The sequence below is a fragment of the Amycolatopsis sp. NBRC 101858 genome, assembly GCF_030269325.1.
GTDB lineage: Bacteria > Actinomycetota > Actinomycetes > Mycobacteriales > Pseudonocardiaceae > Amycolatopsis > Amycolatopsis ponsaeliensis.
Map to the genome: position 1 here is coordinate 1,752,308 of NZ_BSTD01000002.1, position 57,671 is coordinate 1,809,978.

Here is a 57,671-nt window from a genome sequence, read left to right on the forward strand (position 1 = left end):
GCGACCACATCGTGGATCCGCACACCGGCCGGCGCACGAGCAACCTGCTGTCGGTGACGGTGCGGGGTCCGACCCTGGTGTGGGCCGACGTCAACGCCACGGCGGCGTTCGCCCGCGGCGGCAACGTTTCCCGCTGGGTTGCCACGCGAGCACCCGGCTACGAAGTGGCGGCGCTCGCCCGTGCTCCCTGAAAACCTTTTCCCAGAACGATCCCACCACACTCCACAAAGGACATGATGACCACCGTCAACGGCCTGCCCGCCCACATCCTGCTCGTGCACGCGATCGTCGTCCTGCTGCCCCTGGCCGCACTGCTGCTGGTACTGAGCGCGCTCTGGCCGGCGGCCCGCGCCAAGCTGGCCGGCCCGAACGCGATCCTGTCGGTCCTGGTCGTGGCGCTGGTCCCGATCACCACGGACGCCGGAGAATGGCTCGAACGCCGGGTGGCGTCGACCCCGCTGGTCCGCACCCACACCGAACTCGGCGACACCGCCCTCTGGGTCGCGATCCCGGTCGCCGTCCTGGCCCTGGTGGTGTGGTGGCGCCGCCGCGAAAGCCTCGCGTCCCAGGCCGCCGACACGAATTCGGCCGCGGTCACCACCCGCCGCCGCACGTTCCTCGCCCCGGCGTCCACCGCGGTCACCGTGGTGCTCTCGGTCCTGGCCGTAGTGGCCGCGGGCGCGACGTTCTACGACATCTACCGCATCGGCGATTCCGGCGCCCAGGCCAGTTGGCAGGGCCAGTTCAGCACCACACCGGCTCCCCGCGGTCCTCGTCCCTGACGCAGACAGGGCCGAGAATAGGCCGTTATACGCCGTTACCCCGGGGACATTTCAGCTGGGCTGTCCGGGCTGACGTTCCGGAGCTCTCCGTCATGAGGCCAAGACAGACGCATCCGCTCAGCGTGACCTCACCTCGACCGTCCCCGAGCCGGAAGCCGACTTGCTCGCGCGGTGGATGACCACAGGCAGAGCCACCCGCCACGCTCCCCCACAAAAGCCCGCCGGCAGTTTGCGGTTCGCCTTGGCCACCCAACTGCTGGCCGCGATCACCGGCCCAAACCGCTTAATCGACGCCATCGTGGTCGGCGAGTACGAGCGCGCCTTCACCGGCACCCAATTCGCCACCCTCTACGCCTGGTGCACCCGGTACGGCATTCAGCTGTGGCCGCCCGAAACAGGAGGCCCGGTCGATCTCGCCAACCACGATCACCGGGCACTGCTATCCCTCCTCGCGACCCAGTCGCAGCGCGAAGTCCTGCGCGCCCGCCACCGCGTGCTGGCCGCGATGCACAACCAGGCCACCCAGCAAGGCCGCTACCTCGGCGGTCGATCGCCCCTTGGCCACGCCGGGCGCGAGGGGGTGGCGCGCTCTCCTGCGTGTCATCCCGTCACACCGCGCACGAGCTGGACGCCGAGGCCCGCCGACTGCGCGGGCACGAGCCCATCGATGATCACCGAGCAGACCGTGGGCCTCGTTCGCCAGCCTGCCGATCAACCGCCGCTGAGGGCGGGAACGGTGTCCTCACGAAAGGCCAACGACCGCGCGGCATTCTTGAACTGGGCGAGTTTGCCGACGACGGTCTCCCCCACCGGCGTGTGCCCCCAGATGCTGATTCCCCGATAGGTGGTGGGTTCCCAGGTCGCTTCGGACTCGGGCCCGATGACGATCGGGTTCCAGCCGACCTCGAGTTCGAAGCCGGACGGGGTGACGCAGTAGTAGGAGAGCTCCCGGTCGTTGGTGTGCTGGCCGACCGACCACGCCATCCGGAAGCCGAGCCGCTTGACCCGGTGGAAGGAATCCAGCATGTCCTCGAGCGTGCCGGCCTGGATGTTGATGTGCTGGCACTTCGTGCGGATCGGGTCGATCTTCAGCCCGCGCAAGTTCGCGATGGCGATCGAGTGATGGCGCTCGTTGACCCGCAGGAACCGGATCTTCATCATCAGGCCGCTGACGTTCTCGTCGATGTAGTCGGTCAGCCGCGAGTCGAAGACCGTGTTGTAGTAGCCGCGCAGCGACTCCGGCTCGCGGGACATGATCGCGACGTGGCCCATACCTTTTTCTCCGGTCACCCAGCCGGAGTTCACCATGACCAGGGGCTCCGGCGTCGTGAGCGGCGCGGTGAAGATCTCTTGGACGATGCCCTTCGGGCCCGGAAACCGCCACAGCCGCTCGACGCCGCGCCGGGCTGCCTCGTCGTCGGAGCCTTCACGGACCGGCACGCCGCGATCGACGACCCGGCGGATGATCCGGTCGAAGGTTTCGTGGTCGTCGATCTGCCAGCCCAGCGCCATCAGGTCTTCGGCCGGACCGCGTCCGATGAGGAACCGGCACTGCCGGTCGTCCAGCCGGAACCGCAGGGTGTCGCGGTCGAGTTCGTCGACGTGCAGGCCGATCGCGTCCTTGCCGAAGCGGTGCCAGTCGGTCAGCCGCAGCGACTCCACGACGACGTAGCCGAGGTGCACCGAGCCGAAGACCGACTCGTCGTCGTTCGGTCGGAGGAATCCGTTCATGAAGCCGCACCCAGGAAGCGCAGGGCGAGTGCGTTGAACAGGTCGGCGCGTTCCCATTGCACCCAATGGCCGGTGTTCGCGACGAGGTAGAGGTCGCAGTCCGGCATCGCGTCGACGAGCAGCTGCCCGCCACCGGGCCGGTTGACCTGGTCCGCTGCGCCCCAGATCACCAGCGTCGGGTGGGTGACGTTCGCGAGCCGCGAGCCGCGGGTCAGGTCCATCCGCCACAGCGTGCGCAGGGCGCGCGAGCCGGACGGCCTGCGCAGTGGCGGATTCGCCACCACCTCGGGGTCGATGCTGGCCTGATAGCGCAGTTCGATCAGCTCGTCCGGCACGGACGCGCCGTCGCGCACCAGGTGGCAGCGGATGAAGCGTTCGAGCTTGTCCCGGCTCGGACCGGCGCCGCCGTAGTACGCGAGCAGTGCGTTCAGCCCCTTCGTGGGCAGCGCCCGGGTGGTGCCGATGCCCCCGGGACCCATCAGGATCAGCCGGTCCACCTTCTCCGGCCGGTCCATCGCCAGGCGCAGTGCGGCCGCGCCGCCGTAGGAGTTTCCGACCACGTGCGCGCGATCCACGCCCACGGCGTCCAGCAAGCCGCCGACCGCCCCTGCCAGGGAGCCGAACGGGTCGCGCTGGTCGATGTGCTTGCCCGAGCGTCCGTAGCCGGGCAGATCCGGGACGAGGACGCGATGGGTTTCCGCGAGGACGTCGATGTTGCGGGCGTAGTTGGACATCCCGGTCGCGCCGGGCCCGCCGCCGTGCAGCAGGACCACGGGCGGGCCGTCACCGGCTTCGGTGAAGAAGATGTCCTGGCCGCGAACGCGGACCGACCTTTCGCGCAGCGTTGCGGAACTCATGACGGTTACCTCCGGACGGGCTGGCGGTCAGCGGATGACGACGTGGCGCGAAGCCCCGTCGGCGGTGAAGACAGCGATTCCCCCGGGGCAGCCGCCGCGTAGACGACGCGGTCGGGTCGAAGGACGAGCGCGGACGCACGGTGGCGGCGCAGCCAATCGGCGAGTACGTCGCCGTCGTCGACGACGGCTCCGTCCCGGGCGCGTGACCCCGGGGACAGGATCTCGACCACGGTCGCCCCGGCGCGCGTCCAGGCCGAGGTGTCCGGCGCGGGCCCGTGGTGCACCACGACCCAGCCCGCGCCCAGCACGTCGTCGAGCCGCGCCCGGGCTCCGGCCCCGTCCCTGACCCAGGGTTGCGGGATCTTGCGACCCCGCGCCCGGGTCCGGCCATCGGCGAGAAACCCTTGTGCATAGTGCACGTCCGGGATCCACGCCGACTTCTGCAGGCCACCGCTGAGCGGTCCGATCGACCTCACCCCGCGGAACACGGCGTTGCGGATCGTCGTCAGCAGCGGTCGCCGCTCGGTGATGATGCGCCCGACCGCTACGGCCCGCCGGGTCATACCTCGAACGTGCGGCTGGCGTTCGGTTTCGTAGGAGTCCAGAACCGACTCGGGCAACCGGCCCGACACCACGCCCGCGAGCTTCCAGCACAGGTTGCCCGCGTCCCGGACGCCGGCCGCCATTCCCTGGCCGATCCAGGGCGGCATCACGTGGGCGGCGTCACCGGCGAGGAAGATCCGACCGGCCCGCCATCGTGAGGCGAAGCGGACATGGTGGCGGTACACCACGGCGCGCAGGATCTTGACCTGGCGTTCGGTGATGCCCTGCCTGCCGAGCAGCCGCCAGACCGCCGCGTCGGTGACCAGTTCCTGCTCGTCTTCCCCCGGCAGGACCGGGAATTCCCAGCGGTGGTGGCCCAGCGGGGTCGGGCAGTCCACCGCGGGACGGCTCGGGTCGCAGTGGAACCGCAGGCGGTCATGGGCCGGCCACTCGGACCGGACCTCCGTGTCGATCACGACCCAGCGGTCCTCGTAGGTACGGCCGTCGAAGCCGATTCCCAGCTGCCCGCGCACCGGGCTCGAACCGCCGTCGGCCGCGATGACGTAGGAGGCGCGGACCCGGGTGAGGGTGTCCTCGCCCAGGCGGGCGAGCAGCAGTTCGACGCCACCGGCGTCCTGCTGGACCCGCAGGCATTCGTGCTCCAGCAGGACCTCGACGTTCGGGTAGCGCGTTACGCCGTCGCGCAGGGTCTGCTCGAGTGCGGGCTGGTAGATGAACAGCTGCGGCGGGTGGCCGTGACCACGCGGCTGCGGGGAGGCACTGATGAAGGATTCGCCGTCGGCATCGACGAAATCGACCGCCTTGTCGGCGAGCATGTCGGCTTTGAGCCGCTCGGCCAGGCCGGCCTGCTGCCAGATCCGCAGGACCTCTTCATCGGTCGAGATGGCTCGCGCCCGGCTGTAGATCGAGGTGTCGCGCTCGATGACGACGACCGACAGCCCGCTCGCCCCGAGCAGGTTCGCGGCGGTGACCCCGGTCGGGCCGTAGCCGATCACGGCGACGTCGTAGCCCTGGCGATCCGTCACGTCGACAGCCTCCTTGCTGTAGCGATCACTACAGTAACTTCCGTAATGGTCGCTACAGTAAGCTGGCGTGCAGACGCCGTCAAGACTCGACCGGAACCGGAGATGACCATGACCGACGACCGCGGCGCGCGCCGCCGGCGGGCGAACGGCGAAGAGTCCCGCCGCAAGATCCTCGACGCCACCGTCGAAGTCGCAGGCGAACGTGGCTACGAGGGAACCAGCATCGCGCTGGTCAGCAAGAAATGCGGACTGCCGGCGAGCTCGATCTACTGGCACTTCAAGGACAAGGACGAGCTGATCGCCGCGGTCATCGAGCGCAGCTTCGACAGCTGGCTCTCCGCCTTGACCCTCCCCGGCGAAGAGCACGGCCAGCCCGTCGAGCGGGTCACGGAAATGTCCCGTCAGGTCGCCAAATCACTGTTGGAGACGCCCGAGTTCCTCCGGCTGGGTCTCATGCTGACCCTCGAGCGGCGGCCGGAAGAACCCAGTGCCCGCACCATGTTCCTCCAGGTGCGCCACATCGCCGCCCAGCGGATCACGGCCGTGATCGGTGACTTCCTCCCCGACCTCGACGACGACTCGGTCCGGTTGCTGGCCACCTACGCCATGGCCGGCGCCGACGGGCTGTTCATCGCCAAGGAAATCGGCGGCGACAGCGTGGACCTGCTGCGCCTGTTCGAACTGCACGCCCACGTCCTGTTCGCCGCGGCGGCGCACCTGTCCGCCGGCGCGCCACCGCCCCCAGGCCTGCTCAGCCCTTGAGCCGGGGAAAGAGGCTCTCGGCGTTGCCGCGATCGATCGCGGCCCGCAGCTTGTCCTCGAGCGGGTACTGCTCGTAGGTCTTGTTCATGAACCCCACCGCGACCGCCGGGGCGAAGGGGAAGTCGCTGCCGTAGGTGATGTGGTCCGGGTCGGCCACCTCCAGCAGGCTCGGCAGGGCCGAGGGTGACGCCGAAAGCGCGATGTCGTAGTAGAACTGGCGGAGCACGGCGAGCTGCTTGGGCACCTGGCGCTTTTGGTCGAGCAGCGTCCACGCCTGTTGTGCCTTGTTCTTGGTGTTCATCATCGTGAGCAGGATGCGGTAGGAGATGTAGGGCACGAACCCACCGGCGTGGGCGAGGATGAACTTGATCCCCGGGTACTTCGCCATCGAGCCGGACAGGATCAGGCTGATCGCCGTGCGGGTGGTGTCGAGCAGGAAGTCCGCGGTGAAGGTCGGGATGCCGGGAACCTCCGGACCGGGCAGCTCGCCCGGGTGCACGAACACGGCCGCCTGGCGCTCGTGCAGGAACTTCAGCAGCGGTTCGAAGCCGGGGTCGCCGAGGTAGCGGCCGTCGTTGTTGGCCAGCAGCACGATCCCGTCGGCGTGCAGGGTGTCGAGCGCGTACTCGGCTTCGGCGAGCGCGCCTTCGACGTCGGGCAGGGTCAGGGTCGCGAAGAAGCCGAACCTGTCCGGCCGGCCGGCGACCACGGAGGCCGCGTACTCGTTGACCTCGCGGGCCCAGCGACGTGCCTCGGGGACGTCGCCGAAGTAGACGCCCGGCGTGGACAACGACAGGATGCCGGTCTGAACGCCGTGGCCGTCCATGAACTTCAGCGCCGCCGAGGCCGACCAGTCCGGCAGGTCGACGCCACCGGGCCGGATTCCCTTGTCGTGCATCCAGTCCGCGTAGCGGGGAGGTACGAGGTGCTGGTGGGTGTCGATGCGCCGGGCGCGGCTCATGGGTGAACTTCCTTTCCTGCGAATGAAAAACTATGCCGTCAGCAGCGGCTGGGTGCCGCGGAGGCGGATGCTCTTGGCGGACAGGTACCGCCGGCGGTCGGTCACGAGGATCGACACGAGGGTGCCGACGACCAGCCAGGCGGCGAGCTGGGCGACACCGGTGGCGAGCCCGGTGCCGTCGGTGGCGGTGGCTCGCAGGGCGAGGATCGCGCCGTGGGTGGGCAGGTAGCCGGCGATCGTGTACAGCGGGCCCGGCAGCGTCGAGACGACGCCGGTGGCGCCGGCCAGGACGAGGACGGCCAGCGACGCCAGCCGCCCGGCGCGGCCGAAGATCGCCGTCGCCGCCTGGTTGAGGGCGACGAACGTGGCGGCGGCCAGCAGCGCGATCAGCAGGAAGCCGATCGTGCCGGCGAGGCCCAGCTTCAGGACTGGCACGGCGATCGCCGTGATGGCGAGTGCGGCGAGCGCGGCAGCGGTCGCGCCCGGGATCGCCGCGCGCGTGATGATCCGCCAGGTCGGCTCGCGCGCGACGAGCACCGCGTCGGGGACGGCCCTGGTGACGATGTAGGTGGCGAGCGCCAGCGCCCACAGGGCCAGCGCGGCGAACAGCGTGACCGCGAGTGTGCCGATCGGGGTGGTGTCGGTGGTCGCGGTGCTGGGTTCGGCGGCGACCGTCTTGAGGTGCGCGCGTTCGGCATCGGTGTAGCTCGGCACCTGGTCGCGCCCCTTGTCCAGCTGGGTGGCGAGCTGCTGCGCGCCGTCGTCGACCTTCGTGACGCCGTCCTTCAGCTGCCCGGCTCCGGATGCGAGTTTCTGCGCGCCGGTGTTCGCTTGCCTGACGCCGGTGTCGAGCTGACGTGCGCCGTCGGCGGCGGACGTGATGCCGGCCGCGAGTTCAGCGGACTTGCCGGCGAGCTGGGCGTTGCCGTCGGCGACCTTCCGCGCCCCGGTCGCGAGAGCCTGGATGGAGTCCCGGGCCTTCACGGCGTTGGCGCGGACGGCGGCCTTGGCGTTGTCGATCTTCTGCGCGTCGGCGGTGAACCGGCCGGCGGCCTGGCGAAGGTCGGTGCAGAACGAGGCCGAGCCGCCGCGGTCGGCGCATTCGTCGGCGAGCTGCTGGAACTGCTTCGCGGCGGCGTTCGCGGAGGGCAGGGCGTCGATGGCGGCGATGATGCGGTTCGCGAGCGGCACGACCGTGCCGGCGAGCTGTTCGTTGCCGTCGGCGACCTGGTCGGCGCCATCGGCCAGCTGACGCGTCAGAGCGGGCAGCTGCGCGGTGTCGCGCTGAGCTTGCGTGAGCCCGGCGGACAGCTTGCCGGAACCGGTGGCCAATTGAGCGGTTCCGTCGGCGAGCTGGTCCGCGCCCGTGCTCAGCTGTCCGGCGGCGTCGGCCAGCTGGCGGGTACCGTCGGCCAGCTGCGCCGCGCCGTCGGCGGCTTGCCCGACCTGGTTGTGGATCGTCGTGAAGCCGACGTAGACGTTGTCCAAATAGGTCTGGACGACCTGCTGGTTCAGAGTCCTTTGCGTGGCCTGCGCGATCTGGTCGGCCAGCCCGGAATCGCTGACACCGGCAGCGTCGGAGGCCTGGATTCGAAGCTGCGCTTGCCGGGCGTCGAGCGGTTTCCCGGTGGCGGACGACGTGGCGCGGGCGGAGAAGTCTTTCGGGATGGTCACGGTGGCCGCGTAGCTGCCGTCGGCGAGCCCTGCGGCGGCGTCGTCGGCGTCGGTGAGCACCCAGGTGTAGGCGGAGTTCTCGCTGTGGGTGAGGTCGCCGGCGAGCTGCCGGCCGAGCGGGATGGTCTGGCCGCTGACCTGGACCGGTTCGTCGTTGTTGACGACGGCGGCTTTGGCGGTGCCGTGGTTGGCCTCCGGCGTCCAGAACGCCCAGGTGAGCAGGCCCATGATGATGAGCGGCACGGCGATCAGGCCGGTCCAGGTGCGCCAGGTCAGCGGTCCGGTGGCCAGGGCGCGGGCGGAGTTCGCGAACGGCTTGAGCATCAGAGGACCTCGGCGGGCTGGGCGGTGGTGAGGGCGTGCAGCTGGGTGGTTCCGGCCGGCAGCAGGTCTCCGATGCGCTCGGGATCCTGGCAGGTCAGCACGAACGTGGCGGACCCGGCCGCACGGGTACGGCGGCCGGCCAGGAGAACGCGCAGCCGGTCACGATCGTCGGTGCGGAGCACGAGGTCGACGTCGTCGACGGCGATCATCAGGGCGTCGGCGTCGAGCGCGTCGGCGATCTGCCGGACGGGATCGGTGGTGTCGCGACACGGGATCACGGCGACGTCGCGGCGCAGGGCGTGGGTGTGCTGCGGCAGGACGCGCCCGAGCACCTTCAGGTCGCCGGTGAACTTCGTGACCCGCCCGGCCAAGGTGTAGAGCAAGGCCGACTTCCCGCGGGCGCCGGCACCGTGCAGCACCAGGACGTCCCCGCCCGGCAGATGCAGGTCGACGTCGGCGTAGACCAGGCGGCCCCGGTCGTCCTCCATGCGCAGCCCGCGGGCGCTGATCGCTTCGGTGCTGTCCGGGGCGGGCCAGTCGGCGAGCCGCAGCTCGTGCACCAGCGCGTCGCCCTCGGCGTCGAACACCGGCAGCGCCCGGTCGAGCTTCGGCGGCAGACCCCAGGCCCGGCGGCCCAGCAGCGCCAGCACGGCGGGTACCAGTGTCATCCGCACCACGAAGGCGTCGATGAACACCCCGATGGCCAGGCTGAACGCGATGGGCTTGATGGTGGCGCTGCCTTCGGGCACGAACGCGGCGAACACCGCGAACATGATCACGGCGGCGGCGACCACGACCCGCGACGCCGAGACGAACCCGGATTCGATCGCGTGGTGCGGATCCCCGTGGTGCACGTAGTCTTCCCGGATCGGTGAGACGAGGAAGACCTCGTAGTCCATCGCCAGTCCGAAGAGGACGCCCATCAGGATGATCGGCAGGAAGCTGATCACGCTCCCGGTGTGGGTCACGTTGAGCGCGTCCGCGAGGTGTCCTTGCACGAACACGAACGACGTCGCACCGAAGGCCGCGGCAACCGAAAGCAGGTAGCCGGCGGTTGCCTTGATCGGCACCCAGATCGAGCGGAACACCATCGCCAGCAGGATCAGCGACAGGCCGACGACCAGGATCCCGAACGGCAGCAGTGCGCTGCCGAGCTGGGCGGAGACGTCGATGCCGACGGCGGTGATGCCGGTGACCGCGGTCTGCGTCCCGTAGGTGTCGAGGAAGTGCTGCTCCTGTCCGCGCAGCCGGGCCACGAGGTCGTCGGTCTGCGCGGAGTCCGGCGCGGTGGCGGGGACGACCTGGATGATTCCGGTGTCGCCCTTGGGATTCGGCGTGGCGAGCGGCACGGAGGCGACGCCAGGGAGGCGCCGGATCTCCTCGGCGATCTTGTTCACCAGGCCGATGGGGTCGGTGCTGGTGATGATGTCGGCGGTGACGATCAGCGGCCCGTTGTAGCCGGGCCCGAAGTGCTCGCTGACGACTTCGTAGGTGTCGCGGGCCGGGCTGCCGTGCTCTTCGGTGCCGTTGTCGGGCAACGCAAGCCGCAAGCTCGTGGCGGGGATCGCGCAGACCGCGAGCCCCGCGACGACGACGAGCACGGTGACCAGCGGCGCTTTCGTGGCGGTCCGGACCCACCAGCGCGCGATCCGCGGCTTCTCCCGGCGATGCCGTTTCCGCCGGGGTTTCGGGGTACGCGGGCGTAAGCGCTTGCCGGCGAAGGACATCAGCGCCGGGACGAGCGTGATGGCGATGGCGACCGCCAGCGCGACGGCGACCGCGGCGGCGACGCCCATGGTGGTCAGGAACGGGATGCCCGCCACGGACAGGCCGAGCAGCGCGATGACGACCGTCAAGCCCGCGAAGATGACCGCCGAACCCGCGGTGGCGGTGGCGCGAGCGATCGACTCCTCGACGTCCAGGCCTTCGGCCAGCTGATCGCGGTGGCGGGAAAGCAGGAACAGGGCGTAGTCGATGCCGACGGCGAGGCCGATCATCACCGCCAGCATCGGCGCCGTCGACGAGATCGGCGTGACGACGGTCGCGAGGTAGATCAGCCCGACGGCGATACCCACACCGAGGACGGCGGTGCCCAGCGGCATGACCGCGGCGATCAGGGACCGGAACATCAGCACCAGCACCAGCAGCGCGATCAGCAGGCCGATCCCTTCGGTCGGGCTGAGCTTCGGCACGCGGTTGGAGAACGCGTCGCCGCCGGTGTGGACCTTCGTCCTGGTCTGCGCGCCCAGGTCGTCGGCGATCGCGGACAGCTGGGTCTTGGTGGCCGGGTCGACCTGGGCCAGCTGCACCTTGAGCGGCACGGCGACCAGCGCGGCCCGGCCGTCGCCCGACACCGCGCCGTTCACGCTCTTGTCGAACGGGTTCACGACCGTGGCGACCTGGTCGAGCTTCCCGATCCGCGTGACGGCTTCGGCCACCTCGGTCCGGGTTTGCGGTGTGTCGACCTTCGCGCCTTCCGGCGCCACGAGCACGAGCTGCGCCGACGTGCCGCTGACCTCCGGGAAGACCCTGCCGAGGTGGTCGAGCGCGTCCTGCGACTCCGAGCCGGGAATGGCGAACGTGTCGTCGGTCCCCTGGTTGACCAGCAGTGCCGCCCCGCCGGCGACCCCGAGCACGACCACCCACAGAACCAGGACAAGCACGCGGGCGCGGGCAGCGGCGCGGCCGAGCCGGTAGAGGAAGGACGACACGAGAGCTCCCAACTCGTCGGATACATCGTGTATCGTAATGCAGTATGCATCCGATGCAACGTGTATCCGGTCACCCCACCGGGTGAGCGATGGGAAAGTTAAGGTGGACGCCATGACGGCTGGCGGTACGCATCTCGAGCGCCCGAAGGGCATGACGCGCCGGCGCGCGGAAACCCGGCGGCGAGTCCTGGCGGCGGCCTACGAGGTATTCACCGAGCTGGGCATCCGCGATGCGCCGGTCGAGCTGATCTGCGAGCGCGCGGGCTTCACCCGCGGCGCCTTTTACTCCAACTTCGCCAGCAAGGAAGAGCTTTTCCTGGCCATCTACGAGCTCCAGATGGAAGAACGCACCCAGCGGCTGCGCACTGCGGTCGACGAAGCGGTCAACGCGGCGCCGCCGGACGCCGTCGACGACGTCCTGCGGGAAGCGGGCCTGCTGTTCATGGAGTCGCTGACCGCGGACGAAACCTGGTACCTGCTCAACGCGGAGTTCCGCGCCCAGGCTATGCGCCAGCCCGAACTGCGCGCACCGACCGCCGCCGCCGAGACCCGCTTCCACGACGCACTCGCCGAGATCCTTCAGGACATGCTCAGCCGCCTGAACTTGCGGTTGACCGTCGATCCGCGCAGCGCCGTCGTCACGATCGTCGCGCTGTACGAGACGATGCTCGAACGCGCGATCCTCGACGAGCTGTCCGACCGGGCCGACAGCCGTTACCTGACCGACGTCCTCCCCCGGCTGTTCGCCTCCCTGGTCACTCGCAGCGCCTGATCAAGACGGCAGCTACCGGTCCCGGCACGGTGCCGGTAAAAATGACCTTCGACGGCGCGAGCCGAGAGGCCGTATGCCTCACCGGCCTCCTCGAACGTCTCGGCACGCAGCGCCACCCGGGCTGCCAAATCGCGAGCGACAGGTTTCATGGCGTCGAGATGTTCTTCGACAGTCAGAAGCCCCACGGCCGCGGCCTCGGGGTCCTCGACTCCGCAGGGCTCAGGCGCCAACTCCAGCGGCACGCTATCCGGATGGTCGTACTCCGCGAGCCAGCGTTTGTAGGCGGCGGAGAAGCTCCGCACGCAAGCACCTACGAAGTACGTCTTCAAAGATGCACCCCCCTGCGGTGTCCACTTACCGCCGCGCAGTGCGTGCTGTTCGAACATCTGCAGACCGCGGGCGATGGTCTCACCCGCCAGCTCGAGCCGGTCATCGACGTAGCGGGCCAAGTGGTCGCTGACCAGGTCGGAGGGTTTGACCGGTCGGCCGACTTCGCGGCACATCGAGTAGATCATTTTGCGTCTGATGAACGAACGCAGAACCGGGAGGGCGTAGGCGGCGAGTTCAGCGCGGAAGAAGTCATACTCGACACCGGCGAAGCCGCGGCCGGCGAGTCGTTCGTAGAGCTCGGCATCACCACCGAGACGGGCAAGACGCGCTCGCGCGACATCGGCCTTGTCCGCCTCGTCGGTGGTCATCCCACCGCTGACTTCCAGCTCGTTCAGCACGCCTTCCATAAAGGAAAACTGGACATCCGCGTCTGCCCCGGGGTTGTAGGTGCGCGTCCGAGGCCCGCGGCGGATGACCGCCTGCGGACGGCTCGGCCTCCGACACCTGCGTCTCCTTCGTCGGTTCGTGCGGAACGACGTACACGAACCTTCTAGGCCTCGGTCGTCGTCCTACCCCACGACTTTTTTTGGAGGAAGTTCTCGTGGGCTGACCAGGCCTTCACCGCCTAAACACCGAACATGGAGAACAGCGAGGATCGGACTCCACGGCTCGAAGTCACCGGATCCCAGTATGGCGGTCCGCGCCGACGAGTCCCGGGCGACGCACCGGAACGGTTTCCCGGCGACGACGTCGAGTGTCCGCCCACGCCGTGGAGAATGGTCATCGACGGCTGGGTTCGCGACGACTCGATCCGCCGAGACGCGTTGGTCGGGCTGGCGTTTGTGTTGGTCGCGGTCGTCACCGTGGTCGGCGCAATCGTCGGCGCACTCGGTCCCTTGCTGCGCGAGGCTGTCGGCAGCCCCGCAGTACGGCTCACGGCTGGGAGCTTGCTCGCCAGCAGCCTGCTCGGCTTCGGCGGCCTGAGGTTGCTTCAGCGGCGATTCCGCCGGGCCTCATCTCGGGACGCCAAGACGGGTAAGCGGCCACGGCGGTGACGCCGCCAAGAAGAGGCCGTCACCGTGACCACCTTCCGCCGTTTGGCAGCGCGCGCAACCCGGCCATCGCGTGGCCGGACCGTGACGTTTCCCGGACAAAAGATTGACACCGCGGGGGCGGTGCGAGCCCGCGTGGGAATTGCGCTAACCTGCTCCTTTCGTTTCGGCATGAGGAACAGGGGCATCCGCAGTGGAGTCCACGGGATCCGGTGGCCCGGACGCATCCGAGCTCGGAAAGATCTCGAATCTCATCAACGTCAACAACGGCACCTCGGTCCAGGCCGGTCACCTCTACCAGGTGCACGGACTGGACGAACAGATGCTGGAACGGTTGCTCGACGCCATCGACGAGCGCCGGCGAGCCACCGGCACCGTCCGGCGGAAGAGCCTGCCGTCCTCATTGCCGTGGACGCAGCGAGCCGCGTGCCTGGGCCGTGACCGCGAGCTAGCGGAACTGCGCGAGCAGCTCGCTGCTAGGCGGCACGTGCTGGTCGGCGGCCCCGCAGGCATCGGCAAGACCCTGTTTCTACAGTACGCAGCCACTGAAGAGGTCCTGTCCGCCAGCACGGTTCCGGGCTGCGAAGGAGTTCTGCGGCGGGTGCTCGCCCCCGGCATGACCCCCGATGACGTGCTGCACGACCTCGCCCTGGAGTGTTTCGACGCCGAACGGGCGGCCGCGCGGCGCCTCCTCGGCCGCGTCCGTGCCCTCGTGGTGCTGGACGGCGTCGAGTGGCCGGCCACAGAGATCCGGCAGGTGCTCGACGCCATGCCGGGCAGCGTGTTCGTCATCGCCGCCCGGCGCACCGATTCCACCTCGTTGATCAAGTCCCTTCCGCTGGCCGGGCTGAGCCACGCGGACGCGCTCGACCTGTGGGAAAACGAGCTCGGGGCGCCGCTTTCGCCGGCGGAGAAACAACGGACCGAGCGCATTTTCGACAGCTGCGACGGAAATCCTGGCACGCTGACGCAATTCGCCGCCGCGCTGCGCTCCGCCGGCGTGCAGGGAATCGCGTCCGACGTCGCCGATCCTGACGCCTACGCCATGATCGTCACCCGCGCGCTCGCCAAGCTGGGTGAGCCGGCTGTAACGACGTTGCAGGAACTGCTGGTCTTCCCCGATGCTTCCTGGGGAGCTGGGCTGCTGGCCACAGCCGGAATGCGCAAACTCGTAGACGCGGGCCTAGTCGAGGACGAATCGGGCCGGTACCGGGTGCGCCCGCACGTCCCGGAGGCGATGGCCCCGGCCGATCCGCCGTGGCCGCTGTTCGCCCGCATCTCCGTGTGGGCCCACGAGACGGCCGATGCCGGGCAGCTGACGACTGAGCTCGACGTCCTCGAACGCACCCTGCGCCAGCTGCTGGCGCACGACCGGCCGTGGGACGCCCTGGCACTCGCGCGTGTCGTGTCGGTGAAACTGCTTCCGACGCCGTGGTGGCACCGTGGCGACGACGTTCTCGCGCTCGGCCTCCGCGCGGCCCGGAACACGGGCTCCCTTACCGACATCGCCTACTTCACGTACGCGCTGGCCACGCGCCGGGCCGACAGCGGGCGGGTAGCGGAAGCGACCGAGCTCCTCACGGCGCTGATCGACTCCGCCACGGCGCACGGTCACCGGCGGCTCGCCGACCGGGCCGGCGCCCTGCACCACAAGCTGGTCAACCGCATGCCCGGACTTCTCGGCCAGTGCGCGGAAACCGTCTCCCAGCTGCTCCTTCGGGTTCCGGTCCTCGACGGCACGGCGCTCAGGCTGGCGCAGGAGTACCCGGCCGTGCTGCGCAAGGCCGTCGCCGCGATCCTGCTACTGGCCGGTGTGCTATTCGGGCTGCCTGCTTCCGCAGGCGCGCCCGTTTCGGCCAGTACTGCGCCGAGCTCGTTGTCCGCGCTAGCGGCGCCGAGGGTTCCGCCGGAGACGAGCGCACCGCCGGCGGCCGGTGCCTCGCCAAGCGCAGCGGCCCCGCCGTTGCCCGCGCCGCCTCCGGCCGTTTCGTCGCCCGATCCGGCCGCCCGGCCGTCGCCGCCACCCGGCTCCGGCCCCGGCGAACTGCTCGGTGGTTCCGCCGACGGCGCGACGGTCCCTGACCACCCCCCTACTGCTGCCCCTGACCTGACCGGGCAATGGCAGATCGTCTTCTCCCAAAAGCACGTCAAGGGCAATTTTTGGACCGATCCGGACACTGCCACGATCACTTTGCGCCGACTCGACGATAGGCGGTGCGCCGGCATGGCGCCCTGCTATGGCGGCCAGTGGACCGTTGATGGCTCGGCGGGGAGCAGCAACTTCGTCGCGGCGGCCGCCCCGGCCCCCAGGGGCTTCTCGGCCACCGACTCCGATGGCGACGGCAATCAGACCTACCGAGGGGTGCTCGTCTCGGCCGATCCCAGCCGGCTCCGGTACGAAGGCGAATGGAGCGATGACGCCGGCCGCACCGCCACATTCGTCTTCACCCGCCTGAGCTGACCCTTCCTGATACGGGGCAGCTGGGCGTACCTGGACGTTTGCCGCTGCGCGGCGTGCTTGACGCGCCGAGCGACTGGGCTCCTAGCGGTCGAGGGGACGTCCGCGACGATCACCTGCTCGACTTCCACTGCGCTTTCGCCGTGCTAGACGTTCTCAGCGGTGGAGAAGGTGCGGGCCGCGCGGCGCTCGACTTGGAGCCGCCAATCCAGTTTCGACCAACCAGCCCTGCACGCACCGGGGTCAGCCATCGAGTCCGAACGGGTCGCGGCCGTCGTGCCCCGGCTCCACTTCGACGCCGTGGGAGTTCAGGCCCTGAACGAGCCGATAACTCGGAGTATTCTGTCTCCCATTGCGCACGCCTAATCCGACAAGATCGTGGTCCGCAAGCCAGAACTCGTTGCCGTCCGTGACCGTCGCCGTGCCAAACTTGACCCCACCCCGCCACTCTTAGACCAAGCGTTGGCACCCAACTGCGAGTATCCCTTTGCCCGCCAGCTGGACCATCCGGACGCGATGGTCACCATCGCGCTGAAGTGACAGTTCATGGACATCGCGAGCCCGGCGGGCGGTCCACGAGCGATACTGACCGAGATCGCAACGACAAAGCTAGGAGCAGGATGACGGGCGAGGTCGAACTACCGCCGTACCGAGCCGTGCTGGTCGTGGATACCAAGGGGTTCGGCGGTCATTCCGACCGAGGCCAGGCGGTTCTCGCGGAGGAGATCCCCGGTGTGCTGGCGCTGGCTTTCGAACGCGCGGGGCTGACAGACGTCTGGGCTGACGCGCTCTTCCCCCACGGTACCGGCGACGGATTCGGACTCGGGTTCGCCACGCGGCACCTGCCGACGGTGGTGATGCGGCTCTTCGACACGCTGCAGGATGTCCTCGCGGAACGAGACGCCCGATCGTCCGGCCCGGGCCACGCGCGGATGCGGATGCGGGCAAGCTTGAACGTCGGCCCCGTCCTGGCCCCCAGCCGTGGCTCAGCCGCCGCAGTCGGCGGCGCAGTGATCACCACCCACCGGCTGCTCGACGCGCCTGAGGTCCGCGACCTCCTCACACGTTCCGACCCCGGACAGACCTTCCTCGCAGTGGCGCTGTCCGAGCGAGTATACGAAGACGTCGTCTTGACGGAATACGCGCCGCTCCCGCCATCCCTGGTCGTGGCACAGCCAGTGGCGGTGAAGGAGTACTCGGGCACGGTCCGCTTGTACGTGCCGCGCCCCAGCGGCGACCTCCTGCGCCACGGCTTGGGCGCCGCCGTCCCCGGGCCGTCTCCGAAGATCGATCCACCACCTCAACTACCGGTGACGACAAACTTGATCAGCGGCGGCGAGTTCGGCACGGCGATCCAGGTGGGCCACCTCCACGGTGGGTACCACCATGGTTCCAGCCCGGTGAACTGAACCGGGACTACGGTGCGATCCAGGATGATGACCAGGTGATACCGAACTCGGCTTCGGGCAAGGTCACCGGTCCGGCAATCCAGGCTGCGACCGTGCACGGCGTGCATGTGGGCAACGGCGAACCACCGCGCAGTTACTACCTGACGCGGATCGAGTCGTTCACTCCTCGGTGCTTGGTCGATCGCGACGAGGAGCTCAACGAGCTGGCCAGGTTCTGTACTTCGCCCGACACCGCGAGTGCCTAGCCTGGTGGCGTGCCGACCCCTGGACGGGCAAGTCGACGTTGCTGAGCAGGTTCGTCCTCGAACTACCCCCTGGTGTCCGGATAGTCACGTTCTTCGTCACGTGCGTGCTGTGCACGACGCCGTCTGCCGCCGCGACTACAACGGGGTCAGCCGCTTGATGGACCGCCCGTTCGGATCGCGAAGCCCGGAAGCAGCCCTCGCGGAACTGCAAGCGAACAACGTCACCGCTCTGACCATCCTCGCCAGACCCTCGAGGTCACCGCCATCGCCGGCCAAGGCGGCCTCGTCTGCTGCCACCCGGACGGAGCGGTCGCGATCTTCGCGCGGGGAACCTCCGTGCACCAGAGCAAGCTGGCGGACTTCGCCCTGACCAGCGACGCCGCAGCCAAAGGCAGTCTGCGCCGAATCCGGATCCAGATAGCCGCCGGCGCGACAGTGAACGAATGGCTCCCGGCCACAGCCACGGCCACGCTGAACCCATGCCCGAACCCATCCTGGTCGCCATCGCCGCTGCACTCGCCGCGAAGAGCGCGACCAGCCTGTACGACCTGGTGAGACGCAAGTTCGCGAAGGATCCGGCCAGCACCGCCGCCCTCGAGGCGGCCATGACGGCTCCGGACGACCCGCAACCAGTCAAAGCACTCGCCGAACGCCTGCACCGAGCCGAATCCGACGACAAGGCGTTCGCCGACGCCCTCCGAACGGAGTGGCACAGGCTCCCGGACACCGAACGCACTCACGGCGGCGTCCACAACCAGGTCACGGGAACGTCACCGGCAAAGTGGTGCAAGCGCGCGACATCCACGGCAACATCAACCTCTGAAACGCTGGACCGCACAGCGAAGTATCGGCGAGCCCCTGCCAGCTCGAATATGTTGCGGACACGTGGAAGGTACCGGTCACCCGCGAGGCTTGCGCTGCCTACCTAGTACGACCACGCCTCCACCAGGCTCGTCGAGCGCGTAGGACACTGCTCGTATGCCCACGACACCCGCCACCATGGCTCGGCGCTCGCGGAGCACGTGGGACTCGCCGTCGAGCTGGCGCCGACCGCGATCGCGCCCCTGACAACGTCGCTTCAGTTGCAGACAGCGAGGCAACGGTCTTCTGAACCTCGGTGCTCGTACCCGGCCTCCGCCGAGCTGCCGAGCCACATACCGGACGACCGTCGCCAACGTGGCTCGCACGCTGACGTCGTCGGGCGACCAGTAGCGTCGCGCGATGTTACCGCGGTCGACACATCGCGGGCCACGCCCCGGACGCACGGAATTGTCGGTGGTGACACTTACGCTGTCGGGGAGGGCTCCGCTCAGCGGGACCTACAGGTCACCACACCGCTTTGACCTGCCGATTCGCAGCCGGGCGAGGCCGAGGCGAAAGGAAAGCGCCGTATGAGCTTGAACGAGGCGTTCGACGAGTACCAGAAGACGGTCGATGCCGACCCCACCCAGGTCAAGGAGGCACGGGACCGCCGCGACACATTCAAGGCCGCCCTCGGCGCCGAGGCCGACATTATCGAGGTATGGGGATCAGGCTCCCTGCGCCGCGGCACGCACACCGGACCGCTGATCCACGACGTCGACCTCGTGGTCGTGTTCGACCCTGACGACCACCCCGGTTGGGGCGAGCCGGGCAACAACACCGCCGCCGACTCCCTCGACCTGCTGCAAGGCAAGATCACCACATTGCTCGGCAACAGCGGCACAGTCGAGAAGCTGGTCCGACGTGCCGATCCGCGCCCGCACGCGGTGAAGTGCTTCATTGACCTCCCCGGCGCTCCCGAGGGGTTCACCGTAGATGCCATGCCCGCGCTGGACGACAACGGCAGGCTCCTCATCCCCGAAAAAACCGACAACGACAGTTCGCTGTGGATCCCTGCCAACCCTCAATACCTGGTGCGGGAGATCGCCCAGCGCAGCGCAAACTGGGACTGCTTCCTTCGACTAGTGCGCGTGGTCAAGAAGTGGCGCAAGCGCGCCGAAGTGGAGGGCGAGGTCAAGTCGTTGGTGATGGAGGTTCTCGCCCTACACCACCTCCCCGTCGACACCCGGCCTAACGCACTTCGCCGGTTCTTCACCGCGGCGGCGACCGCGGTGGGAGACGGACCGGTCGTTGACCCTGCCGGCGTCTGTGGGGAGATTCAACCCGATCTTGACCGCGTCGGTTTGCGCGAGTCCCTGCTGAACGCCGCGGACCTCGCCGACCAGGCATGTGACGCCGCCGCCAACGGCTACACCGACGACGCGAAGAAGCTCTGGCGGGACGTTTTCGGCAGCGACTTCCCAGCTCCGGAAGGCAAGGTCAACACCAGTCCCGCACTGATCACTCCCGCGGTCGCCAAACGGCCGATCAAGGACGCCCCCCAGGGGTGACTACGATCATGATCGGTAAAGCGGATTTCGCGGCAACCCCTTGGTGGGAAGCCGAACCCTCACGCTTCGCACGAGATCAGCGCGAGATCGCCGCCTCCTTTCCTGAGCTGACCTGGCACGCCGTCGGCGCAGGTGGGTGGAGCGGCAGGCTGTCCATGTGGCCGTTGAGGCGGCCTGAACCAACTGGGCTGGCGTTCCTCCTCGGCGGACGTGGCCTGCAAGTCGAGATCGCCTACCGCCAGGCGTACCCGATGGTGCCGCCGCGGATCTTTCCCGTCGATCCACGACCGGAACCCGTGGAGTGCACACAGCATCAATGGCATGTGAACGGCGACGGCAGCTTATGTCAGTTCCAGACCGACACTGCCTGGGACCCCCGCGATTCTGTCTGCGACATCATTATCAAGGCAGCGGCGTGGCGCGTCGAGTATGCGCTGATGAAGGCCGGTGCCCTGGAGCAGATGACCCTGCACGGAATTGTGAGCGACTCGTCTCTGGACGACTTGATCACTATCACCGGCCAACAGCTCGATAGCACCGACGCGCACCAAAAGGCCGCCGAATCCGTGCCGAGCGTCGACGCGGAGGAGGAACGATGACAAGTACCGTCCTCCTGCTTCCGCGTAATGGACTCCGACGCCTCATGGCTCCGAACGCCGGAACATCGGGGGCGATCAGGTTCAAGCACTCGTCAGCCGACGATCTGATGTTGCTCAGTTACGTCAAGGTCGGCGAAGTCGGCTACCAGGTACCCTTGGCTCCTAAGACACACCGACTCAATCAGGGTGACACCGGCGTTAACGGACTTTGGTTCCGGGTATCGGTGGAACTGCACTGCTGGTGGTACGAACTCATCCGACGTGGTGATCAGTTCTGCGTTCCGCGTGACGAGTTCGTCAAGCGGATTCCAGGCCCCTTGACCGATCCGGGCGCACTCGGCTATATCGTCCTCACGTACGCCCCTGGAGCCGCATTCCCGCCGCACGATGTCAACCCTATTCCGACGTTCGCGGCGTGGTTCGTCACGCGCGACGGAGTTTCAGGCGTCAATGTCGCAGCCGAGCCCGCAGAGGTAGGTACGAGCCGGCTCGCGGCTCATTGGCCGATAGACGACCTGGCCAAAACGACGGTCACGGTGGTTGGCGTCGGCAGCATCGGCGGCGCAGCCGTCACGGCGCTCGCAGGTTACGGCGTCGGCCAGCTCTTACTGGTCGACCCAGATCGACTGATGTGGCACAACCTGGTGCGCCACGTGCTTCCTGGCCGCCATGTGGGCCATTTCAAAGTCGACGCGCTCCGCGAGCACCTCGCAGACCAGCGCAGCGACACAAGGATTGTTCCATACCGCTACGATGTCGTCGACGACGCGCACGAGATTCGCGGCTTACTGTCCACAACAGACATCGTTCTCTGCTGCGCCGATGGCGTTGCTCCGCGACGAACGGTCAGCCACCTCGCACGCCGCGCCGGAAAGCCTGCGGTCCTAGCCTGCGTCCTGGACGATGGCGGCATTGGAGAGATCATCCGGCTACGCCCGTTCCCAGACCACGGTTGCCTCCTTTGCCGCCGCCAGGCACTCATCGACGACGGCACCTTCGATCCCGAACCAGCACTCGAGGCCGGCTACGGCACCGGAACCTTGCATCAACCTATGACGGCCGTCGGCTCTGACCTCGCTATTGTGGGCGATCTGGCTGCCAAGATCACTACCGCAACTGTGCTGGAAAAGGCCGGCCACTACACCCACCGCCTTCCCGGCGAGCAGCTCAACCTTGCCCTCCAAGCACGCCGCGGATGGCCCGGCCCCTACGACCTCGGCTACACCGGCAACACTCGCTGGGTGCCCACCGTCGCGCCGCCGCGTGATGACTGCCCTACCTGTGGGAAGCCGTGACAGACACCGTCCCCGCCTCTATCATCGTCGCCACGTCCGTTGTCGATGCAATCGCCCACGAGGCACAAGCCTCGCGCGACGGCACCGAAACCGGCGGGATTCTACTCGGCACCACAGCGGGCAGCAGCCTCGTTGTCCGTCATGCCGGAGGCCCCGGTCGACACGCCACTCGACGACCGACATTCTTCCAACGCGATCTCAATCATGCGCAGGCGCTCGGCGATTGGGCGTTCGAGCAAGACCGAAGCGTGTGGGTCGGCGAATGGCACACCCACCTCGCGGCTCCAGCCGCGCCAAGCCCCCGAGATCTCGCTACCTACCAGGGCCTGCTCGCCGACCCCGAGCTTGCCTTCGACTTCTTTCTCGCGATCATCCTTGCTGATCCGACAAAAGAATGGGCGCAAGCACAAATAGCTACATGGCTCATTACGCCGTCCGAGAACCGAGTCGCAATAACAGAAATTACACCTAACCACAAGACGGTAGCGCTACGCTGGCTGAACCCGCGCTCTACCTATGAGTGGCTTTCAGAAGCCGCCAATCACGATAAACCGTGCGACCGGAGTTGAACGATGCGAGCCCGGCATCGGCAAGGGCCTCCTCAGTAACGTCGAACGCGGCCGGGACGCACCGAACTGGGACCTGGTGACCTTCTACGAGGAGGCCGACTCCGGGGACGGCCAGCTCTGGTCGACCTACATCGAAGTGGTCGCCGCGCCGCGATGACCGACCGCGCAATCCGTCCGCCGGAGGCAAGGCACATTCGTCGCCGATGTCACGATCCGGACGGGACCGTCATGCCGCCGGACAAAGGTTCGAAAAGGGTGTGGCGACTGCGGAACAGCGGCACTGTGCCGTGGACAGGTCGGTACCTCCGTCACCTCGGAGCACAGGTCGGACTCGGCATCCCGAGCTGACCGATCCAGGTGCGGATTGCCGACACGATGCCTGGTGCTCTCGACGCGCACTGCACTTCGCTCGAGTGATCTCCACCCGCCACCGCTCCACTACGACGTCGGCCTGCCAGCGCCGACGCCTCGCCTTCGACGCGACTCCAGGCGCTACCTCCCGCAGGCCAAGGTGGTTGCCAGGTATTGCACCGAGTCGACCGACCAGACCGTCCGATTGCCCACGAAGAGGTCGACCAGTTCGTTCTGGCAGACGAAATCGCCGGCGAGGTCGAGGTTCGACGCCAGCCAGGACAAGGATCGGCCGTATGCCGCGTGCAGCGTGGACTGGCGGTACTCATCGTTCGGCACGTTGTAGAAAAGGCACTCGATGAAGTAGGACGACAAGACCTTAGCCCGTTCGTCGGTCTCGATGTCCATCAGGTGGAGCCGCGCGTTCTTCACCGTTCGGACCACCTGCTTGAAGCGCCCGCCGGTTTCGGCGTCCTTCCGGTTGCCGTTCTTCAGGTGCTGCTTCGGGAAGCTGATCACGGCCGCCCCGGAGCCGTCTTCGAAGTAGATGCCTTCATCGAAGGTTTCGACACCTCCCGAGGAGAAGTTCCGGTAGTGCCGGTATTCGATGGCGGGAACGATGTCAGCCGGTATCCGGAACGGCGAGTCCCAATCCTGAATGTCGATGCACTTGCCGCCCACGGTGACGAAGTAACTCTTCCGCAGGGCGGAGATCACATCCTGCCGAAATTCGCGCCAGCCGAAATTCGCATTCTCGTACCTCGCGTGGAAACGTGACTTCTCCCACGGCTCAAGACCCTCCAAGTGCTCCTCGAAGGGCAACTTCATCTGCACCACGAGATCGACGTCGCTGTGCGCGCGGATGTTCGTCTTGTTGGCGTAAGACCCTTGGACGACGATCTCGTAGGTGTACTCGCAAAGTCGAGATGACCTCTTCAGCGCATCGCTGAGCACTTGCTTCGTCCACGCCGGCCACGGCGACCCCGGCCGTTCGGACCACTCGTCCAGCTGGTCAGGAGACATTTCCACGCCTCTTTCGCGAAGCACGAGGCGGTTCGCCGGATCCCGGACCCCGGCCCGGGAAAAAGAGCTCGACGTGCAAGTCGGGCCGTCCCGCTCCGTCCAGCCACCGCACCCATTTCTCCTGGTTCCCGCCGAGGATCAGCAAGACGGCCGGTGCGTCGTCCCTAGTGATCTCCGCCATCGCGGTCCGGTCGATGTCGCTCGGCTCCACCCGGTGCCGGGGGTGTGTGTGCCACATGCCGATGTAGCCGATCAAGCCCCGGCTTCGGCGCCGTAGCTCAAAGGTGCGCTCGCGCTGAGCTGCGGGATCCAGAACCAGCCCATCGGCCCAGGCCGCGCTTCCCGGCGGCAGGCTACTCGCCTCGGTGATCCAGACGAGCTTGGCGGCGTGGTCGACCTGGCCGAGCAGAAGACCGCCGGTTTCGCACTCCGGCCCGCGCAGTTCCCTGCTCTGAAGCACTTCCTGCCGGATGGCCGCGAAGGCGGCAGGGGCTATTCGCGCCTGGTAACCATGGCCTGCTTCCGGCCGGACGACGTCGTTGGTCCACTGGAGCCGCTGCGCCGGCGCGCCCGGCGAGTCTCCGCTGGGAGACCGCACGACCGTCGCGTACTTCCGCGGAGTCAGGACACCTTCCGGGGCCGGCAAGCCGAGGAGCGCGAGTGCGTCGGTGAACAGCAGGCCGGCGAACCCGGCCAAATCCGCGGCGGAGCCGGCGAAGGTGGGATCAGAACACCCGGGCTCCGGCTGGAACACCTCCGCCCTGGGCACGTCCGGGAGCAGGTCGTCCAGCACGTCGCGCAGTCCGTCGTCTTCGCTCGCCGCCAGCAGCAGCTGCCGGAGGACGTCCACCCCGGCCACTCCCGACCCCGGCAACGCGAGCGTGCCGATGCCGATCTCGCAGCGGTGGCTGACCATGACGGACAGCAGCGGTGGGTGGTCGGCGCGGTCCCGCCACGTCAGCTCGAGCGCCGCGGCCACCGCGCGATTGGCCGTGGCGTCGACGACCAGATCGGCCTCGGCCAGCCCGGCTTCGCTCCGGACGAGCTCGACCGCGTCGGCCACCGAGTCCTCGATCGCCACGTCGGGGGACGTCCGGCGCAGCCGCTCGCCGAGGACCTCGGCCTTGGGAAACCCGATATCGTCGTAGCCGTAAGGCTGGCGGACAAGCAAGCCGTGGTGCACGAACCCCTGGTCGACCAGCCGCACGCGCCGGGCGCCACCGCGCACGCAGAATTCGGCTATCGGCGCACCGAGGGCTCCGCAGCCAAGGACGAGCACTCGCTTGCCGTGGAGCCAGCGGGCGGGACGCCGGTGGTCACGGCGGAGTGTGATGCTCGGACGCTGGTCTTCGACCCGCATCCACCGCACCTCGCGCTCCTCGAGCCCGAAATCCGCCCACCAGGCCGCGAAGTGCGCGATCCGTCCCCGGATCGGCGAGTCGGGCCTGGCCCGGCTGCCCAGCAGGATCAAGCCCAGGGGCTCCGCGCCCGGCTGCTCGGCTCCGGCCGCCGCGGCGGCGGCGGCCGACAACCGGGCCCAGTCGATCAGCGAAGCGCAAGCCGACGAGTCGAGCCCCTGGCTTCTGAGGCCGGCCAGAAGCCCAGCGAGCTGCGTGGGGTAGTTGAAGTCGACCGGCCCCGGCAGCGCGACGACCGGGGCGAGGAAAGCGCGGCCCGGCTCCGCGCTCCGCTTCGCCGGCTCCGCTTTGACCCATTGCCCGGCCTGCCGCAGGTCCAGCCACCGCCGGACCTCGTACTTGCGCCGGCCCACGCTTTCGATGACCGCACCGGCCAGCCAGATCGACTCGTCGTCCTCGAGGGCCTTCGGCAAGTTCCGCCGGACGAGCAGCCGACCCGGCGAGCCGACCAGGTTGGTGATCGGCGGGTCCCATGGCACTTCGGGGCCGGTGATCGTGCCCACGGCGACGTGCTCGAACCACGTCACCAACCGGGTGACCACATCGGTCATGCCGACGCCGGGGTCCCACTCGTACTGGGCCACGTACAGGCAGATCGACACGCCCCAGACCACGTGCGGCAGCCCGGCGAACCGGCGATGCCGGAGGAAAACCCGAGGTTGCTGGAGCGGGTACAGCGCGGGCACCACGATCGTCACGCGCTCGTGCTCGAGGAGGGGAACACTCGACCGGTCGGACCCGGCACCGCCGCAGTTGATATCCAGTTCGACCAGGAGCGGTCCCTCTTCCGAGGTCGGCTCACCTACCCCGACCACAGCGAGATCGCCCCCCGACGCACGGGCGAGCACCCGGAGTTCGTCGAAGGCCTCCACCTGCCCCGGCGTCGGCGCGAAGGATTTGCGGGTCATGAGCCGAAAACGGCCGGAGCCCGGGAAAGCTCGCCTCGGCGTGCCAGCCGCGCCAGTTCGCGTGCCAGGGGGTTGTCGGGCTCTCGCGGCGGTTCGACGGGCGCCGGTTCACTCCCGGACGGGAGGGGCTCCGGCCTCGACAGCTCGAGGGCGTCCCCCATCGGCAGTGGGCTCGCGCCGGCGATCTTGGTGCGCACTCGCACGAAGTCCGGCCGGTCGAGGAGCACCCGATCGGCGGCCGCCGGGGCCCGGCCGAGTTCGGCGCGCACCGCACCGCACCCCGAGATCCGCCCGGTACCAGCGCACAACAGGATGCCCAGCCGGTGAAGCAGGCTGTCCAGTGCGTGGAAGTGCTGCCCCGTCTCGGCGTCGAAACACCGCGCCAGCAGGTCCGAGATGAGTGCCGCGACCGGCGCGGGCACATGGGCCAGCCGGATCACCAGCTCGGCCGTCGAGCCGGCCGGGACAGCCGACCAGAACTTCTTGATCACGACCGCCAGCGAGCCGAAGATGTCACAGCTCTCCGGCCGCCAGGCCGCCGCGATGACGTCCCACTCCGACGGGCTGAAGGACTCTTTCGGCGAGCCGACGTCCAGCCACTCCGCGTCCACGGCGGCGTCCCGGTCCCTGGGCCGCGTCCGCTCGCCGCCCGTGGACGATTCGTCGACGGGCAGCCCGGACGTCTTCCAGCGCGGCGTTTCCCCGTTGGGAGCGTCCCACCACACCTTGACCGTCGGCGCCGCTTCGCCGGCGGCGCCACCGCCCTGGGCCGGATTGCACGTGGGGCACGTGCCGCCCGCCACGCGCAGCACCACGTATTCCCGCGAAACGACTTCCGCTGCATACTCGGTGCCGCACCCCGTGCACCGGCCGTCGAATCCGGCCGCCAGCCGGCCACGGGGTCCGGTCCGCTGCGCCACCGCGGTGCGGTACGTCATCGCCATGATCGAATCTCCCGTATCCGGAGCGCCGGGACTTCGGACCTTACCGTGACGGGAATACGTTGTCCGGTACGGAAAAAATTGTCCTCGAACTGTCAAGTCCGCGGCGGTGCACCCGGAACATCGTCGGTGAGGGGCAGGATCAGCTTCGGCAAGGTGCCGTGGCCGGCCTCCCGGGAACGGACGCGGATGTCGTCGTGGATCTGCTGCTCCACACCGGACGGCAGCTTCTCGTGCACCAGGTCGGCCAGCCGAGGCCGTAGCTGGGCGAAGTTCTCCTGAGCGGCCGCGGAGACGAGGATCCGGGCGAGCGTCCGGGGCAGCTGCGGGACCTGACGCAGCAGCTCCTGCTGGACGTCGAGCGGGCTCCAGCGGAACAACATGCGCAGCGCGGAACGCAGCTTGTTGGCCAGCGCGTTTTCCTGCTTTTCCGACAGCTGGGCGTCGGCGGCGGCCGCGACGCGCAGCAGCACCTCGACCGCGGATTCCGGCTCCCCTTGCCGCGCGAACCTCGTGATCAGGTTGCCGAGGACCGCGAAGCTGTCGACATCGGAGGGCGCGGCCGCCGCAACGTCGAACACCTCGTCGAGGTCCAGTTCGGCCGTCGAGCCACCCCGGCAGGTCAGCCTCAGCCAGGCGGAGCGGGCGATCCTGGCGACGTGCCCGGCCTGCCGTCCACCCGGTCCGACGACGGTGGCGGACGCCGGATCCACTTCGAACAACCGCCGCAGCATCCCGTCGACCGCACCGAACCCGGCCTTCCCGTCCAGCGCCACGTCGACGGCCAGTTCGAGGACGTTCCCGCGGGCCGCCTGGACGGTTGTCGCGCGGAAGCGCGCGGCGAGCGTCGGCTGGTCTGGGGCGTCGACCGATCCGGCCCGGTAGAGGCGACGCCACAGGCTAGCGGCCTCTTTCTGCTGCGTCCCGCTGCCGGCGAACAGCAGCTCGACAAGTTCACCGAGCGTCGCGGAGTAGCCGCGGAGCTCCGCGAGCAGTTCGCCGTCCAGATCCTTCACGACCTCCGCCAACGGCTGCGCGGCCTGCCGGCGCACCGAAAGCTCGACGAGCAGCCGGAGCAAGCCCGGGAAGCGGCCGAGGTGGGGCACGAGGTCGTAGCTGACGTTCTGCTGTCCGATCGGCGAAAGCACGCCGACGTCGGCTTTCACGCGCTCGAGCGCGGCCTGGGCGATGGGTTGGCCGCCGACGGCGGCCGGGATCAGCAGGACCGCCAGGCCGTCGTCGTCGAGCCAGTCGGCCACGCGTCCGGCCGGCCGGACGCCGTCAACGAGCATCGCCAACTGCCGCGGTTCGAGCTTGGCGTCACGGAGCGCCTGGCGGGCGGCGTGTGCCAGCCGTTGCGGGCCCTCGGCCAGGCTGTTCCCCGGCGCGGGAAGGCCGTCAAGCAGCTCGGTGATCATCGGGACGGCGGCGACGGCCGGGGCCTCGCCGCGCGCCGCGGCACGCAGCAGCGGCAGAAACAGCCAGCCGAGCGCGAACGGGGCCGCCCCGCTCAGGCCGCGCAGCCGCGTCATCGTCCTCGTGACGAGCTCCCGGCCGAGCGCACCCGTCGTGATGAGCTCGGCCAGCGCCTGCAGCCGCGCGTCGGCGAGGACGTCCCGGCTGTCCCGCTCCAGGCGCGCGCAGACGTCCTCGAGCGTCGCCAGCCACCAGTCGTCCAGGCTCGGCGAGAGCTCGTCGAGCCGAGTCCGCCACTCGAGGACCTCGATGCGCCCGAGTGCTCGTCGCATCTCCGAAGCGGCCGCGTCGTGGTTTTCCTGCGAGCGCACGATCCGGCCCCGGAAGGCCGCCGCGGTGGCGGGCGATCCCAGCACCGGCCAGTTTTCGGCGACGAGTTCGACGACGCGGCAGGGCACGGCGCGATGCGTCTTCCGGTCGATCGTGGCGTCGAACAGAGCGAGCAGCTCCTCCCCCGCCCACGCGGAGTTCGCCGGCGCGGCGGCGACCAGCACCCGGGCGAGCAGCTGCACCATCCCGGCGGGATCGTTCTTCCAGGACAGCACCACCGCGACGCAGTCCAGCCGGCGCAACGCCGCGACGACGAGGGCCGGGCTGCGCGCGCTCAACCGTTCGAGGGCTTCCAGCACCGACTTGCGCACGGACTCGTCCCGCTGCCAGACCCGTTCCAGCATCGCGATCTGCAGGCCGGTGTCCGCCTTGGCCACCGTCGGTATCGTCTGCGTGTACCGCCGGAGGGCAGCGGTGTCGGCGATCTCGATCAGCCGTTCGGTGGTGTCGGCGAGTGCGGGCCGGTGCGCGAGAACGCCGAGCGCGATCCGCTGCAGCAGCGGCACGCCGGCTTCGGCCAGGCCGGCCAGGATCTCGGCCGCGGCGTCCGCACAGAGCGGGTCGTCGACCGCGAGGATCAGAGCCTGCTCGGCCACCGCGCCGACGAACAGATCGTCCGCGTGCTCCCGGAGGTGCCCGGTGAGGAAGTCCAGTGCGCGTACCCCGTCCCGCGCCAGCAGGCCTCTGGAGGCCGCGTACTCGAACATCGTCTGGTGGAAGAACCGGACGGCGTCACCGGAGCGGGCCAGCACGCCGCGGTGCGCGAGAGTCGTGACCTCGGCCCAGACGACCGACCGGTCGGCTTCGCCCCGAGGGTCCCGACCGGCCGCCACCTCGGCGACGGAGTGGACCAGCACTCGCTCGCCGAGCTCGACCAGTCCGGCCACGAGCAGCGCGATCCCGGCGTTCTCGGCCGTCGAGGAGAGATCCGCACCGTCCGCGACCGCGAGCTCCCCGCGTCGGTCCGTGTGGACCCGCCGCTCCCAGTAGGTCTCGTACAGGCTCGCCACATCGTGTTCCAGCACCGGGAAATCCGGGGTGTACAGCTCGAACAACAGGCGCAGCTTCAACGGGTTCAGCACGACTTCGCGGATGGTCAAGCCACGGGCGGACGCGCGGACGATCGCGTCGACCTTCTCCTCGGGGGAACCGGGCGGTGCGTCCGGGCAGAAGACCGCCACGTGCGCGGCCACGGCCGTCGGCAGTTCTTCGTCGTCGTAAGGCCCCAGGACGACGGTGCGGAACGCCGCTGCGGGCAGCGTCCGCGCCTCCTCCGGGCGAGAGGTGACGACGAGTTCGGCACCCGCAGTGGCAATCGCGTCGCAGAGGTCGAGGAAGTCTTGGCGCTGCCGCTCGTCGTGGAGGAGAAGGTCGACCGTGTCGACGAGGTACACGGGAATGTGGCTACGGGAGCGCGCCAGCTCGGCGGCCGCGACCAGCGCGTCGATCGTGACCCGCGCCTGATGCCCGGCACCGGAGGTCAGCCAGGACGAGTCGAACAGATAGGCGTCAGTCCCGGTGCCGGCGGTGAATTCCGTGTACAACGCCCACAGGAGGCTGCTCTTACCCTCGCCGGCCGCCCCCTGCACGAGCACCGGCTTGTCGTAACCGTCGTCTCGGAGCAGCGCGACGACCCGGGAGTGCTCGGTTCTCCGTACGTGGAGCCCGGTGCTGAGCCGGTGGCGTACGCCGTCGACGCCCTGGCCAGCTGCGACGTCGAGCTCGGTTGCCAGACGGTCGGAGAGCATCCGCAGGCTATGCGCCACGGACCGGCCGGCAGCCGACTCGAGCTCGCCGGCCTTCAGGCGAGCGCGCACCTGGGCGGCGTTCGGGTCGTCGAGCTCGTCGAAGATTTCGAGCGCTTCGAGGTACTTGAGACGCGCCTCGCCGTCGTTCGGGTCCTGGGCGGCGAGCACGTCCCCCAGGCCCAGCAGCGTGAAGGCGAGCCCGTACCGGTCGATCGCGCGACGCGCCGCCTCCGCCGCCCGGTACGCGGCCACGGCTTCTTCGCGCTCCCCCAGCTTCGCGAGCACGCCCGCCAGGTTGTTGACCGCCCACGCGCGACCGTGTTCGTCGCCCAGGTCGTCGAACGTGGCTACGGACTGCCGGGCGTGGTCCAGCGCCGCCGGCAGGTTGTCCAAGGCCAGGTGGATGCCACCCAGCAGGTTCGCAGCTCTGGCCCGGCCGTGCTGAAGCTCGGTCGACTCGAACAGCGAGAGAGCGGTGGTGGCGCACTGGAGCGCCGGCTCGAGTTCGCCCGCCTCGCGGTAAGCCTGAGCGAGATGCAGGTTCGCCTGAGCCTCCCCGGCCGCGTCCCCCGACTCCTGGAAAGCCGTCAACGCCTCACGAAGGGCTTGGAAAGCGTCCTCGATCCGCCGTCGTTCCCGGTAGGCGACCCCGAGCCCGTCGCACAACCAGGCCCCCGCCTCGCGTTCGCCGGACGCCCGCGCGGCTTTCAGCCCCGTTTCCTGGACCTCGATCCAGGTGGCCCACGGTTTGCGACTGAAGAAATACGCCGACGGGGCGAGCGCCAACCGCCACGTCAGCTCGCGTTCGTCCTGTTCCCAGGCGGCGCGCGTCACCGCGGCCAGGTTCACGAGCTCGGCCTGGAACCACATCTCCGCGGCGGCGGCATCCCCCGGCTCGGCCGGAACGGGCGCGGAGCCCGGAATCCGCGGGCGCCAGCCGTCGAGAACCCGATCGTTGGCTTCGGCGGTCTCGCGGAACCAGCCGGCCACGCGGCGCAGTGCGGCGTACCTTTCCTCGGCGGATTCATCCCGATGGGCGCACTTCGCCGCGTAGGCCCGGACGAGGTCGTGGAACCGATACCGGCCTGGGCCCGCCGATTCCAGGAGATGCGCGTCGAGCAGCGTCCGGATCCCCGCCCGGTCGCCGGCGACGACGTCCGCAGCCGCGCGCGAAAGGGTCGGCCCCGGATAGGTACCCAGCAGCCGGAACGTCCGTCGCGCCTCGGCCGGCAACGCGTCGTAGGAAAGCTTGAAGGCGGCCGCCACCGATGCCGTGGAGTCGTTCCCCTCGGTCAGGGTGCCGAGCAGCTCGGTTTCGAGCTCGGCGATGAAGTCGGCGAACTCGTCGGGCGAAGCGCCCTCCAGCCGCGCGGCCGCGATGCAGAGGGCGAGCGGGTGGTACCCGCAGAGCCGGGCCAGCTTCGCGACCAGCGGACCGGCGCCTTCGTCCGCGGCGTTGTCCAGCAGGGTGATCGCGTCACCCGGCGGCAATACGTCGAGCACGAGCCGACGCGCCCCCATCTGGGCCACCAGGCTGCGCATCTCCGATCGGCTCGTCGCCAGGACACCGCACGTGGACGAGCCGGGCACCAGTGGACGGACCTGGTCGGCGTTGCGCGCATTGTCCAGCACCACGAGGTACCGGCGGCCGTGCAGGCAGGAGCGGTAGCGCCGGACCGCGCCGTCGAGATCCTTGGGGATCGACGTTTCCGGCACGCCGAGATCGCGCAAGAGCCCGCCGAGCACCTCGGCCGGGTCGGCCGGCAGGCCGGCCGGGTCGAAGCCCCGGAGGTCGGTGTAGAGCACTCCGTCGGGGAACCGGTCGGCGGCCAGGCGCGCGCACCTCGCGACGAGCGCGGTCTTGCCGATCCCCGCCACGCCGGTGACCAGCGCGATCTTCGGCGTCTCGTCACCACCGGAGAGGATCGCGTCGAGCTCGGCCAGTTCCTTCTCACGCCCGGTGAAGCGCGCGTGCGTGGGCGGGAGCTGCTGGGGAGGCAGCACCGCCGGCTTGTGGTCGTGGATGTGGAGGGCGCCGATCGAGCCGGCCTGCACCACCGTGCCCGCGGTTCCGGAAACTTCGTTCCGCACCGATGGCGGCTGCGGGTCCGGTACCGGAACGAGCATCGCCTTGGCCTCGACGACGGCGGGAAGAGGCTGGTTCGGCCGCGACCACGCGAGCCCGAGGGTCGTCGCGATGAGGGCGCATTCGATGTCCAGCCCGCGACCCGCGGTGCCCAGTTCGGTGAGATGTCCGCGCAGCTCGGACAGGGCGTCCTTGGCCAACGACAGCCGGGCGTGCTTCGCCGGATCACTCGCGTCCGCTTCGGCGGTCAGCTTCCCGACCTGGCGCAGGGCAAGCATCAGGTCGTCGACCTGCTGACGCAGCTCGGTTCTCGACCGCAGGGTGTGCTCGCGGTCGCCAGCGTACAAAGTTATCGACCTTCGCTCTTCACTCACCACGACCACCGGCTTGCCGGTCTCCTTGGCGTACCGCGAAGCGAAGAGGTGCCGGGTCCCGCCGGCGGTCACGGCGATCTGTGACCGCGGCCGCAGGACCACGCGTTCCATGAGGATCAGTTTCAGATCCGCGGTGACCACCGTGGCATTGTCGTTGCGCGCGGCGCGCCCGATCTCCTCGACGGTGAGCGGGAGGTCTACCTGGATGCCTCCTTCCACGAAGGCGGCATCCTGTTCGTCATACCCCACCACGACGGTCGTGCCGAGGCCCTGTTCACGAACGAGCTCGACGCCTTCGCGCAACACGGTCCGGAAGGCCAGCAGGGCACGCAGATCCGCAGGCGGCTCCTCGCTGCTGGTCACGTCACCTCCGAACCCACGGCGGGGTGTCGGAATTCTATGCCACGATCAACCGGGGCATCGAGTCCCTTGTGGCTTCGGCGAGCATCAGCTACCCGTTCCGGCGGTCCGGCTCCGGTCAGTCCCTTCGCCATCGACGCGATGCCCGCGCGGATCGACTGCTCATCCGCGATCAACTGCCGCTCGTCCTGCTGTCCCGGGCACGCCAATGCCGACAACGCCCCCGCCGCGGCCGTTCCCAAGCCGCGCACGATGATCCGGACGCCCTGTACGCAGAGCTCGCGGGCCAGGGCGATCGCACGCTCGCGGTCGCCCACGTCGCCATCCCCGAAGACGCACAGCACGCGGTTGCCCGGCGGGGGGGAGCCAGGTCGCGACGGGCCAGTTCGAGCGCCGGCACCAGGTCGGTTCCGCCGTGGGACGACGCCGCCGCGAGGCTGTCCGTCAGTTCGACGCGGGGTGTGCCGGCCGGGGCGTAGGCCGAGACTTCGTGGTTCCACAACACCAAACCGCAGTCGGTAGCGCGCGGCGAACGCCTCCGCCAGGAATTGCCCGCCTCCCGCGATCGCCTGGGGCAGTCGGTCGGTGAGGTCGCCGTGGAGCACGCGGCGGTTGTCGGCCACCTCGGCCGACGGCAGCGCGCCCGCCTGCTCGTAGACCTGCACGCGGACTGCGTCCTGGCTGTCGACCACTGTGTAGAAGCCGATCGTCGCGGTAGCCGGCAGCGGCACGTTGCGGTGCACGACGTGGACCACCGCCTGCCGCGTTCCGCTCGGGTCGTGGCCGTCCTCGACCAGGATCCCGAAGCTGCAGGGGCGGACGACCGCGTGGTCGGGGTCCACCAGGCTCGGTCTCCGGCCCAGGCGCTCCTCGATCGCCTGGGCGATGGCCGGCATCCGGCTCGCTCCGCCGACCAGGACCACCTCATGGACCCGCAGCACGCCCTTGTCCGCGGCGGCGGACAGCAGCCGCTCGACGATGGCGAGCGTCCGCCCGACCAGGTCTGCGCCGAGCCGCTCCAAGGTCGTCCGGTCGAACGGCACCGTCACGCGTCGCCCGGCGCAGTACAGGGAGACCGGACGGGAGGTCCCGTTCGCTCAGGTCCTTCTTGGCCTGTTCGGCGGCCGACCGCACCTCGTGCGGGAATCGCCTTCGTACGGGTCGACGTCGGGTGCCGCGTTCGAGAAGTTCTCGAGGAGGAATTCCGCGATCCGGTCGTCCCAGTCGGCTCCGCTCAACCGGCTGTCACCGTCGGTCACCACGACCTGAGCACCGTCCCGGCCGACACGCAGGACCGTCGTGTCGAACGTGCCGCCGCCGAGGTCGTACACGAGCACGATGCTGCCGGGCCGCGCGGTGACGCCGTAGTGCAGCGCGGCCGCGACCGGTTCGCTGAGCAGCTCAAGCACTTCGATCCCGGCGAGCCGGGCCGCCTGGAACGTCGCCTCTCGCTCCCGGGCGCCGAAGTAGGCCGGCACCGTGATGACGGCCTGGACGGCGTCGCCGTCACTTACGCCGAGGTGACGACGGGCGTCCTGGACCAGACTCCGCAGGATGAGGGCCGACACCGACTCCGGCGTGTGCGCCACGTCGTAGAAGAGCAGTTCGAACTCCTCCCCCATCCGGCGTTTGACCAGGCCCACCGGGTTGTCCGGATCGACCGTGGCGGCGTCGCGAGCCGCGGCGCCGACGAGTGCCGCCGTGGCCGAATCGAAGTACACGTCCGACGGCATCGTCAACTCGCCGAGGAGGTTGGCACGACCGTGGGCCGCCCGTCCGGGCCGGGGACGGCAACGGCCGAGAACGTCGTGCCGAGATCGATGCCGGCGATCACATGGCGCTCCAGTCCAGGCTGGTCCACACGTGGCGCACGTGCGCGGCCCAGGACAGCAGTTCCTGCCACCAGCCGGCGAACTCGCCGGCGACCACCAGGGCCGTCACGGCGAGCAGGGACAGCACCACCGCAATCAGCACCACGCGGTAGGTGACGTACGCGGGCGGCAGGCCTTTGAACGCGCTCACAACGCTTCCTCCGGTTCCTTGTCCGGGTCGCCGGGAGCCGGCTCAGCCGCCGGGCCGGTCCACAGCCTGAGCCCCGTGCGGGCGGCAAGCCAGGCGAACGGCGTGGCCGGCGACCGCGGGTCGCCGGCCGGGAGACCGGTGAGGGACGCGACCACGAAGTAGCGGACGTCGCCGAAGTCGCGGTCAGCCGCGAGCACGAGGTTGTCGAGGCCGGCCCGTTCCAGCCAGGCCTTGACGTTCCCCGGCTCGAGGTCTTCCGCGAGCGGCAGGCCCGCCAGCAGGTCCGCCTTGACCACCGTGACGGCCAGCCGCTGTCGTTGCGTCTTCACGCCGTAGTCCCGCAACCGCTTCGCCGTCACGTGATAGACGTTCTCGGGCGCTTCGGCGGCTGGGTTGGCCTTGGCCAGCAGCGCGGCCGACGCAGTGCCGCCGAGCTGGTCGCGCACCCACGGCAGGGAGAACGGGTCCACCACGAACACCAGGCCCTGCGCGTGGTCGAGGAACTCGAGCTTCGTGTTGTCGTCCCGGTCCGCGTAGAACTCCCCGGCCGCGTCGAACAGGTGCAGCAGCGCGCGCCGTCGGCCGGCGGTGTAGCGGACCGTGATTGCCGGGGGCAACTCCCCCGCCGGCGTCTTCACGGTGTCCCCGCCGGCGCCGAGCAGGGACACCGCGTAGTCGAAGGCCTGCCGGCTGCCCCGGTCGACGAACTCCACCGTCCCGCCCGCCGCGGCGACGCGGTCGCGGATGGCGAGCAGACCCGTGTGGACCAGCCGGGTCTTGCCCGCCGAAACCGGGCCGAACACCGGCAGCCGCACCTCGGTGACCAGCGCCGCGTCGGCGGGCAGGGTTTCGAGGCAACGCGGGCAGCGCGGCGGGATGCTCCGGGCGGCGCGCAGCACGGAGGTCGGCAGCACCGTTCCGCAACCGCAACGCCGCCACAGTCCGCCGAGCTGTCCCGGCCGGAGGTCGCGGTGGATCTCGCCGCAGCCGGGGCACGCGAACACAGGCAACGCCGTGACGTAGTAGCACGGCGGGCAGCTGGCGTCCGCGCGGCGCTTCCGGCGGATGAGCCGGTCGGCCGCGCGCAGCAGGCCGGCCGGGACCGCCCACAGTGCCCACAGGACGGCCAGGACCGCGCCACCCACGCCGACAACGACCGCCGTGCCGGCCAGCGCGCCGGCGCTGACGGCGAGCCACCCCGGGCCGAGGACGAGCAGGACGGTCACCCGTCCCGGCCACGACCGCCGGAACGCCTCGCCGATCCAGCCCCAGCCCGACGCGAGCAGGTCGCGCTGGGACTGCCAGACCGCCGCGAGGTCGACCCGCGCCTGGGCGCCGAAGTAACCCGGCCACGCCCGGTCGCGAGGGACCGTGCCGCCTCTCCGTGGCCGGCGCAGGCGGGAGGTCCCCGCCGCGACCCGGTCCGGGGTGACCGTCTCGAGCGTGCCGCGACGGCCGGTGAGGGTGAGCAGCGCCGAGCCGAACGCCATCAGCACGCCGGCCGCGGCCGCCACCGGCAGGACGATCGTCAAGGCCGGCAGGAAGAACCACAGCAGGCCGGCGACGACCAGCCAGGCCACGAAGTACAGGGCGATGATCGCCGCGACGAACCCGATCAGGTACGGCACTCATCGCCCCTTGTGGAGGCCGCGAAGGCGCCAGCCGGACTTCGACGGCTTGGTGTCTTCGGCCGCTTCGTTGTCGCGATCGGCGCGCTTGGCCCGCTCGGTCCGGCCTGTGGTGACCTTGGCGGCCCGGGTGCCGAGCATCCGGTGCCAATCGGCGACGAGCTGCTCGTTGCCGGCCAGCACCCGGGCGATCCGCGGTTGCCTTTCCCTGCCCGCCGCCTTGAGCCAGTTCAGCAGCACGTGCTCCGCCCTGCTCGCCGCGTGCTGCGGCGTCGCGGCCGCACCGATGGCGACGAAGCTGAGCGCCACGGCCACGTCGGCCCGATCCGGCTGCTCGCGGTCGTCCCAGTACCGGGGCAGCTCGCGCAGCAGCAGCTCCAGCAGATCCACGCCCGCCCGTTCGACGACGGCGACCGCGTCAGCCGGCCGCAGCCGTTCCAGCAGCGCCGGCACGATCTCCGCCGACCGCGCCGTCAGCACCGGCTGCTTGACCTGCGCGAGCGCGCTCGGCCGCGGCGCTTTCCCGCGGGCGAGCGCGTCCAGCCAGCGGCGCACGCCCGCGTCCTCTTTGGACAGATCGGCCAGCCGGTCACGGCCGGGCAGCGCGCTGCGGTCGTACACCAGGGCCAGGAGGTCGAGTTCGGCTGCCGACGGCCGCGGCCGGACGAGCTCGTCCAGCGCCGCCCCGACCGCGTCCTCGAGCCAGCCGGTCAGGGGGCTGTGGGGAAGCGTCCCCAACAGGACGGTCAGCTCCTCCGCGGTCGGCCGTGCCCGGGCGAACAGGGCGTTCCACACCCACCCGCCGCGGTGCTCGGCAGGCAACGACGGCGCCTGCGCGAGGACACCTTCGACCGTCTTGCGCCGCCGGTCCGGGGTCCCGAACGCGACGGCCGCGGCCGTGACGGCGGCGTCGAGCACAGCGGTCGGATCCGTGGCGGTCGGCCAGAGCCGCCGCCACCAGAATTCGCCGACGTCGGCTCGGTACTTGGCATCGTCGCGCCCGTTCAGGCGAGCGGTGAGCTCGTCGCGCACGAGGTCGAGCAGGTCGCTGCCGCAGGACCAGCGGTCGGGCCGGAGGGGGACCTCCGGGTGGTCGACCCACCAGCGGGCGAACCGGTGCGCCGAGTCGGCGAACGCGGCGATCTGGGGTGCCACGCCGAACCGGGTCGCAAGCAGCAGGACGTCGTCGAGCCGCTCCGGCGGCACCGCACCGGCCGCCCGCCCGGCCACTTCCGCCGATGTCGCGTCCGGTCCGGCGACGACCGGCGCCCCGGCCAGCTCGGCCAGCTCGGCGGCGAACAATGCCCCCGTGATCCGCTCGTCGAGCTCGGGCCCGAACCGGTGCCGTCCCGCCGCCTCGTGCAGGGCGCGGAGGGCGCCGAGGTCGAGGCCGGCCTGCAAGGCGACGTCCGCCACCGGCTGGACGACCTCCTCGGGCTGGGGAACCGCGCAGCCGCGCAGCCATTCGACGAGCTCGGCGGCGCGCACGGCGTGTTCGACGGGCTCGCCGAGCACGGCCACGGCGGCCACCCGGCGCTCCGCCGCGGCCAGGCGCTGCTCGCCGCCCGCCAGCCGCTGGGCGAGCTCGATCGCGTCGACGACGTCGTAGGGATCCTCCCGCAGGAACCGGGGCACCCACAGGCGGGCGCCGTCGGTCGGCGCGACCGCGGAGTGCCGCCCGGTGGTCAGGTTGAACACGAGGAAACCGTTGTCCCGGTCGGGATTGCCCAGCGACCCGGCCCAGTCGTCGTGCACCGCCAGGACGTCGTGGCGGCTCTGCCGCGGATTCGCCGCGAAGACCCGGAACCCGACGCGCAGGGCACGGGCCTGCGCGAGCAGCGCCGTGCCGGCGGCGAGCCAGCCGAGCACCGCGGAAGCGTCGCCGGAGATGAACAGGATCCGCCGCCCTTCGGGTGTGTGCAGGCGGTCCAGCGCCGAATGCACGGCCAGCAGCCATTCTTCGCCGTCGGGGCGGCCGAGCACCCACTCCCGGACCGCGTCGAGTCCCCACGGTCCGGCCGCGGGATCCGCGGGCAGCGGATCGCATTCCGTTGTCGGCGCGGGACGCTCGACCCACCAGGGGGCGTCCCACAGCTGCGCGGGACGGACCAGGCCGTAGGTCTCCGGATCGGCCGTCACCACGGCATGGGTGAACTGGTTGCCTTCGCGCGCGCCGTTGGCCTCGGTGCCCAGGTACCGGCCGCGCGCGGTCACGTACAGACCTTCGTCGAACACGTGGGTCAGGGACGGCGGGTAGTCGGCGACGTCGCGCTGTTCCCGCATCCAGGTGACCGGGGCCTCGTACAGCGAAGTGCGCTGCACCAGCGACATCGTGCTGTGCGCGATCCCCGGCGACACGGCCTGGAACTGGAACCCGGCGCCCCCGCGCGTGCCCTGCCCGGGCACGCAGTCTGTGTAGTAGAGCGAGCCGAACCCGGGCGGGCCGCTCATGAGGCGCTCCGGTCGATGACCTTGAACAGGCCGAGCAGCCACAGCAGCGGTTCGTCGACGCGGAACGGCCGCACGCCGCCCGGGTCGACCCGGCCTTCGTCGTAGTCCGGCTCGGCGCCCAGCGAGGACACGGCGAAGTAGCGGAACCTCTTGTAGTGGGACCGGAGGTGCGCATCGATGTCGTCGGCCCCCAGGTCGGTGAGGAACGCGCGCAGGTGCTCGTCGGTGTCCCGGCCGTGGGCCTCGTCGTAGCGCGGGCCAGCGGGGGCCGGGCGAAGCAGCGGGTGGCCGTCGCCGAGCATCGAGAAGAAGGCGTCGAACTTCGAGAACACCACCGCGACCGGCGTGGTGATCTTCCGGCTGGCCCGGACCCCGCCGCTGCTGCGCAGCAGCTCGGTGATCCGGGTCAGCACGTTGATCGGCGGGTCAGCATCGCGCCGGCCCTTCTCGGGCACGGTGATCCGGTCGAGCGACCCCTTCAGCTGGAACGGGTCCAGCAGAACGATGAGCCCGTCGGCCGAGGTCAGGTATGCCTGTGCGTTGACGAACTCCTGGGTCGTCATGTCCTCGCCCGCGGCGTCGTAGAACGACAGCGTCGTCGTGCTGTGCACTTCCCGGCCCAGGCTGCGGCGGGGCTGACGCCACTGCAGCACCAACGGCACCTTGAGCCCGTCGGCGGCGCCGGCCGTCGACTCGAACAGCCTGCGGTCGCTGAACAACGCCTGTTCGTAGCCGGCCAGCCAGTCGCTGACCGACCCGCTGCCGCCCTGCTGGTCGCCGGCGAACCAGATGTCGGCGGCGAACCGGCGGCGGATGTTGCTGCGCAGCTCGTGGGCGAGAACCGTCGTGTACACGGTCTTGCCCGCACTCTTCCCGCCCACCATGCCGATCAGCGGGCTGCGGCTCTCGCCGAAGTTGGCCGGCAACGGCGTGTGGCACACCCGGCAAGCCCGGATTCCCGTCGGCGCCCCGCAGTCCGGACAGGCCGCGGTCCGCGCCCGGATCGGGTTGCGCGACTCCGGCAGCGCGAACGTGGGCAGTGAATCCGAGTTGTACCCGGTAAGCCGCTGCCGGTCCTCGTCGAGGACGCGCTTGCACCGGTCCCGTCCCGGCGAAACCCGACCCGTGCACTGGAAGCGCAGCTTCCCGCCGTCGATCCGTTGGTAGCAATAGGGGCAGGCCACTCTGGACATCACGACACCTTCAGCTGCTTGACGGACGGATCGGTGACACGGACGCCTTCGGTCTCCACGAAGCACCGCACCCAGAACGGCTTGCGCAGGCGCGGGAGCTGCGCGGCCAGCTCGACCTGGTGGCCCGGCCGCAAGGTGCGTTCCCCGCGGAATAGCTCGACACCGTCCCCCGGGCTGCGCGGCATCACCGGACCGTGGGCGGCCACGACGACCACCGCGCACCGGGCGATCTCCTGGTCGGCGTCGAGCCGGATGCGCACGGTCCCGCCGCCGACGAGCGGGCGGCGGCTCATCTCGACGGCGTAGTCCACCGTCGGTGGCCGGTCCGCCACGACGACCTCGACGAAGGGGGAAACGCACTCGCCGGCGGCAGTCTGCACCTTCGTCCGCACCTTGACCGTCGTGGCGCCCGAACCACAGGGGACGCGGCAGCCGCCGGAGCTCTGGTACTGCTGCCGGGTCAGCAGCATCCGGCCGGAGTCGCGGGCGCCGGTCCAGTGGATTTCGGCGGTACCGACCTCCTCCGGCCATTCCCAGGCGAGCAGCAGGTCGTCTCCGAACCGCTGGTGCCGCACGCCGGACACCGGCAACGCGATGCCGAACGATTCGTCGTGCCCGCGGATCGCGCCGTCGGGCGTCATCGTGAACGCGACGTAGCGGTAGCTTCCGGTCGGCACGTCCGCGGTGAGGACCTGCCAGCCGTCCTGCTCGTCCCGGCGTCCGGTGACCTCTTCGCCGTAGTCGGCGAGGTCCGCGGCCGACACCACCGCGCCGAATTCCCACGGGCACGGCCCGCTCGCCCGGCGGACGACCACTTCGGCGTCGGGCTGGGCCTTCCAGGAGAGCCGGATCCGCGGTCCGGCACCGTCCTCGGCCGGGCGCATGCTGAGCACCCGCACCGGCTGCGGCCGCCCGGCCGCGGTGATCCGCACCCGCACCGGCGCGGACTGCGCTTCGCCGCCGTCGGCGCGGCGGTACCGGGCGACGAAGCTGTAGATGTGCTCCACGCCTTCGGCGGCGGTCCGATCCCGGAACCGCGTGCGGTCGTGCACGCGGACCACGTCGCCGTCGCCGCGGCATACGTCAACCGCGACGGCGTCCGGGTGCACCACCCACCCGCCTTCCACGGCTCCGTCGGCGAAGGAGAGCCGGATGTCGGCCACTCCGGGCAGCACCTCGGCGGTCGTCCCGGCGGGCCGTGACCACGGGCTGCCCTCGGTTGCAGCGAAGACGGCGTAGCCGAGTTTCGTTCCGGCCGGCGCCTTGAAGTCGGCGCAGACGGTCCGGCCGGCCTCAACCGGGATGACGACGCCGTCGTCGGCGTCGGCGGGCACCCGCCCGTCCCGGCGGACCAGCCGGTACCGGGTCGCGTCGTCGTGGCCGGCGGCCGGGCGCCACGAAAGCCGGACGGCGACCCCCTCCTCGCGCGCGGTCAGCTCCAGAGCCGGCTCCGGTGGAATCCGGCGCAGCTCCGCACGCACTCCTTCGTCATCGGCCGCGAGCGCCACGGCCTGCCGGTAGCGGTGGCCGGCCTCCGCCTCGGCGCCCTCGCGCAGAGCGCGCCGGGCCCCTTCGACGAGGTCGTCCACCAGCGCCCGCTGGCGCTCGACCAGAGACGCCGCCGCGGCGGCGTCCTCGGCTCCGCTGATCGACGCGACCAGCTGCTGCGCCGCCACCATTCGCCCCTTCTCCAGCAGCTCGCGCACCGCGGCCAAGGTTCCCATCGGGGACCCTGCGGATTCGTTGAGCACGCTGAAGACGGCAAGGCGCGCCTCCTCCGGCTCCCACCGGGTCTCCAGCAGCTGCTTGAGCAGCGCACTGGCCGGAACGCCGGCGCCGTGCTGCCGCCGGATGTCGTCGAGCAGGTGGAAGAGCGCGAGCTTGCCGAGGTCGGCCCCGTCCCTCGCGGCAGTGGTGAGGATACTGAGCGCCTGGCGGGCGCCCTGGTTGCCGGCCCGCCGGTTCTCCCGCTCGACCGCCCGGGCGACCGCCACCGCCGTGACCCCGGCCGCTGCGCCGTCAAGCAGCCGGAACAGCGACCGCTCGCCCCGGAGCAGCTCGACGACGCTCGAGCAGCCCGCGTCGATCAGGTGATCGCGCAGGTGCCGGTAGGTCGTGTCGATCAGGCCGCTGGTGTTCGGCAGCTCGACCGGCGCGCTGCGCCAGACGTCCGCCTCGGCCAGTGCCTCGTCGACCTCGTCCGGCGACAGCGAACCATAGGCCGCGCGAACCGTGGCGTCGAGCTGACCGGGCGCGATCAGCTGCAGGGCGCCGAAGTTCTGCCGGAGCGTCTTCGCGAGGTCGTCGATCCGCTGCCGGTTGGCGCCCTTCCGGTCGGCCGCGTACTCGCGCCACCAGATGATCCGGGCCAGCTCGCCGCCGTGCTCCTGCTGCAGCGCCTCGTCAGCCCTGAGGAACGCTCGGTAGACCCTCTGCGCGAACCCGGGGCTGGTCAGCCCCTTGTTCCACCGGGAGCGGACCTCCCGCAGCCGGCGCTCGACCTCGTGGTCGCTCATGCCGAGGTCGATGGCGTAGCGAGCGAGCAGGTCGTCCGGCAGCTCACGACCGGCCCAGCCCCGCAGCGGCTTCACCACCGTTTGCTCGTAGGCCTTCGGATCGAACGGCGGCGCCACGTCAGCTCGACACCGTCAGCGCGGAAACGGCCTTCGTCGCCTCTTCGACCTGTGCTTCGGACAGGACGCTGACCCGGACCTCGATCGTCAGCGATTTCCCCGTGCTCGGTTCGGTCGCGTCGACCCGGAGCAGGCCCTCCGCGTCCACCTCCATCTCGATCTTGAGCGGCGAGCCCTTCGGCAGCGGCGGCAGCCCCGTGATGCTGCCCTTGCCGTCGTTCAGGTACTTGTTCTCGGCCATCCGCGGCCCGGCCACGGCGCCGGACTGCTCGTAAAGCTCGACTTCGATCTCCTGCTGGCTTTCGTACACGGTGCGCGCGTCGAGCACCTGCGTTCCGGTCGGCAACGGGTCGTTCGCGTGCACCAGGTGCGCGACGTAGAACCGCTCCGGCTTGCTCTCCCAGTCCGGGTCACTGGTGTCCAGCAGCTTGACGCCGAACGCCTTGGGCAGCACGTTGCGCGTCTGCTTCGCGGCGAGGCTCCGGAGCGTGCCGGCCGCGATGCCGGTGCGGGCTTCGAGGTCACCGACCGCTTCGGACGCGCGAGTCTCGGCGTCGTCGGCGGAGCTCGCTCGCTTCCGCGCGTCCTCCTGCTCTTTGTGGACCACCCGGCCCAGTGCGTACAAGGCAGCGCCCTTGGCCACCGCGAGGTGCGGGTCGTGCAGCTTCGGCTCCCAGCCGAACTCGGCGCGCAAGCGAGCGGCGACGGCGGGCATGCTCGTCGAGCCACCGACCAGCAGAACTTCGTCGATCTCGGTGTCCGGTGCCTTCTTCTCGAGCGTGGCCAGCGTCCGGTGGACGATGTCGATCGTCTTCTCGAGCAGGTCCTTGGTCATCTCCTCGAACTGCGTCCGGGTGACGTCGATGCGGGCGCTGGCACCGGCGCCACGCAGGGCGACCGGCCGCGAGTCCACTTTGGACAACTGTTTCTTGGTGTTCTCCGCCAGCGTCGCCAGCGACTGCAGGAACTCCTCGTCGTCCTCGGGATCGGTGCCCGGCGGTACCTGCTCGGTGAAGGCGGCGAGCAGGTGGTCGCGCAGCCGGTTGTCCCAGTCCGCGCCGCCGAGACGGTCGTCGCCGTCCGTGCAGACGACCTCGATCTCGTCGGCCGACACCCGGATGACCGTCGTGTCGAAAGTGCCGCCACCGAGGTCGTAGACCAGCACGGTCCGGTTCTCGGCGCCGGTGGTCGCTTCGTAGTGCAGGGCGGCGGCCACCGGCTCGGGCACGATGCCGATCACGTCCAGCCCGGCGATCTTCCCGGCATTCTTGGTGGCGTCGCGCTCCAGCATGCCGAAGTAGGCGGGGACCGTGACGACCACCTTCGAGACGTCGCCGCCGCTGTACTCCGCGGCGTCCTTGGCCAGCTGTTTGAGGATGAGCGCGGAGACCGACTCCGAGGTGTGCGTCCTGCCGTCGAAGTCGAACAACGCCTTGGTGCCCATCTCCCGTTTGATGAGGGACACGACCCGGTCCGGCTGGGTGACCGCGGACTCCTTGGCCACCGAACCGACCACGACGTTCGACTCGTTCTCGAAGTACACCACCGACGGGGTGGTCTCCTGGTTGTCGGCGTTGCGGCACACCGTGGTCCGGCCGCTCTCGTCCACGTAGGCGATCGCCGAGTATGTCGTGCCCAGGTCGATGCCGAAGACGCGGAGCGTATCGTCAGCCATCCGTGCGTTCCTCCAGTTCGTGCTCGTTCACGTGCACCGGCTCTGCTGCCGGTTCCGCCAGGGACTGCTCCGTCCGGCGGCGGACGCAGACCTTCGCCGGCGCCGCGAGCCGTCCCGTCGCGACATCCTGGTAACCGTCGGCGAGTACGTCCGCGATCGTCCCGTCCTCTTCCGCGCTCGCCGCTTCGACGACTTTCACCGCCCGGTGTTCCCGGCCTGAGAATTTCTCCCCCACCCGCGGTCGAAACGGGACGATCCCGCACCTCTCCAAGGCGAGTTCGACGTCCAATGCAAATGACTCCAAGAGCCGAATGACCTGCTCACGACTCATCTCGGCGGGCAACGTCCTCACTTGCCGGACAATCTCACCGCGCAGGTTCTGCAGGTCGGTGACGACCGGCCGCAGGACGACTCCCTGCTCGCCCGCGCGAAGCCGGATGAGCTCCGCGTGCAGCTGGTCGATCACGCGCTCCCGCGCTTCGGCGCGGACGTGGTGACCCCGGATCTGTTCTGCCAGCGAGGCAATCGCCTCGGCGACTACCGGGTCGGGCCCCAGCGCACGCGGCTCCGCAGGCTCGGCACTCCCCGGCGGTTCCTCGAGCACGCGTTCCGCCGTCTCGACCTGGTGCGCATCGCTCACGCCGCAACCCCTCGCATTTCCCGACGATTGGCCGCCCGCCCTCCGGGGAGTCACGGGGCAACGCGACCAGACGTTACTAGTTGCGACGCTTCGAAGGCAGCAATTTCACGAATTGACTGCTCGGTCGTTCGTGGCCGCGTATTGGCCACTGGCCAACCAACGCGGCCGAACAATGACCCACAATTGTCCTTTTTCGCATGTGCATTCTGTGGTATTAGACGCGACCCGCCATCGGTCGCCCACGCCGGAAGGTGGCGGAGTCCAACTACGCCAGTTGGCCGACGGCCGGGCCCATCAACTCGCACGCGAGTTCCAGTTAGCCGCCCATCGCAGGCGCGAAGGCGCCCCAGGTGGCGTGAGGACCGACGTCTGCAGTGCCCACAGAGCCTCAACGTCAGCTTCTTTCCGGCGGGCGGACGAGGGCTTTCCCGGTGTCGCCGTCTCAGGAGCCGACGGCGACCCAGACCGACGTCTCGGCAACCCGGCGACGTAACAGTCGGGCGGGCACCTGGCAGCCGCGAACCAGCCGACACCTTCCCCGTCGAACTCGGTGCCCCACCGGCGGTCGGACAACCCCATCGCATCGAGCGCGCCACGGCTGGACAGCGTCGTCCCGAACGCCACGTGAGGCCGACAAGTTGAACGACAGACGACTGCTCAAGCCGGGGTCTTGTTCACGACCGTAAAGACCAAGTTGAGCACACCGACCGGGACGAAGATGAAGAACCACCACTTCAGGCCTTTCAAGCACGCACCCCGCAGCCACAGCTCACTGCGCCCGTAAATTCCGGAGCTCGTCGCGGCCCAAGCCAGAACGAAGCCCAACGTCGCCAGATACTGCAGAACCGTCTGTGGCGCACCATCCAGCAGGACCGCCACCCCCGTCAGGACGATCGCGGCTACAAAGGCGACCATGGCGAAACGCGTTGCAGCCACGACCCGCTCGAGACCCTCGGCGACATCGGTGCGTACGAAATCAGTTCGAACGCCCACCTGTGCGCGGTCAGCGGGCCTCTTGATCCGCGCCTGCCTGATCCTGCGCCACGCCGCTACGGCCGCGGCCGGCAACTGCCGCAGGACCAACAACGGCGGACGAGGGTATCCCCGTTGATAAAGAAGAGTCGCACCGGTCGGCCGTAACCGCAGCAGACCCACCCCGCGTTCCGGCCGGTCGATGATCACGTCACCCTTGCCGAAGGTCTGCCATCGCTGGATGTCGGGGTTCACCGAGTGCCCGAATCCATAGGTCCGCCGCCGGTTGTGATGCCTGCACCGGGACCACTCGCCCGGAACCCAGTTGCGACAGTCCCAACCCCGGCTGGTCTTGGGATACGCGCAGTGCACCACCCAGACACGGCCACGCAATAGCCAGATCACCACCGAGATCACCGCAACGTAGACCGGGAACAGAAGGCCGATCCACAGCGGCCACGGCAGATCCGAGACTGCTCCGAGCCGGTTCGACACCCACTGCAGCGTCGATGGCAACAGCGACAGGTAATCGTTCAAAGCGCCCTCCCCGGCAGCACGACACGATGGCTGATTACTACGTGTACTCGGCCAACGGCGCGTCGAAAATCCGCCACGTGGAGAGCCCGCATGCCATGCGCTTGCACCCGAGGTGCACAGAGCGTGATGGCGACGTGGCCGCTGTGACTGGTGGAGGAAGGGTCAAGGCATGTGAGTGGGGTACGACCACCTGGTCGTACCCCACTCACACGATGCCGAACCGCGGCGCGGTCGACGTTGCTTCCGCCGCGTCGACGATGGCGTGCGCGTCGGCCGCGTTGGCCACCCGAACGAACCTGGCCGGAACCGCGCGTTTCGACGGCCGGACCGTATAGACGGCACGAAACTTCGTCGACCGGTTGTACACCGTGACCTTGGCCTGGTTCCAGTCGACCTCGACGACCTGCCTGCGCACGATGCCGAAGAAAAGGAACAGAAGCCGCTGACTGGTGCAGGCGAGCACACCGAAGCTTTCGCCTGTGCTCCGGTCAGCGCCAGGACCCGCTCTTCGGGACGGAGGTGGCCGGCCAGGAGGTTGACCTCCTTCATCGAGCCGACGAGCGGGCAATCACCCGGCCGACCGCGTGCGCGATGTCCGGCCGGAGCGCGGGAGCCGCCTCCGGCGGCTTCGCGTGCGCAACCGGCTGAGCAACGGGCTCCGCGACCGGGCGCTCGGCGTTGTTGGGTTCTCGGCTGCCATACGGAGAACAATGCAGCGGATCGATGCGACGGTACGCGGACACCCATACCTCCGGCGCGCACCCACGCGAGTGCAACGGCGCTTGACCCGGATACGATGCCGCCAAAAGAGGCGGTCGTGGTGACCGCCTCTCCCCGTGTGGGTAACGTGAACCACGGGGGCGCCGCGCTGCGGGGAGCCGGCTCGGGCGCCCTCGCCGGGCTGCTGATCGGCTGGCTGTTCGGGGTCTTCACCTGGTTCACGCCGGTGCTGGCGGCCTTCACCCTCGCCGTTTACGGACTCGTGTTCGGCGCGGTGATCGGCGCGATCTTCGGCCTCGTCGCGCACGCCCTCCAGCGCGGCCGCCGCGACTTCGCCTCGGTGCGGGTGATGACGCCGACCCGCTACGAGGTCGTCGCCGACGCCGAGGTGGCCGACGAAGCCACGACCCTGCTCGCCAAGATGACCGGAGGTGTGTGATGGCCAAGGCGGTCGGCATCGACCTCGGCACGACCAACTCGGTGATCGCCGTCTGGGAGGGCGGCGAACCCACGGTCATCGCCAACTCCGAAGGCGCCCGGACCACTCCGTCGGTGGTCGCGTTCACCGAAAGCGGGGAACGGCTGGTCGGCCAGCTCGCCCGCCGGCAGGCGATCCTCAACCCGAAGGGCACGATCTACTCGGCGAAACGGTTCATCGGCCGGAAGTACGGCGAAGTCGGCGACGAGGCCAAGGCCGTCGGGTTCGACGTCGTCGAGGGTGACGGCGGCGTCGTCCGGTTCAAGGTCCGCGACAAGCTCCACTCGCCGGAGGAGATCAGCGCGCAGATCCTGCGCAAGCTCGCCGACGACGCGGGCAAGTTCCTCGGCGAGCGGGTGACCGAGGCCGTCATCACCGTGCCGGCGTACTTCAACGACGCCCAGCGGCAGGCCACCAAGGACGCCGGCAAGATCGCCGGCCTCGAGGTCCTGCGCATCATCAACGAGCCGACCGCCGCCGCGCTCGCCTACGGGCTCGACTCGAAGGGCCACGAGACGGTCCTCGTGTTCGACCTCGGCGGCGGCACCTTCGACGTGAGCCTGCTCGACGTCGGCGACGGCGTGGTCGAGGTCCGCTCGACCGCCGGGGACACCCACCTCGGCGGGGACGACTTCGACCGCCGGATCGTGGACCACCTGGCCGACCGGTTCCAGCAGGACAACGGCATCGACCTGCGGTCGGACCCGCAGGCGCTGCAACGGCTCTTCGAAGCCGCGGAGAAAGCGAAGGTCGAACTCAGCTCGGTCAGCCAGACGAGCGTGAGCCTGCCGTTCATCACCGCGGGCCAGGACGGCCCGAAGCACCTCACCACCACCTTGATGCGTTCGGTGTTCGAGCAGATCACCACGGACCTGGTCGAACGGTGCCTCGGCCCGGTCAAGCAGGCGATGGCCGACGCGAAGGTGACCGCGAACGACATCGACGAGGTCATCCTGGTCGGCGGCTCGACCCGGATCCCGGCCGTGCAGGGCCTGGTGCGCAGGCTGACCGGGGGCAAGGACCCGAACATGAGCGTCAACCCGGACGAGGTCGTCGCGCTCGGCGCGGCGGTCCAGGCGGGGGTGCTCAAGGGTGAGGTCAAGGACGTCCTGCTGCTCGACGTCACCCCGCTGTCCCTCGGCGTGGAAACCCGCGGCGGCGTGATGACGAAGATCGTCGAGCGCAACACGACGATCCCGGCGCGGCGGACCGAGGTGTTCTCCACCGCGGAGGACAACCAGCCCGCGGTCGACGTCGTGGTGCTCCAGGGCGAGCGGGAGCGTGCCGCCGACAACCGGGTGCTCGGGCGCTTCCAGCTCACCGACATCCGGCCGGCCCCACGCGGTGAACCCCAGGTCGAAGTCACCTTCGACGTCGACGCCAACGGCATCCTCGACGTCACCGCGAAGGACAAGGACACCGGTGCGCAGCAGGGCATCACGATCAGCGAGAGCTCGAACCTCGACCAGGCGGAGATCGAGCGCATGGTCACCGAAGCCGACCGCAACCGGTCCGAAGACCAGCGGCTGCGCGAGGAGGTCGACGCGCGCAACCTGCTCGACTCGGCCGCCTACCAGGTCGAACGGGCCATCACGGACGCCACTCCGCCGCACGAGAAGGCACGCGCGGAGATGCTCGTCCAAGAGGCCCGCGAGGCCGTGCAGGACGCCGCTCCGATGGACCGGGTGCGGTCGCTGACCTCGGAGCTGCAGCAGGTGCTGGCCGGGCTCAACACGCCCCGGCCGAGCGGCGGCGACAGCGGTGGGAACGGCGACGGCCCCCGGCACGCGGCCGACGAAGACGACGTGATCGACGCCGACTTCGACCGGGCGTGAGGCAGAACGATGGCCACCACAGGTAGGGCCGCGGAGCAGGGAAAACCCTCCGCGGAGGTCGCCGGGGACGGCACGGATTCCCGCCCCCGGGAAGTGCCGGCCCCGGCGACCGGGACGGAAGAGAAGCTCGCCGAGCTCGAGGACCGGTGGCGCCGCGCCGTGGCCGACCTCGACAACGTGCGCAAGCGCCACGCCGCCGAGCTGCGGCGGCAAGTGGAAGCCGAGCGGGCGCGGGTCGCGGCGGCTTGGCTCCCGATGCTCGACAACCTCGAACTGGCGCTCGCGCACGCCGAGGCCGACCCGTCGGCCATCGTGCAGGGCGTCCAGGCGATCCGGGAGCAAGCCGTCCGGCTGCTCGCCGGGCTCGGCTACCCGCGTGACGACGAAACCGGTGTCCCCTTCGACCCGAACCGGCACGAGGTCGTCGCCGTCGTCGAGGACCCGGCCGCCGAACCGAACACCGTGACCCGGGTGACGCGGCCCGGCTACGGGACCGACCGGAACCAGTTGCGGCCGACGGCCGTGACGGTGTCCAAGTCACCGGGGTGATGGCCGGTGGCCACCGATTTCTACGAGTCCCTCGGGGTCGCCAAGACGGCGAGCGCCGAGGAAATCCAGCGGGCCTATCGGAAACTGGCGCGGCAGTACCACCCCGACGTGAACTCGGACCCGGGCGCCGAAGAGCGCTTCAAAGAGATCAGCGAGGCCTACCAGGTGCTGTCCGACCCGGAGCAGCGCACGAAGTACGACCGGTTCGGGGCGGACTTCCGCCGGGTGCCCGACGACTTCGACGAGCGGGTGTACGCCGGAGCCGGCGGGCGGGGTGGCGGCCGCGTCCGCCGCACCCGGCCCGGCCCGGGGTTCGGCGGCGGGTCCGAGGGTTTCGAGGGCGTCGACATCGAAGACCTGCTCGGCGGCTTCTTCCGGAGCCGGGGTGCCGGCGGGCCGATCGCGGGCGCCGACCAGGAGGCCGAGCTCGAGCTCACGGTCGAGGAGGCCTACCCGGGCGGGCGACGGCACTTGAGCATCGCCGGCGCGGGCGAACGCGGTTACGACATCGACATCCCGGCCGGCGTGCTCGACGGGCAGCGCATCCGGCTCGCCGGGCAGGGCGGGCGGGCGTCCGGGAACGCGGCGCCCGGTGACCTCTACCTCGTGGTGCGAATCAAGCCGCATCCGCGCTACCGCCTGTCCGGGCGCGACCTCACGGTCGAGCTGCCGGTGTCGCCCTGGGAGGCGGCGCTCGGCGCCACAGTTCCCGTGGTGACCCCCGGCGGCGAGGTGAAGGTGCGGGTCGTGCCCGGCTCGTCGACCGGGCGGCGGCTGCGGCTGCGCGGCGAAGGCCTGCCCAACCCCAAGGGAAAACCGGGTGATCTCTACGCCGAGGTCCGCGTGATGGTGCCGAAGAAGCTCGGCAAGCGGGAGCGCGAGCTCTTCGAACAGCTCGCCGCCGTGTCCGATTTCGACCCGAGGAGGACCTGATGGCCGAGTACCTGCTCACCCGTCCCGTCCGGATCGGCCTCAGCGCGGCAGCCGCGAGAAGCGGGCTGCACCCGGAGCTGATCCGCCGGTTCGTCGCGCTGAGCCTCGTGGACGGCACGATCGACTCGAACGGGCGGATGTGGCTGGCGCCGTCCGCGGTCGCCTCCCTCGCGCGCATCCAGCGGCTGCGCGCGGGCCTGTGCCTCAACTACGCAGCCATCGGGCTCGTACTCGACCTGCTGGACCGCATCGACGTCCTCGAAGCCCAAGTCAGGAGCCAGCCGCGATGGACATGAGCAAGCTGACCCAGAAGTCGCAGGAGGCGCTGCAGGAGGCCCAGAGCGTGGCGCAGCGCCACGGCCACACCGAGACCGACGGTGAGCACCTGCTGCTCGCCCTGCTCGACCAGCCCGACGGCCTGGCGCCCCGGCTGCTCGCCCAGGCGGGCGCGGACGTCGACGAACTCCGTGAAGCCGTCGAAGCGGAGATCGCGCGGCGACCGAAGGTGACCGGCCCCGGTGCCACCCCCGGGCAGGTCTACCTCACCCGGCGGCTCGCCGGCCTGCTGGACGCCGCCGAACGGGAAGCCAAGCGGCTCAAGGACGAATACGTCTCCGTCGAACACCTCGTGCTGGCCTTGGCCGACGAGGGTGCGAAGTCCGCCGCGGGGCGGCTGCTGACCCAGTACGGCGTAACGCGCGAGTCGTTCTTGACGGCGCTGACCAAGATCCGCGGCAACCAGCGGGTCACCTCGGCGACCCCCGAAGGCGCGTACGAGGCGCTCGAGAAGTACGGCCGGGACCTCGTCGCCGACGCGCGGTCGGGCAAGCTCGACCCGGTGATCGGCCGGGACGCCGAAATCCGCCGGGTGATCCAGATCCTGTCGCGCAAGACCAAGAACAACCCCGTGCTGATCGGCGACCCCGGCGTCGGCAAGACGGCGATCGTCGAAGGTCTCGCCCAGCGGATCGTGCGCGGCGACGTGCCGGAAGGCCTGCGGGACAAGACGGTCTTCTCGCTCGACATGGGCGCGCTCGTCGCCGGGGCCAAGTACCGCGGCGAGTTCGAAGAACGCCTCAAGGCCGTGCTGGCCGAGGTCAAGGCCGAAGAGGGACGCATCCTGCTCTTCGTCGACGAGCTCCACACGGTCGTCGGGGCCGGCGCCGCCGAAGGTTCGATGGACGCCGGGAACATGCTCAAGCCGATGCTCGCGCGCGGTGAGCTCCACATGATCGGCGCGACGACGCTCGACGAGTACCGCAAGCACATCGAGAAGGACGCGGCGCTGGAGCGGCGGTTCCAGACGATCGTCGTCGACGAACCATCCGTCGAGGACACCATCTCCATCCTGCGCGGGCTGCGGGAGCGGCTCGAGGTGTTCCACGGCGTCAAGATCCAGGACGGCGCGCTGGTCGCCGCCGCGACGATGTCCCACCGCTACATCACCGACCGGTTCCTGCCGGACAAGGCGATCGACCTGGTCGACGAGGCGTGCGCGCGGCTGCGCACGGAAATCGACTCCATGCCCGCCGAGCTCGACGAGCTCACCCGGCGCGTCACCCGCCTCGAGATCGAGCAAGCCGCACTGTCCAAGGAATCCGACCCGGCCAGCAAGGCTCGGTTGGCGGACCTCGACCGGGAGCTCGCCGATCTCCGGGCCGAAGCGGACTCGAAGAAGGCGCAGTGGGAAGCCGAGCGCCAGGCGATCCGGCGCGTCCAGCAGCTGCGGTCCGATCTGGAACGGCTGCGCCACGAAGCCGAGGAAGCGGAACGGAACTACGACCTGAACCGCGCGGCCGAGCTGCGCTACGGCGAGATCACCGAAGCCGAGCGCCGGCTGGCCGCGGAGGAGGAACAGCTGGCGGGCAAGCAAGGCCGGAAACGGCTGCTGCACGAGGTCGTCACCGAGGACGAGATCGCCGAGATCGTCGCCGCCTGGACCGGGATCCCGGTTTCCCGGCTGCAGGAAGGCGAGCGGGAAAAGCTGCTGCGGCTCGACGAGATCCTGCACGAGCGGGTGATCGGCCAGGACGAAGCCGTCCGGCTGGTCGCCGACGCGGTCATCCGCGCGCGGTCGGGGATCCGCGATCCGCGCAAGCCGATCGGGTCGTTCATCTTCCTCGGCCCGACCGGGGTCGGGAAGACCGAGCTCGCCAAGACCCTCGCGGCGGCCCTGTTCGACAGCGAGGAGAACCTGGTCCGGCTCGACATGAGCGAGTACCAGGAGAGGCACACCGTCTCGAGGCTGCTGGGCGCTCCCCCGGGTTACGTCGGCTACGACGAGGGCGGGCAGCTCACCGAAGCCGTGCGGCGCAAGCCTTACTCGGTCGTGCTGTTCGACGAGATCGAGAAGGCGCACCCGGACGTGTTCAACACCCTGCTCCAGGTGCTCGACGACGGCCGGATCACCGACGCGCAGGGCCGGACCGTCGACTTCCGCAACACGGTGATCATCATGACCTCCAACATCGGCTCGCAGCACCTTCTCGACGGGGTCACCCCCACCGGCGAGATCAAGCCGGACGCCCGGGACGCCGTGCTGGCCGAGCTGCGGCACCACTTCCGGCCGGAGTTCCTCAACCGCGTCGACGACATCGTGCTGTTCACCCCGCTCGGGCCGGCCGAGATCGAGCGGATCGTCGACCTGCAGTTCGACGAGCTGCGCGACCGGCTGGCCGAACAGGGCATCTCGGTCGAGCTGACCCCGGAGGCGCGGAAACTCATCGCCCGGCACGGGTTCGACCCCGTGTACGGCGCCCGGCCGTTGCGCCGGTACATCTCCCACGAGGTCGAGACCAAGATCGGCCGCACATTGCTCCGCGGCGACCCGACCGAAGGCCTCGTGATCACCGTCAAGGCCCAGGACGGCGAGCTCGCCGTCACCTACAGCCGGGGCGAAGGGAGGACCGCGGCATGAACACCGACACGGTCGTTTGTGAGCACTGCGGGCACAAGAACCGCGTTCCGGCCGCCGCCGAGGGCAAACCGACCTGCGGGCACTGCCACGAACCGCTGCCCTGGATCGTCGACGCCGGCGACCCCGACTTCGCGGAAGTCGCGGAGCGGGCCACGCTGCCGGTGCTGGTCGATCTCTGGGCCACCTGGTGCGGGCCCTGCCGCCAGGTCAGCCCCGCGCTGGCCCAGCTGGCCCGGGAGCGGGCCGGGAAGGTCAAGCTCGTGAAGGTCGACGTCGACCAGGCACCCGGGCTGTCCCAGCGGTTCGACGTGAAGGCCGTGCCGACGCTCATGGTGCTGCGCGGCCGCGAGGTCGTCGCGCGGCAAGCGGGCGCCGCGCCCGTGCCCGTGCTGCGCGACTGGCTCGACCAGGCGCTGGCGCGGTCGGCGAACACCTCGACCAAGGAAGGTGACCTGCGATGACCAGTGTCGTCGACCAGCATCTCGCGCTCGTCCGAGACGTGGTGCCACGAACTCCGCAGGGTTGTGAGGAGTGCCTCGTCGCCGGCACGCCGTGGCTGCACTTGCGACTGTGCCTGACGTGCGGGCACGTCGGCTGCTGCGACTCGTCGCCGATGACGCACGCCAGCAAGCACGCCCACGCCATCAGGCACCCGATCGTGCGCTCGTTCGAGCCCGGGGAGACCTGGCGCTGGTGCTACGTCGACCAGGCCTTCGTATGACCGCCACGACCGGGCTCGCCCTCGACTCGCCGCCGACCGAGACCCCGGACCCCGGCGGCGCGTTCCCCCGGCTCACCGACGAACAGATCCGCACGCTCGAGGAAGGCGGCGAACGCCGTCCGGTCCAGGCAGGCGAAGTGCTGTACGCGCAGGGCGGCCAGCCGTCCGAGTTCTTCGTGATCCTGAGCGGCAAGGTCGCCGTCACCGAGGGAACCGGGGCCGACGCGAAAGTCGTCCGCGTGCACGGACCGCGCCGGTTCCTGGGCGAGCTCGGGCTGCTCGAAGGGCAACCCGCGTTCGTCGGCGCCGTGACCGCCGAACCCGGCGAGGTGCTCGCCCTCCCGGTGAGCGCGGTGCGGCGCCTGGTGCTCGGCGATCCGGTGCTCGGCGACCTGATCCTGCGTGCCTACCTCGTGCGCCGGACCCTCCTCATCGGATCCGGGAACGGGCTGCGGATCGTCGGCTCCTGCTACTCCCCGGACACCCGGCGGCTGCTGGAGTTCGTGGCCCGCAACCGGCTCCCGTACCGGCTCGTCGACGCCGACAAGGACCGGCAGGCCGAAGCGCTCCTGGAGCGGTTCGGCGTCGCCGTCGCGGACACCCCGGTGGTCGTGCTGAACGGCACCGAAGTGCTGCGGAACCCGAGCACCGCCGAGCTGGCCGGGAAGATCGGGCTGCGACCGCCGGAACCCGAACACGATGTGCGGGACCTGCTGGTGGTCGGCGCCGGGCCCGGCGGGCTGGCCGCGGTGGTCTACGGCGCCTCCGACGGGTTGCGGCTGTCGGCGTTCGACAGCCTGGCAGCGGGCGGCCAAGCCGGGACGACGTCCCGCATCGAGAACTACCTCGGCTTCCCGCCGGGGATCTCCGGGGCGGAACTGGCCGAGCGATCGGTGATCCAGGCGACCAAGTTCGGGGCCCAGGTCGCCGTCCCGGCAGAGGCGTGCACCCTCGAACCACGCGACGACCGGTACGCCGTCGGGTTCGACGACGGCATCGAGATCGTTTCCCGCACCGTCGTGATCGCCACCGGCGCCCGCTACCGGCGGCTCGTCGTACCCGGCATCGAGACCTTCGAAGCGACCAGCATCTACTACGCCGCGACTCTGCACGAAGCGCGTCGATGCCTGGCCACCCCCGTGGCCGTGGTCGGCGGTGGCAACTCGGCCGGCCAGGCGGCGGTGTTCCTCGCGGAGGGTTCGCCGGTGGTCCACCTGCTGGTGCGCGGTGGCGATCTCGCCGCGAACATGTCCCGCTACCTCGTCGAGCAGGTCGAACAACATCCGCGGATCACCGTGCTGTGCCACACCGAAGTCCGTGAGCTCGCCGGCGCGGACAAGCTCGAATCCCTGGCCGTGGAAAACAACCGCACCGGCGAGCGCCGCGTCCTCGACGCCCGCGCGTTGTTCGTCTTCATCGGAGCTTCCCCGCACACCGCCTGGCTTTCGGGGCTGGTCGCCCTCGACGAGGACGGGTTCGTGCTCACCGGGGCGGACGCCGACGGGTTCCGGGACGCCGACGTGTGGCGCGGGGTGCACCGCGCACCCCTGGTGCTGGAGACGAGCCGACCCGGGGTGTTCGCGGTGGGGGACGTACGCCACGGCTCGGTCAAACGGGTGGCCTCGGCGGTCGGGGAGGGCGCCATGGCCGTCCGGTTCGTCCACGAACATCTCTCACAGGAGGTCTGATGCCGGTCATGGGTGCGGCGCGGTTCGAACGGTTCTTCCGGACGGCCGCGAGCCTGGATGTCGACAAGAACGATCTGAAACGGTACGACGAGTTCCTGGATCGCAAGATCCACGACCTCTTCGTGGTCGCCAAGGCCACGGCCAAGGCCGGCGGGCGGGACGTCATCGAGCCGAGGGACCTGCCGATCACCAAGGGCCTGCAGGAGCGCATGCACGAGTTCCGCAAGCTGGACGAGGACCTGGAAGTGGTCCCGCTGCTGGAACAGCTCCTGGCGCGTCCCCCGCTCGGGATGGCGCTCTCCGAAGACACCGAGGCACGGCTCCCGGCCATCGCCGGCGGTCTCAGCGTGGCGCTCGCCCAGGCGTTCAAGATCATCGACCCGCGCGTCAAGAATCCCGGCGCCGCCGAATGGGACCAGGTCTTCCGGATGTTCGAACTGCTTCTCTGAAAGGGCGTCAGGCCATGGTCAACGGACTTTCCCTCACCCTCGATCAGCCGGGAAGCTTCACGGTCACCTCGGCCCTGCGCGACGACCACCACACCGTCGTCACGGTCGACGGGCCGATCGACG

43 protein-coding genes and 1 pseudogene (2 of these 44 running past the window's edge) are annotated in these 57,671 nt (G+C 69.8%); 23 read left to right on the forward strand and 21 right to left on the reverse strand.

From position 1 onward, the window contains the following. Together QSK39_RS21115 and QSK39_RS21120 are read left to right on the forward strand one after the other, a co-directional pair. A protein-coding gene (locus tag QSK39_RS21115) for an FAD:protein FMN transferase (RefSeq protein WP_285479482.1) crosses the window boundary here: on the forward strand, positions 1-191 show its end. It extends 544 nt beyond the left edge of the window; only the last 191 of its 735 coding nucleotides appear in the window; the start codon falls outside the window, past its left edge; its stop codon occupies positions 189-191. Between the two features lie 45 nt (positions 192-236). Next, the gene (locus tag QSK39_RS21120; protein ID WP_285479483.1) at positions 237-782 is read left to right on the forward strand and encodes a DUF2231 domain-containing protein; all 546 of its coding nucleotides are present in this window, start codon (positions 237-239) and stop codon (positions 780-782) included. Positions 783-1,493: 711 nt separating this feature from the next. On the opposite strand, the gene QSK39_RS21125 is transcribed toward QSK39_RS21120, so the two are convergent. From QSK39_RS21125 to mhpA, 3 genes are read right to left on the reverse strand one after another with little or no spacing between them, the layout of a single operon-like run. Then, complete coding sequence (locus QSK39_RS21125; protein WP_285479484.1) at positions 1,494-2,513, reverse strand: VOC family protein; 1,020 nt, start codon at positions 2,511-2,513, stop codon at positions 1,494-1,496. Next, positions 2,510-3,370: an alpha/beta fold hydrolase gene (locus QSK39_RS21130; RefSeq protein WP_285479485.1), complete on the reverse strand. Its 861-nt coding sequence runs from the start codon at positions 3,368-3,370 to the stop codon at positions 2,510-2,512. The genes QSK39_RS21125 and QSK39_RS21130 overlap by 4 nt, the downstream gene beginning before the upstream one ends. A 5-nt stretch (positions 3,371-3,375) precedes the next feature. Beyond that, the gene (gene mhpA, locus QSK39_RS21135) at positions 3,376-4,959 is read right to left on the reverse strand and encodes a bifunctional 3-(3-hydroxy-phenyl)propionate/3-hydroxycinnamic acid hydroxylase MhpA (RefSeq protein ID WP_285479486.1); all 1,584 of its coding nucleotides are present in this window, start codon (positions 4,957-4,959) and stop codon (positions 3,376-3,378) included. A gap of 108 nt (positions 4,960-5,067) precedes the next feature. Between mhpA and QSK39_RS21140 the strand changes: the two genes are divergently transcribed. Further along, positions 5,068-5,721, forward strand: coding sequence for a TetR/AcrR family transcriptional regulator (locus QSK39_RS21140; protein ID WP_285479487.1), 654 nt, complete (start codon positions 5,068-5,070; stop codon positions 5,719-5,721). Here the strand turns inward: QSK39_RS21140 and QSK39_RS21145 are convergent. From QSK39_RS21145 to QSK39_RS21155, 3 genes are read right to left on the reverse strand one after another with little or no spacing between them, the layout of a single operon-like run. Beyond that, a complete protein-coding gene (locus tag QSK39_RS21145) occupies positions 5,711-6,682 on the reverse strand; it encodes an amidohydrolase family protein (RefSeq protein ID WP_285479488.1) in 972 nt (323 codons plus the stop codon). The two genes, QSK39_RS21140 and QSK39_RS21145, sit on opposite strands and share 11 nt — an antisense overlap. Positions 6,683-6,712: 30 nt before the next feature. Then, the gene (locus tag QSK39_RS21150) at positions 6,713-8,680 is read right to left on the reverse strand and encodes a YhgE/Pip family protein (protein ID WP_285479489.1); all 1,968 of its coding nucleotides are present in this window, start codon (positions 8,678-8,680) and stop codon (positions 6,713-6,715) included. After that, positions 8,680-11,391 (reverse strand): MMPL family transporter, encoded by a 2,712-nt coding sequence (locus QSK39_RS21155; protein WP_285479490.1) that lies wholly within the window; start codon positions 11,389-11,391, stop codon positions 8,680-8,682. Before QSK39_RS21155 ends, QSK39_RS21150 begins: the two co-directional genes overlap by 1 nt. A 112-nt stretch (positions 11,392-11,503) precedes the next feature. Here QSK39_RS21155 and QSK39_RS21160 point away from each other — a divergent pair, with 112 nt between their 5' ends. Next, entirely contained in the window at positions 11,504-12,163 is a 660-nt protein-coding gene (locus QSK39_RS21160; protein ID WP_285479940.1) for a TetR/AcrR family transcriptional regulator, read from the forward strand. Here QSK39_RS21160 and QSK39_RS21165 read toward each other — a convergent pair. Next, complete coding sequence (locus QSK39_RS21165) at positions 12,106-12,900, reverse strand: hypothetical protein (protein ID WP_285479491.1); 795 nt, start codon at positions 12,898-12,900, stop codon at positions 12,106-12,108. The genes QSK39_RS21160 and QSK39_RS21165 overlap by 58 nt on opposite strands. Positions 12,901-13,131: 231 nt before the next feature. Between QSK39_RS21165 and QSK39_RS21170 the strand changes: the two genes are divergently transcribed. From QSK39_RS21170 to QSK39_RS21205, 8 genes are all read left to right on the forward strand, one after another. Further along, positions 13,132-13,548 (forward strand): hypothetical protein, encoded by a 417-nt coding sequence (locus QSK39_RS21170; protein ID WP_285479492.1) that lies wholly within the window; start codon positions 13,132-13,134, stop codon positions 13,546-13,548. A gap of 190 nt (positions 13,549-13,738) precedes the next feature. Continuing rightward, the gene (locus QSK39_RS21175; protein ID WP_285479493.1) at positions 13,739-16,006 is read left to right on the forward strand and encodes a P-loop NTPase family protein; all 2,268 of its coding nucleotides are present in this window, start codon (positions 13,739-13,741) and stop codon (positions 16,004-16,006) included. 617 nt (positions 16,007-16,623) lie between these two features. Further along, positions 16,624-17,412: a nucleotidyl cyclase domain-containing protein gene (locus QSK39_RS21180; protein ID WP_285479494.1), complete on the forward strand. Its 789-nt coding sequence runs from the start codon at positions 16,624-16,626 to the stop codon at positions 17,410-17,412. Positions 17,413-18,136: 724 nt separating this feature from the next. Beyond that, positions 18,137-18,586, forward strand: coding sequence for a hypothetical protein (locus tag QSK39_RS21185; protein WP_285479495.1), 450 nt, complete (start codon positions 18,137-18,139; stop codon positions 18,584-18,586). 462 nt (positions 18,587-19,048) lie between these two features. After that, entirely contained in the window at positions 19,049-20,029 is a 981-nt protein-coding gene (locus tag QSK39_RS21190; RefSeq protein WP_285479496.1) for a nucleotidyltransferase family protein, read from the forward strand. Further along, complete coding sequence (locus QSK39_RS21195; protein WP_285479497.1) at positions 20,026-20,628, forward strand: ubiquitin-conjugating enzyme family protein; 603 nt, start codon at positions 20,026-20,028, stop codon at positions 20,626-20,628. The genes QSK39_RS21190 and QSK39_RS21195 overlap by 4 nt, the downstream gene beginning before the upstream one ends. Beyond that, positions 20,625-21,923 (forward strand): HesA/MoeB/ThiF family protein, encoded by a 1,299-nt coding sequence (locus QSK39_RS21200; RefSeq protein WP_285479498.1) that lies wholly within the window; start codon positions 20,625-20,627, stop codon positions 21,921-21,923. The genes QSK39_RS21195 and QSK39_RS21200 overlap by 4 nt, the downstream gene beginning before the upstream one ends. Continuing rightward, entirely contained in the window at positions 21,920-22,492 is a 573-nt protein-coding gene (locus QSK39_RS21205) for a Mov34/MPN/PAD-1 family protein (protein ID WP_285479499.1), read from the forward strand. The genes QSK39_RS21200 and QSK39_RS21205 overlap by 4 nt, the downstream gene beginning before the upstream one ends. 492 nt (positions 22,493-22,984) lie before the next feature. On the opposite strand, the gene QSK39_RS21210 is transcribed toward QSK39_RS21205, so the two are convergent. The 14 genes and pseudogenes from QSK39_RS21210 to QSK39_RS21275 form a co-directional block, all read right to left on the reverse strand. Then, the gene (locus QSK39_RS21210; RefSeq protein ID WP_285479500.1) at positions 22,985-23,866 is read right to left on the reverse strand and encodes a nucleotidyltransferase domain-containing protein; all 882 of its coding nucleotides are present in this window, start codon (positions 23,864-23,866) and stop codon (positions 22,985-22,987) included. Beyond that, positions 23,856-26,192, reverse strand: coding sequence for a ThiF family adenylyltransferase (locus QSK39_RS21215; RefSeq protein WP_285479501.1), 2,337 nt, complete (start codon positions 26,190-26,192; stop codon positions 23,856-23,858). The genes QSK39_RS21210 and QSK39_RS21215 overlap by 11 nt, the downstream gene beginning before the upstream one ends. Beyond that, complete coding sequence (locus QSK39_RS21220; protein ID WP_285479502.1) at positions 26,189-27,130, reverse strand: hypothetical protein; 942 nt, start codon at positions 27,128-27,130, stop codon at positions 26,189-26,191. The genes QSK39_RS21215 and QSK39_RS21220 overlap by 4 nt, the downstream gene beginning before the upstream one ends. 98 nt (positions 27,131-27,228) lie before the next feature. Then, positions 27,229-33,510, reverse strand: coding sequence for a tetratricopeptide repeat protein (locus QSK39_RS21225; protein WP_285479503.1), 6,282 nt, complete (start codon positions 33,508-33,510; stop codon positions 27,229-27,231). Further along, positions 33,507-35,240 (reverse strand): annotated as a pseudogene (locus tag QSK39_RS21230) (Hsp70 family protein). The gene QSK39_RS21225 and the pseudogene QSK39_RS21230 overlap by 4 nt, the downstream one beginning before the upstream one ends. A gap of 97 nt (positions 35,241-35,337) precedes the next feature. Next, positions 35,338-35,529, reverse strand: a complete 192-nt coding sequence (locus QSK39_RS21235; protein WP_285479504.1) for a hypothetical protein — start codon at positions 35,527-35,529, stop codon at positions 35,338-35,340. Continuing rightward, positions 35,526-37,157: a TRAFAC clade GTPase domain-containing protein gene (locus QSK39_RS21240; protein ID WP_285479505.1), complete on the reverse strand. Its 1,632-nt coding sequence runs from the start codon at positions 37,155-37,157 to the stop codon at positions 35,526-35,528. The genes QSK39_RS21235 and QSK39_RS21240 overlap by 4 nt, the downstream gene beginning before the upstream one ends. Continuing rightward, complete coding sequence (locus QSK39_RS21245) at positions 37,158-39,608, reverse strand: GTPase-associated protein 1-related protein (RefSeq protein WP_285479506.1); 2,451 nt, start codon at positions 39,606-39,608, stop codon at positions 37,158-37,160. Beyond that, the gene (locus QSK39_RS21250; RefSeq protein ID WP_285479507.1) at positions 39,605-40,801 is read right to left on the reverse strand and encodes a zinc ribbon domain-containing protein; all 1,197 of its coding nucleotides are present in this window, start codon (positions 40,799-40,801) and stop codon (positions 39,605-39,607) included. Before QSK39_RS21250 ends, QSK39_RS21245 begins: the two co-directional genes overlap by 4 nt. Next, positions 40,801-43,434: a hypothetical protein gene (locus QSK39_RS21255; protein WP_285479508.1), complete on the reverse strand. Its 2,634-nt coding sequence runs from the start codon at positions 43,432-43,434 to the stop codon at positions 40,801-40,803. The genes QSK39_RS21250 and QSK39_RS21255 overlap by 1 nt, the downstream gene beginning before the upstream one ends. 1 nt (position 43,435) lies before the next feature. Beyond that, positions 43,436-45,109, reverse strand: coding sequence for an Hsp70 family protein (locus tag QSK39_RS21260; protein ID WP_285479509.1), 1,674 nt, complete (start codon positions 45,107-45,109; stop codon positions 43,436-43,438). Further along, the gene (gene grpE / locus QSK39_RS21265) at positions 45,102-45,749 is read right to left on the reverse strand and encodes a nucleotide exchange factor GrpE (protein ID WP_285479510.1); all 648 of its coding nucleotides are present in this window, start codon (positions 45,747-45,749) and stop codon (positions 45,102-45,104) included. Before grpE ends, QSK39_RS21260 begins: the two co-directional genes overlap by 8 nt. A 657-nt stretch (positions 45,750-46,406) precedes the next feature. Continuing rightward, positions 46,407-47,258 (reverse strand): hypothetical protein, encoded by an 852-nt coding sequence (locus QSK39_RS21270; RefSeq protein ID WP_285479511.1) that lies wholly within the window; start codon positions 47,256-47,258, stop codon positions 46,407-46,409. Positions 47,259-47,463: 205 nt separating this feature from the next. Next, positions 47,464-47,721, reverse strand: a complete 258-nt coding sequence (locus tag QSK39_RS21275) for a hypothetical protein (protein ID WP_285479512.1) — start codon at positions 47,719-47,721, stop codon at positions 47,464-47,466. 384 nt (positions 47,722-48,105) lie between these two features. Here QSK39_RS21275 and QSK39_RS21280 point away from each other — a divergent pair, with 384 nt between their 5' ends. The 11 genes in view from QSK39_RS21280 to QSK39_RS21330 are tightly spaced (at most 14 nt apart) and all read left to right on the forward strand, a layout consistent with a single transcriptional unit that may run on beyond the window. Continuing rightward, a complete protein-coding gene (locus QSK39_RS21280) occupies positions 48,106-48,417 on the forward strand; it encodes a hypothetical protein (protein ID WP_285479513.1) in 312 nt (103 codons plus the stop codon). Continuing rightward, positions 48,417-50,291, forward strand: a complete 1,875-nt coding sequence (gene dnaK, locus QSK39_RS21285; RefSeq protein WP_285479514.1) for a molecular chaperone DnaK — start codon at positions 48,417-48,419, stop codon at positions 50,289-50,291. The genes QSK39_RS21280 and dnaK overlap by 1 nt, the downstream gene beginning before the upstream one ends. A gap of 9 nt (positions 50,292-50,300) precedes the next feature. After that, the gene (locus QSK39_RS21290; protein ID WP_285479515.1) at positions 50,301-50,840 is read left to right on the forward strand and encodes a nucleotide exchange factor GrpE; all 540 of its coding nucleotides are present in this window, start codon (positions 50,301-50,303) and stop codon (positions 50,838-50,840) included. A 6-nt stretch (positions 50,841-50,846) separates the two neighbouring features. Continuing rightward, a complete protein-coding gene (locus QSK39_RS21295) occupies positions 50,847-51,773 on the forward strand; it encodes a DnaJ C-terminal domain-containing protein (RefSeq protein ID WP_285479516.1) in 927 nt (308 codons plus the stop codon). Next, on the forward strand, positions 51,773-52,069 hold the full coding sequence (locus QSK39_RS21300; RefSeq protein ID WP_285479517.1) for a chaperone modulator CbpM: 297 nt from the start codon (positions 51,773-51,775) through the stop codon (positions 52,067-52,069). Before QSK39_RS21295 ends, QSK39_RS21300 begins: the two co-directional genes overlap by 1 nt. Continuing rightward, positions 52,060-54,690, forward strand: coding sequence for an ATP-dependent chaperone ClpB (clpB, locus tag QSK39_RS21305; RefSeq protein ID WP_285479518.1), 2,631 nt, complete (start codon positions 52,060-52,062; stop codon positions 54,688-54,690). Before QSK39_RS21300 ends, clpB begins: the two co-directional genes overlap by 10 nt. Next, the gene (locus tag QSK39_RS21310) at positions 54,687-55,151 is read left to right on the forward strand and encodes a thioredoxin family protein (protein WP_285479519.1); all 465 of its coding nucleotides are present in this window, start codon (positions 54,687-54,689) and stop codon (positions 55,149-55,151) included. The genes clpB and QSK39_RS21310 overlap by 4 nt, the downstream gene beginning before the upstream one ends. Then, on the forward strand, positions 55,148-55,411 hold the full coding sequence (locus QSK39_RS21315) for a UBP-type zinc finger domain-containing protein (RefSeq protein WP_285479520.1): 264 nt from the start codon (positions 55,148-55,150) through the stop codon (positions 55,409-55,411). Before QSK39_RS21310 ends, QSK39_RS21315 begins: the two co-directional genes overlap by 4 nt. Further along, positions 55,408-57,099 (forward strand): FAD-dependent oxidoreductase, encoded by a 1,692-nt coding sequence (locus QSK39_RS21320; RefSeq protein WP_285479521.1) that lies wholly within the window; start codon positions 55,408-55,410, stop codon positions 57,097-57,099. The genes QSK39_RS21315 and QSK39_RS21320 overlap by 4 nt, the downstream gene beginning before the upstream one ends. Further along, positions 57,099-57,548 (forward strand): DUF1931 family protein, encoded by a 450-nt coding sequence (locus QSK39_RS21325; protein ID WP_285479522.1) that lies wholly within the window; start codon positions 57,099-57,101, stop codon positions 57,546-57,548. Before QSK39_RS21320 ends, QSK39_RS21325 begins: the two co-directional genes overlap by 1 nt. Before the next feature lie 14 nt (positions 57,549-57,562). Next, on the forward strand, positions 57,563-57,671 hold the start of the coding sequence (locus QSK39_RS21330; RefSeq protein WP_285479523.1) for an STAS domain-containing protein. 401 nt of this gene lie beyond the right edge of the window; the window shows 109 of its 510 coding nt (coding positions 1-109); it begins with the start codon at positions 57,563-57,565; the stop codon falls past the right edge of the window.

Excerpts from the sequence above, each read along its gene's own strand:
- QSK39_RS21120 (WP_285479483.1), top strand. The coding sequence starts at position 237 with ATGACCACCGTCAACGGCCTGCCCGCCCACATCCTGCTCGTGCACGCG.
- QSK39_RS21170 (WP_285479492.1), top strand. The coding sequence starts at position 13,132 with ATGGAGAACAGCGAGGATCGGACTCCACGGCTCGAAGTCACCGGATCC.
- QSK39_RS21220 (WP_285479502.1), bottom strand. The coding sequence starts at position 27,130 with ATGACGTACCGCACCGCGGTGGCGCAGCGGACCGGACCCCGTGGCCGG.
- QSK39_RS21190 (WP_285479496.1), top strand. The coding sequence starts at position 19,049 with ATGAGCTTGAACGAGGCGTTCGACGAGTACCAGAAGACGGTCGATGCC.
- dnaK (WP_285479514.1), top strand. The coding sequence starts at position 48,417 with ATGGCCAAGGCGGTCGGCATCGACCTCGGCACGACCAACTCGGTGATC.
- QSK39_RS21215 (WP_285479501.1), bottom strand. The coding sequence starts at position 26,192 with ATGACCCGCAAATCCTTCGCGCCGACGCCGGGGCAGGTGGAGGCCTTC.
- QSK39_RS21310 (WP_285479519.1), top strand. The coding sequence starts at position 54,687 with ATGAACACCGACACGGTCGTTTGTGAGCACTGCGGGCACAAGAACCGC.
- QSK39_RS21160 (WP_285479940.1), top strand. The coding sequence starts at position 11,504 with ATGACGGCTGGCGGTACGCATCTCGAGCGCCCGAAGGGCATGACGCGC.
- QSK39_RS21325 (WP_285479522.1), top strand. The coding sequence starts at position 57,099 with ATGCCGGTCATGGGTGCGGCGCGGTTCGAACGGTTCTTCCGGACGGCC.
- QSK39_RS21200 (WP_285479498.1), top strand. The coding sequence starts at position 20,625 with ATGACAAGTACCGTCCTCCTGCTTCCGCGTAATGGACTCCGACGCCTC.
- QSK39_RS21130 (WP_285479485.1), bottom strand. The coding sequence starts at position 3,370 with ATGAGTTCCGCAACGCTGCGCGAAAGGTCGGTCCGCGTTCGCGGCCAG.
- QSK39_RS21210 (WP_285479500.1), bottom strand. The coding sequence starts at position 23,866 with ATGTCTCCTGACCAGCTGGACGAGTGGTCCGAACGGCCGGGGTCGCCG.
- QSK39_RS21320 (WP_285479521.1), top strand. The coding sequence starts at position 55,408 with ATGACCGCCACGACCGGGCTCGCCCTCGACTCGCCGCCGACCGAGACC.
- QSK39_RS21315 (WP_285479520.1), top strand. The coding sequence starts at position 55,148 with ATGACCAGTGTCGTCGACCAGCATCTCGCGCTCGTCCGAGACGTGGTG.
- QSK39_RS21300 (WP_285479517.1), top strand. The coding sequence starts at position 51,773 with ATGGCCGAGTACCTGCTCACCCGTCCCGTCCGGATCGGCCTCAGCGCG.
- QSK39_RS21145 (WP_285479488.1), bottom strand. The coding sequence starts at position 6,682 with ATGAGCCGCGCCCGGCGCATCGACACCCACCAGCACCTCGTACCTCCC.
- QSK39_RS21250 (WP_285479507.1), bottom strand. The coding sequence starts at position 40,801 with ATGTCCAGAGTGGCCTGCCCCTATTGCTACCAACGGATCGACGGCGGG.
- QSK39_RS21150 (WP_285479489.1), bottom strand. The coding sequence starts at position 8,680 with ATGCTCAAGCCGTTCGCGAACTCCGCCCGCGCCCTGGCCACCGGACCG.
- QSK39_RS21290 (WP_285479515.1), top strand. The coding sequence starts at position 50,301 with ATGGCCACCACAGGTAGGGCCGCGGAGCAGGGAAAACCCTCCGCGGAG.
- QSK39_RS21185 (WP_285479495.1), top strand. The coding sequence starts at position 18,137 with ATGCCCGAACCCATCCTGGTCGCCATCGCCGCTGCACTCGCCGCGAAG.
- QSK39_RS21180 (WP_285479494.1), top strand. The coding sequence starts at position 16,624 with ATGACGGGCGAGGTCGAACTACCGCCGTACCGAGCCGTGCTGGTCGTG.
- QSK39_RS21165 (WP_285479491.1), bottom strand. The coding sequence starts at position 12,900 with ATGGAAGGCGTGCTGAACGAGCTGGAAGTCAGCGGTGGGATGACCACC.
- QSK39_RS21260 (WP_285479509.1), bottom strand. The coding sequence starts at position 45,109 with ATGGCTGACGATACGCTCCGCGTCTTCGGCATCGACCTGGGCACGACA.
- QSK39_RS21125 (WP_285479484.1), bottom strand. The coding sequence starts at position 2,513 with ATGAACGGATTCCTCCGACCGAACGACGACGAGTCGGTCTTCGGCTCG.
- QSK39_RS21245 (WP_285479506.1), bottom strand. The coding sequence starts at position 39,608 with ATGAGCGGCCCGCCCGGGTTCGGCTCGCTCTACTACACAGACTGCGTG.
- clpB (WP_285479518.1), top strand. The coding sequence starts at position 52,060 with ATGGACATGAGCAAGCTGACCCAGAAGTCGCAGGAGGCGCTGCAGGAG.
- QSK39_RS21140 (WP_285479487.1), top strand. The coding sequence starts at position 5,068 with ATGACCGACGACCGCGGCGCGCGCCGCCGGCGGGCGAACGGCGAAGAG.